Here is a 57,671-nt window from a genome sequence, read left to right as displayed (position 1 = left end):
GTTAAACTGAGAATATGCTGCACCAAAAGCAGCATTTTCTACACTATCATATCCTGCAAAAACACTTTGTGCGGCTCCGGTTCCAAAGGATTTAAAAAAATCTTCCCAATTATTAACATTTCCTTGTGCTGCATCAAATGCGGTATAAACAAATGCTCCAACAAGGGCTGCAAGAAAAGAGAACTCCCCATTTGGATCAACCATCATTATGGGGTTGTTTCCCATCGCTAAATATGGACTGCTAAATTGCCCTTGAGGATCTACGGCAAACCATCTACCTAATGAAGGATCATACATACGAGAACCAAAATCATAATGATCTAAGCCTCCTTCTTTTTGTAATTCTTTACCTTGGAATTTAAAATCATAATCACTCGCGATTGGTGTTTGTATCTCCCCAGGATGTATTAATCCGAAGGGATAATAATCTGTTTTAGATATAACTTCATTAGTGTCAATAACACTATTATTATTAAGGTCTGTATATGCTAGTCTATTATTTCCTAGATGATCGGTATAAATGTAGGCATATTTAAAGCTGTTACCTTCTTTAAAAACAAATCCTTCTCCCTGACCAAAAAACAGTAAGTTAGCATCTTGATATTGAAAGTCACCTAAATACTCTGTAGTTATTATCTGATTGTCAGAAATGAACCTTTTATATAATTTGGCTCCTGTAGAATTATATGCAATTTCTAATTTTTCACCACTATCAAAGGTTACCGTACTAGGTAAATTAAGATAATTGTAGTTAATGCTAATTCCTTTATGATTGTCTCTGATAAGATTTCCGTTATTGTCATACACATAATCATTAGTATTTGTAGCATTAGAATCTTTAAAACCATAATTTTTGTTTCCCGAATCTACTACTTTAATAAGTTGATTACCTTTATACTCGTAATTTAAAATATCCATATCGACATACGATGAATTTTTTTGCCAACCATTTCTTTTCAAAGATGTTATGTTTCCGTTGTGGTCATAATTTACTTCTGATAACGTATAACGATTAGTATCGTTTATTGCACTACTTGAAAAAGCAGCTTTAGATAATCGTCCTAAGTTATCATATTGATAATCATATGTTTTTTTGATATTACTAATGTTAGACCTCCAGTTTATTCCAGAAATCGTACCTGTATATAACTTGTCTACCGTAGGATTTGCATCGTTATAAAGAGTTTCGAACGCGAATAAATCAGTACTTAAATTTTGGTTGGGGTCATTAAGTTTTTTAAGCCAGCCTCTTATGTTTTTTGTATACTCGATTTTTTGTAATGATAAACCAATATTTGTTTTGCCACCAATTTCTTTACTTGTTAACTCCCCTAATTCATTATATATATACTTACTAATATGTTCTTCTGATTGAGAATTTACCTGATGATACTGATCTGTTAATCGACCGCTATTATCATATTCAAACCTATCAGTAATTTGTATATTAGTTGAATTAGATGTTCTCTTATGATTTGTTATCGTTTTTTTAATCAAGCCGGTAAAATCAATTTCCGTTTCTACAATAGTTGTACCTGTAAGATGATTCTTACCATAAACTTTTATCTCTTCTGCTTTATAATTATAAAAAGGATATGATTTAGTCCAAGTGTTTGATCTGATAGTTTTTGACCAACTGGCTGTAGGTAACCCTTTAGTTCTTAGAGAGACTTCTTGACCAAGAACAGTTGAGGGAATGGTTGGTTTATCTGGATCAGTAAAAGTGTAATCATCATAATAATTTACCGATGTGATTTCTACTATACCTGTTTTTGGAAAGGCATTATTTGTATAATTAATTAATGCTTCTCCAACATTAATAACTGAATTCGTCCTTTCTTCAATATTAGATTTATTTACAGAGCTAACTATCGCATTATCGACTTGAGATTGTAATTCTTTTTGAGATAAGGTGCTAGTGTATTTTCCACTATAAATATTTCTACCAATAGCATCATATTTATTGAACATCCATAGACTCTGACTTTTTAAATTATAATCTTGAGTAAAAATGGGCCTGTCTAATTGATCATATACTACATATTGCCAATCTTTCCCTGGCATTTTTTGAGCAATTTGCCTATTATAGTTGTCATATTTATATTGGTACGCTTGATTATCTAAAACCTCTTTATAGTTAGAAACGATTTCGCGTTCAAAAGGAATTTGAAAAGAGAAATCAATATTTTTAATGATAGGAGGTGGATTGGTATTTGATCTGATACAGAAATAGCCATTTTTTAGATATGCAATATAATCTGTATTGCCAATGTCTGTTGATATATTCCCTAAATCCATATCAGGTAAGTTACCTTGTATAAAAGCAATTCTACCAATTTTTATAGACATATTATAAAAATAAGCATGTGCATTTATAGTAAGAGTAGTATTGGTAATAGAGGCTTCTAAGGAACCTCCTGCTGGGCCTACTTTATTTGGATTTTCAAAAAAGCGTGTATAATGCCAATAAAATCCATTGTTTCCATTTAATGTTCCAAATTCTTTATCACTTATGCTAGGGGGAAATATATAGATTAAACGACCAAACTCATCATATATGTATCTGGTTACGAGTTTTTTGGTAGTATTTCCTTCTTTTATATAACTTACTTCCGAAATTTTTCTTCCATTTTTATCAGTAAACACTTCTTTGGTATTCAAATGACCATCAGTAGATTTCCAATTTTCATTTTTGATTATTCTTTTGAATAGCTCATTGGCTTTATATGTTTTATACCCAAATAGGGGATCGTTATTTGCTATTTTTAAATGAACTTTACCTGTTAGATGGGCTCCATTAGTAAGTGTTATAGATTGGGATACAGTATACGTTTCATTACTTACTGGGTGATTAAAAGTATAACTGGGAGGAATGTCTAAATCATCAGTACCATATTTTCTTATTTCGAGATCTGTATTAGTTCCATATTCAATTTTATTGGTATGTCCAGATGATATTTTCCAATCATTACCTGGTGCAGCAGATTCTAGTACTCTACTTAATGGAGAATTATCAAAGCGTTGTTGAGAATAAGGATTATCATCTCCGTACTTATTTTTGTAATACGTTTCAATTTGAGGTATCGGATTACTTATAAAATTACCGGTACTTTGATCAGAAGCTAATGGTAAATATGTTTTTTCTGTTCTCCCAAATTGATCATATATATAATGTTGCACAATATCTTTGCCATTAGGGTTTTGACCTAAAGCATTGGATTGTATGGGCCTCCCTAATCCATCGTAGTAGGTAATATTTTTAAGCACAGATGATACTGTGACAGTATCCAGTTGACTTACTTTCATTGCTTCTTTAGGAACAACAGACATGGTGAAATTCTTATCCAAAGATTGGGCAGTAGATAGTAAAGAAAACATACTTAGAGCTAGAGAAAAAAGCGATTTTTTCATAAAATATAGAGAAGATTATATAAATTAAAATTTGATACAATAAGGGTAGGATAGTGCTAAGATATAAAAGAAAAACTATAAAAATTTGATGAAATCATGTTTTTATAAAAATTTAATAATAAGAAATCATTGTTTGTTATATTATTGTTTGGTAATAGTTTGATAATTAGAATATAATGTATTATTTACTTAATTATAAAATCGAAAAAAGCAACCGAAGACACCTCTTTGATTGCTTTTAAAACAGAATCATTATTTAAAATTTATATAATCGTAGATTGTCCTACGTGTATATTCTCAAAATTGATATTAGAATCTTCAGGATTCAATATGTAATCTGAAATAAAATCTCCTACTTTTTCTGTGGTAAGCGGATTGTTAGGGTTTAAATCAGAAGTAGTAAGATTTAATTCTAATGCTTTTTCTACAGCATCTCTAATTGCATTGGCTTCTCCCAATAAATTAAAATGTTCTAATAACATAGCGGCAGATAGAATTGCAGCAATTGGGTTAGCTATTCCTTTTCCTGTAGCCTGTGGATAAGACCCATGAATAGGTTCAAACATGCAACAGGTATTCCCAATAGAAGCAGATGCTAAGAGCCCAATAGATCCACCAATAACACTAGCTTCATCAGAAATAATATCACCAAACATGTTTTCAGTAAGAATTACATCAAATTGACTAGGGTTTAGTATCATTTGCATTGCAGCATTGTCAACAAATAAAAAGTCCAAGACTACATCACTGTATTCTTCAGCGATTTCAGTAACTACTTTTCTCCATAGGCGAGATGATTCTAATACATTAGCTTTATCTACCAGAGTAAGTTTTTTTCTTCGCTTTTGAGCAGCTTTAAATGCCAAATGAGTAATACGTTCAATTTCTTCTCTAGAATATTCACAAAGATCAGAAGCAACGTTACCATCATCACTTAATTCTTTTTTACCAAAATAGATCCCACCAGTTAATTCACGATAGATAGAAATATCTGTTCCTTCAATGATCTCACGTTTAAGAGGAGATTTGTCGATTAAAGTAGAGTAGGCCCTTACAGGACGAATGTTAGCATAAAGCCCAAGTTCTTTTCGTAATTTTAATAGCCCTTGTTCTGGGCGAACTGGAGCACTAGGATCGTTATCATATTTTGGAGCACCAATAGCACCAAATAAAACAGCATCTGTTTGTACACAGAGTTCTAATGTCTCATCTGGTAATGGGTTTCCGGTTTTATCAATTGCAATAGCTCCTACTAATCCTTCTTTAAAAATAAAGGAATGATCAAAGTTATGTGCAATTGCTTCTAATGCTTTTATAGCCTGTGCGGTTACTTCTGGGCCAATACCGTCTCCTGATAATACTGCGATATCTAATTTCATAAGTTTTTTCTTTTTGTCACACTGAACACTTGTCGAAGTGTTTTTGTTCTTGATTGTAGTTTATAAGGCTTCGACCAGCTCTGCCTGACAACTTATATATGTTTATATTTTTTCGTTTTCAAATTCTTCTATTTCTGCCTTGTTACTGATTAAAAAATCAATATCATCATAACCATTAATAAGGCAGGTTTTTTTGTATGGGTTAATCTCAAAAGTTGAAGAAGAACCAGTAGCGAGAATAGTAATTTTCTGAGCCTCAAGATCTACTTCAATTTGTGTATTGGCATCTTTTTCGATTTCATTAAATAAGTCTTGTAAGTATTCGGGAGTTACTTGAACGGGTAATACCCCATTATTAAGAGCGTTTCCTTTAAAAATATCTGCAAAAAAACTAGATATAACTACTTTAAAACCAAAGTCGTTGATTGCCCATGCAGCATGTTCTCTACTAGAACCACACCCAAAGTTATCTCCTGCTACTAATATTTTACCTTTATAAGTAGCATCATTCAGTACAAAATCCTGATTTATCTTTCCATCTTTATGAAAGCGCCAATCTCTAAATAAATTTTCTCCAAATCCATCACGGCTAGTAGCTTTTAAAAACCGCGCTGGTATGATTTGATCTGTATCTACATTTTCTATAGATAATGGTATAGCAGAGGATGTTAGTTTGGTAAACTTATCCATAATCAATTTAATTGTTTAGTAATATCAATAATTCTTCCTTCTATAGCTGTAGCTGCAGCAACCAGAGGGCTTGCTAAAATTGTTCTTGCACCTTGTCCTTGTCGTCCTTCAAAATTTCTATTAGAAGTAGATACGCAATATTCTCCTTCCGGAATTTTATCGTCGTTCATTGCCAGACATGCAGAACACCCAGGTTGTCGTAATTGAAATCCAGCGTTTTCGAAAACATCTTTTAACCCTTCTTCAACGATTTGCTGTGCTACAAGTTGTGATCCGGGAACAAACCAGGCAGTTACATTGTTGGCCTTTTTCTTACCTTTAATATAGTTTGCTGCAATTCTAAAATCTTCGATTCTACTATTGGTACAGCTTCCTATAAAAACATAATTAACTTCTTGATCTACTAAAGATTGTCCTTTCTCAAAATTCATATACTCTAATGACTTTTCGAATGAAGCATTATCTTGTACAGGTATATTTTCTGAGATTTTGATTCCCATTCCGGGATTGGTACCATAAGTAATCATAGGTTCTATATCTGTTGCATCAAAATGATACTCTTTGTCAAATACAGCATCTTTATCTGTAGGTAATGTTTTCCAGTAGGCTACTTTTTTGTCAAATTCGACTCCTGCAGGAGCAAATTCTTTTCCTTTTATATATTCAAAAGTAGTTTCATCTGGAGCAATCATTCCTCCACGAGCACCCATTTCGATACTCATATTGCAGACGGTCATTCTGCCTTCCATTGACATATCTTCAAATACATTACCAGCATATTCACAAAAATATCCAGTACCGGCATTGGTACCAAGTTTTGCGATCACATATAAAATTACATCTTTAGGTAATACTCCTGGTTTTAACTGCCCATTTACATTTACTCTAAGGCTTTTAGGTTTTTGAAGCAGTAAACACTGACTAGCAAATACTTGCGCCACCTGACTGGTACCTATACCAAAAGCAATGGTTCCAAATGCACCGTGTGTAGAAGTATGGCTATCACCACAAACCATAGTCATACCTGGTTGTGTAATACCTAACTCTGGTGCCATTACATGAACAATACCATTGTACTTGTGACCAAGGCCATATAGTGTAATTTCATTTTTCTTACAGTTTTTGGTAAGCTGCTCGAGTTGATTTCTGGATAATTCATCTTTAACAGGAAGATGTTGATCTTCTGTAGGAGTGTTATGATCTGCAGTAGCTACAATCTGATCAGGTCTGAAAACAGGAATCCCACGTTGCTCTAATTCTCCAAATGCTTGTGGGCTAGTAACTTCATGGATTAGATGTTTATCAATATATAATATTTGTGGGCCGTCTTGTATCTCTTTGACTACATGTGCATCCCATACTTTGTCAAATAAAGTTTTCTTCATATGTATATAAAATACCTACAAAAACACTAAAGCTTTTGTAGGTTTTTAGTATTATTTTATGCTACTACAGTAGCTACATTAGTATTTTTCATAATTTGATGAATATCTTCATCGATAACTTCTTTCTTAAGATCTGCAAATTTCAAAAATTCTGAATAAACATCATCTAATTGAAGTTTTGATAATTCATAACCAACTTTTTTTGCTCTGTAAGCCAGTGCAGCTCTTCCACTTCTGGCAGTAAGTACAATCGCAGATTCTGTAACTCCAACTTCTTCGGGGTCAATAATTTCATAAGTTTCCCGGTTCTTAATTACTCCATCCTGGTGTATTCCCGAACTATGAGCAAAGGCATTGGCACCAACAATTGCTTTATTTGGTTGTACCATCATACCCATATGATCCGATACCATTTGGCTTGTTCCATACAATAATTTAGAATCAATATCCGTATTTAGATTTAAGTATGGATGTTGTTTCATAATCATAACTACTTCTTCTAGAGATGTATTACCTGCACGTTCACCAATACCATTAATAGTACATTCAATTTGTCGAGCACCATTGATTGCTCCTGAAATAGAATTTGCGGTAGCAAGGCCTAAATCGTTATGACAATGACAAGAAATAATAACATTATCTATGCCTTTTACATTCTCTTTAAGATATTTAATTTTAGCTCCATATTCTTCTGGTAAACAATACCCAGTAGTATCAGGAATGTTGAGTACAGTAGCTCCGGCTTTAATCATAGCTTCACATACACGAGCTAAAAATTCATTATCAGTTCTCCCAGCATCTTCTGCAAAAAACTCAACATCTTCTACAAAGGATTTTGCATATTTAACAGCAGCAACTCCTTTTTCTATTACCTTATCCTGAGTAGAATTAAATTTATATTTAATATGAGACTCAGAAGTACCTATGCCTGTATGAATTCTAGGTCTTTTAGCATAACTTAAAGCTTCAGCAGCAACTTTAATATCCTTTTCTACAGCTCTGGTTAATCCACATACAGTTGCGTTTTTAACGATTTTTGCTATTTCACTTACCGAAGTAAAATCTCCCGGACTTGAAACAGGGAATCCTGCTTCTATAATGTCTACACCTAAAAGGTCGAGTCGCTCTGCAATAACTAATTTCTGTTGTGTATTTAACTTACACCCAGGGACCTGTTCTCCGTCTCTTAATGTGGTATCGAATATTTGGACTTTATTATTACTCATAGAAATACAGTGAATTTAACTTTTAGTGTTATCTATAAAAACACTATTATTTTAAAATATTCTTAAAAGATGTTTCTTTAATCTCTTACGAATTTATATTTTGGGAATTCAAAAGAGAAGTATTTGATTACAGGTTTTACAATGCTAAAATCTTTTAATATGAACATAACTACTTTTAAATCAGTTAACTATATTATATTTTCATACAATGACTAATGACCAAAAAGATCCATTGTTTGTTTTAGTGAAATCACTTTCTAAATCAGAAAAGAGACAGTTTAAGGTATATGTAGGGCGTTTAGGAATAAATACTGATTCTAAATTCCTTGCTCTTTTTAATCATTTAGATAAACACGATACGCTGGATGAAGATCTTATTGTTTCTAGAGGTATTGTAACAAAACAACAATTTTCTAACCTTAAAGCTCATTTATATAAACAAATATTAATTAGCTTAAGACTAAGTCCATTACATCAAAATATACGATCACAAATACGGGAACAATTTGATTTTGCATCTATTTTATATCATAAAGGACTATACAAACAAAGCTTAAAAATATTAGAGAAGGCAAAGATACTGGCAAAAGAAAATGAGGAACACAATATTGCGTATGAGATAGTAGAATTTGAAAAAGTTATAGAAACACAATACATAACCAGAAGTATCAATAGTAGGGCAGATGAACTAACTGTGGAAGCCAAGATACTGAGTATGAAAAATGTATTAACCAGTAGACTATCTAATTTATCTCTTCAGTTATATGGCTTAATGCTCAAAAGTGGTTACGTAAGAAACGATAAAGAGCATCAGGAAATCACAAATTACTTTAACGGGAAACTGCCAAAGTATGAATGGAATATGTTGGGTTTTAGAGAAAAACTTTGGTTGTATAAAGCTCATCTGTGGTATAGTTTTATTGTTCAGGATTTTTTATCGTGTTATAAATATTCGAAGAAATGGCTGGATTTGTTTTATGAACATCCAAAGATGATTATTCAAAACCCTGTTTTTTTCCTTAGAGGAAATCATTATTTGTTGGAATCTTTGTATCTAATTAAAGATAAAACGCAATTAAAAACCACCTTGCAGCAATTTGAAAATAGCATTACTAATTCGACTTTTCCTAAAGATGATAATATAGAAGTTTTGTCTTTTCAGTTTATTTATAACAATAAATTGAATGTTCATTTTTTGGAGGGTAGTTTTGATGAAGGAGAATATTTGGTAGAAGAGATTCTTAGTGGAATTTCTGAGTTTAAAAACCGTTTAGATGACCATCATATAATGGTACTTTATTATAAGATTGGTTGTTTATATTTTGGAATGGCGAATCATCGAAAATGTATTGAATACCTAACCAAAATCATTAATAATAAATCTTTGAAGATGAGAGAAGATTTGATGTGCTTCTCCAGAGTACTAAGTTTGGTAGCTCATTATGAAGCAGGCATGGATTATCATTTAGAAAGCCAACTAAAAGAAACATATAGATTCTTAATTAAAATGGATGACCTGCATGAAGTACAAAAAGAAATGATCAAATTTCTTAAAAACCTTGGAGATATTTACCCTCACCAAATTAAAGATGAGTTTAGGAAACTTCATAAAAGGTTAAAACAGTATGAAGATCACCCCTATGAGAAAAGAGCTTTTTTGTATTTGGATATTCTTTCGTGGCTCGAAAGTAATATTGAAGGGAGGCCTGTGGCAGATATAATAAAGGAGAAAGCGAAAGGGCTAATAAGATAACTTAAATTTTATAAAGAGCTGAAAGTTAATTAGTATTTTATATCTTTCGTCCTTTGAAAAATAAATTTGGAATATTTTATTTGATTAAAATACGAGTATTTTAGTTTGTAGTATCCAATGCACAACTTTCTCTGTGATGGTAGGGAATATTGCATGTGGATTATATTCCATTTAATAGTAAGTCGTAATGAATTTATGGATACCGAAAAACTTAACTGCAAAAGGAGTTTTTTATATTTGTTTTTTTACCACATTATCTACTAATGCTCAGATAACAGTGGATGATAGCTCTTTTACTATAGAGCAGTTAGTAGAAGATGTTTTGATAGATAGCCCCTGCGCAACGGTAGAAAATATATCTTCTTTCACAGGAAACAATTTTGGATTTAATGGTATAGGCTATTTTGAATCCAATAATTCTGGTTTTGAGATTGATAGAGGAGTAATTTTAAGTACCGGAAATGCTAGGAGTGCAGTTGGCCCAAATGGCCCAATTGCATTGTCCGAAGGTGATGCTTCGGGGTGGGGTGGTGATAGTGACTTAGGATCAGTAACTAGTACAGTTAATTTACATAATGCTAGTTTTATTCAATTTGATTTTGTGCCAACTATAGATTTTATTAGCTTCGATTTCTTATTTGCTTCAGAAGAATATACCGAAGCCTTTCCTTGTACATTTTCTGATGTCTTTGCTTTTATCCTTACAGATTCATCTGGGAATTCGAGAAACTTAGCGGTGGTACCAGGAACAAATACTCCTATTAAAGTAACTACCGTTAATGAAGGAGTGGATTTAAATAATGATGGAGATTTTGCTGATGTGATTAATCAGGTTTCAGAATGCCCTCCAAGAAACCCGAATTTCTATAATAGAACAATTCGACCAGGAGCCGCTGCTCCTATAGATTTTAATGGATATACAAAAGTGTTAACAGCCGCCGGAAGTGTGGTTGTTGGAGAAAGATATACAATTAAACTTGTTATTGCAGAAAATCGAGATGGGCAGTTTGATTCTGCGGTGTTTCTAGCTGCAGGAAGTTTTAATATTGGTGGAGATCTTGGAGAAGACAGAACATTGGCATCTGGTAATCCAGGATGTCTTGGAGTACCAATTACCTTAAATGCTACAGTAGGAAATAACCCTACCTATGCCTGGAAGAAAAATGGAGCCCCTTTGGCAGCAGGGGACGGAACAACGCTTATAGCAGGAGGAGCTCAATTAGAAGTTACTCAAAATGGAGTGTATAGTGTAGAAGTAAATATCGCTAGCGGATGTTCATCGTCTGATTCTATTAATGTCGAATTTGTCCCTCCTCCAAATATTTTGAATTCGGTACGACTCCTGCAATGTGATGATGATATTGATGGTTTTTCATTATTTAATTTATCTGAAGCGAATTCTTTGATATCGACCAATGCCGCAAATGAGACTTTTTCATATTATTTAACAGAACAGCTCGCTATAGCAGGAAATCAAGCAGATCAAATCACAAATTTTACAGCATACCCTAATCCAACCATACAGACCAGTGTAGTGTATGCAAGAGTAGAATCTATAGCGGATTGTTTTAGAACATCACGAGTTGATCTCGAAGTTTCAACAACCCAGATTCCTGCTAGTTTTAATCTTACATATACTGCTTGTGAGGCAGATGATGTTGATCCTACAGACGGGATTGCAACATTTAATTTTAGTGACGCTACTCCTCAAATAACCCAGTTATACCCTGGTGGTCAAAATTTAACCATTAGCTATTATGAAAATCAAGCAGATGCATTATCCGAACAAAATGAGATAATCGATATCTCCAATTATAGAAATAATTCATCTCCTTTTAGGATTAATCTATATGTAAGAGTAGAAAACAAAGGAGCAAATTCTTGTCTGGGATTAGGAGAGCATATCACCTTGATCGTTAATCCCTTTGAGCCCATTACATTTGAAGATGAATATACATTATGTTTACAAAGTGATGGAGGAGTACTTAATCTAGTGCCCGAAGATCGTATTGAAACAGGATTAAATCCTTCAGATTATACGTTTCAATGGTATACAGGAACTGCACCAGTGGCAGGAAATGAAATACCAGGAGAAATAGATGCTTCTTTTTTACCAGACACTCCTGGGCAGTATAGCGTACTAGCTACAAGTATAGTTACAGGGTGCGAAATATTAAAAAGTACATCAGTAGTAACTTCTTACCCTCCAGAAAGTGTTACGGCAGAACTGTTATCAGGAGCATTTTCTGATAATGCTACTATCGAAGTTACAGTGGTCGGAAATGGAACATATGAATTTAGAATAGATAATAGAGATTGGCAAGCATCTAATATTTTTACAGGGGTTTCAAGAGGAGAACATAGCGTATTTGTTAGAGATTTACGTATGTGTGATGAACTAGAATCTAAAGTAGAAATTGTAGTAGACTATCCAAGATATTTTACACCTAATGGAGATGGATTTCATGACTCTTGGGGGATCACAGGAAGTACAAATGTGATAATATCTCAAGTTTTAATTTTTAATAGATTTGGTAAACTCTTAAAAGATCTTGGTGTAAATGGTAATTGGGATGGAACATACAGCGGAAAACAATTACCAGCAAGTGATTATTGGTTTAAAGTACGTTATGTTGAAAATGGTGTACCTAAAGTATTTAATTCTAATTTCTCATTAATTCGATAAATCTTGTCAAAAAGCAACCAACACTTAAAAAACATACTCGAGTTAAATTTTGCTATGTTGCTAATTAGCACCTCGGGAGCATTAGGAAGGTATATCGATATGCCCGTACCTGTGATTATTTGCTTTAGATCTATTCTAGCAGGGATATTGTTATTTATTTTTTGCAGGTGGAAAGGAATTTCTTTTAAAACAGGAAGTAAAGATCGACCGACAATTATTTTAAGCGGCATATTAATGGGACTACATTGGGTGACTTATTTCTATGCTTTAAAGTTATCTAATGTTGCTATAGGAATGCTCTCTATATTTACTTATCCAGTGATTACAGCTCTGTTAGAACCAATATTGTTAAAAACAAAATTTCAGAAAGGACATTTGCTTTTAGCATTGTTAGTATTACTAGGTATTTATTTCCTGGTTCCTGATCTAGATTTTAGTAATTCATATACAAAAGCAGTAATTTTAGGAATAATATCTGCTTTATGTTATTCACTGCGAAACCTTATTATGAAAACCAAAGTTGGTAACTATAACGGTTCGGTATTGATGTGGTATCAATTAGTCGTTATTAGTATTTTTCTTCTACCTTTCTTATTTATTATGGATAGTTCTGGTATAAAAGATCAATGGTTACCTACACTAACTCTGGCTTTATTAACTACTGCTATCGGGCATACATTATTCCTTGCAAGCTTTAAGCGATTTTCGATTACAACGGCTAGTATTATTAGTAGTGTGCAACCGGTATATGGGATAATTATAGGGATTATTTTTTTAGGAGAAATCCCTGTGTTTTCAACGATTATAGGAGGTGTCCTGATTTTAACATCAGTAGTGATTGAAAGTATACGAACTTACAAGTAGTCAAAAAGGTAATAATCGGAAGCTTAAATCAAGCAATCATTCCAAATAGGATCAGAAGGCGGGGGAGCAGTGACAGATATAGGTTCTTTTTTAACAGGGTGAACAAAGGTTAATTTCCGGGCATGTAAATGAATGCTTCCATCTTTATTACTACGATTTGCTCCATATTTTAAATCCCCTTTGATTATACAACCAATACTAGAGAGCTGAGATCGTATTTGATGATGGCGCCCCGTATGAAGGTCAATTTCTAATAAACAGTAATTATCTAGCTTTTTGATTAACTGGTATTCTAAAACTGCTTTTTTACTATCAGGTACTTCGTTTGTATATGCATAGGATTTATTCTGTTTTGGATTACGCTTTAGCCAATGTGTTAAGTTGTCATGTTTTTTAGGCGGACAACCCTTTACTACGGCCCAATATGTTTTTTGAGCTTCTTTGTTTGCAAATAATGCGTTAAGTCTAGGAAGAGCTTTACTTGTTCTTGCAAACACTACGATTCCACTAGTAGGCCTATCTAAACGGTGTACAACACCTAGGTATACTGCTCCTGGTTTATTATATTTTTCTGCAATATATTCTTTGACAACTTCGCTAAGAGGTTTATCGCCAGTCTTATCACCTTGTACAATATCCCCCGGACGCTTATTGATAACAATAATATGGTTATCTTCATGCAGTACCTGAAGGTTGTTTTTATTTGAAATGATTTTTTTGACCAACTTTTGTAAATAAGGTAATTGAGTATATTCGACTATTAACTAATTAATATTGCTCATCTTCATTAGGGAAATCAACAGCCTTCACATCAGTAACATATTGCTTAAAAGCATTAGTCATTTCTGTATATAAATCTAAATAACGTCTTAAAAACCGAGGGTTAAATTCATGTGTCATTCCTAACATATCGTGAGTCACCAACACTTGTCCATCTACACCATTTCCTGCTCCAATACCAATGATAGGAATAGTAAGGCTTTCGGCTACTTCTTTAGCCAATTTGGCAGGTACTTTTTCAAGAACGACGGCAAAACATCCTGCTTTCTCAAGCATAAGAGCATCTTGTTTTAATTTTTGTGCTTCTTCTTCTTCTTTTGCCCGTACAGTATAGGTTCCGAATTTATATATAGATTGCGGGGTAAGACCAAGGTGTCCCATAACCGGGATACCAGCATTAAGAATTCTTTTAATAGATTCCTTAACTTCTTTTCCTCCTTCAAGTTTTACGGCATGTCCTCCTGATTCTTTCATAATCCGTATTGCAGAACGTAAAGCTTCTTTAGGATCACTCTGGTAACTTCCAAAAGGTAAATCTACAACAATCAACGCGCGATCAATTGCTCGAATTACAGAAGACGCATGATAAATCATTTGATCTAATGTAATAGGTAGTGTAGTTTCATGGCCTGCCATTACATTAGAAGCAGAATCTCCTACAAGAATAACATCGACTCCGGCACCATCAACAATTTTGGCCATAGTATAATCATAAGCGGTTAGCATAGATATCTTTTCTTTGTTAGCCTTCATCTCAATAAGAGATTTAACTGTAACGCGCTTATAATCTTTTTTTGCTGTAGACATTTTGAATTGTTTTTTTTAGGATTGTAAAAGTAATCAATTACCTATATGGTAACAAGTGTAATCTGTTTTTGATTTTTCTTTAATATATTGAAGTGAAAATTATGTGGCACAGAAGTGATTAAAGCCTTATTTTTATACCTATCCAAAAATAATGAACATTATGTATAAAGTATCGATATGGGTTATTTTATTCTTCTCATGTAGTATTTTTTCTCAGAAAAATATATCTAAAGATGATCAAAACCGCTATAAAAAAGAAGTGAAACAAACTGTTTTGGACTTTTTTGAAGGGTTTCACGCTGGTGATACTGCTAAGATGAAAACTACTATAGATAAAAATATAGCAGTACAAACTATAGTGAGAACCAAAGAAGGGGAGATAAAAACAGTAAAAACTGATATAGAAAAAATTTTAACAGCTATACAAAATAGGCCAGCAGAACAAAAATGGGACGAACGTTTACTAGCATTTAAAATTGATGCAGATTCTGCAATTGCAAATGCCTGGACTCCTTATGAGTTTTATGTCAATGATAATTTTAGTCACTGTGGTGTAAATGTATTTCAACTATTTAATGACGGTAAAACCTGGAAAATTATTGCTATTGCAGATACCAGATTTAGAGAGGGGTGTAAGTAAAAATATATTAATTAAATACCAGTAACAATATAAGTTTTGACCTTTGTGTTTTATTACTGGTGATTTATAGATTAACAATCACTAAGATTTACTTTTACTGCCAAACCACCTTCACTGGTTTCTTTATATTTTGTATTCATATCCTGAGCGGTTTCCCACATGGTTTCAATTACTTTATCCAAAGGGACTTTAGCATTTGCGGCATCTGTATCCAAAGCCATTTCGCAAGCATTAATAGCTTTTATGGCTCCCATTGCATTTCGTTCAATACAAGGGATCTGCACCAATCCAGCGATAGGGTCACATGTTAATCCAAGATGATGCTCCATTGCAATTTCACTTGCCATTAATACTTGTTCTGGAGTACCTCCCATAAGCTCGGTTAAAGCGCCAGCCGCCATTGCGGACGAAACTCCAATTTCTGCCTGGCATCCTCCCATAGCTGCAGAAATAGTAGCTCCTTTTTTGAATAGACTGCCAATTTCTCCGGCAACCAGCATAAATTGTTTTACATCATCAAAATTTGCATCATGATTTTCGATAACCATATAATACATCATTACAGCGGGTATAACACCAGCACTACCATTAGTAGGAGCGGTGACAACACGACCAAGAGATGCATTTACTTCATTGACTGCCAAAGCAAAACAAGATACCCATTTTAATATTTGACGAAATTTTACTTCAGTATTTCGAATAGCTTCAATCCATTCTGTTGGAGTAGTATAAGCAGTAGTACCCATCAATTTTTTATGAGTATCATATGCTCTTCGTCTTACATTTAATCCTCCAGGTAATGTGCCTTCTGTATGACAACCAGTATACATAGATTCTAGCATTACCTTCCAGACTTGTGCAATCCTTTCATCGATTTCAGTATCGCTTTGTAATGAGCGCTCATTGTCGAGAACAATTTCGGATACTTTTTTGTTTTTTGATGTACAATACTCTAAGAGATCAGTTGCCTTATGAATAGGCATAGGGAATTGTTTGAAAGCAGTAAGCTTTTTTTCTTTTCTTTTTCGTTCTTCTTTTACTACAAAACCTCCACCAATAGAATAGAAAGAAGATGAAACTTTTTTTCCATCTTTCAGTTTGGCATGAAAAGTCATACCATTAGGATGAAACTCTTTGAACTCTCTATTAAAAATAATTTGTGTTTCCGGATCAAAAGATACTTGAAGCTCACTATTAAAAGGGAGTTGCTTAGAAGTGTTTATGTTTTCAATAATAGTAGCAATTGTAGAAACATCGATAGTTTGTGGATCATAACCACATAAACCAAGAATTACAGCAATATCTGTTGCATGACCTTTTCCTGTTAATGATAATGACCCAAAAAGATCAATTGTAATAGTTGAAACAGATTCAAAGAGTTCTTTTTCTTTTAGTTCTGCGATCCATCGTCTTCCAGCACGCCAGGGACCTAATGTATGTGAGCTTGAAGGACCTACGCCTATTTTCAGCATATCAAAAACACTGATGCATTCCATAATACAAAATTATTGATAAAATTTCGGGGGTAAATATAGTTTTTTGGCAACAAAGAAACTCATTTTTTAAAGAATAGTTAATATTGTTTTCTTTTGCCTTTGTGATCAATTCATTAAGAAGACTAAAACAATAATGACATCCTGTCAGATAGATCGTAATGGCATAATCATTGACCTAACAGCAATAAGTTATTAAGAATAATAGTATAACAATTTAAGATAAAAATGAGTAAAATAATAGGAATAGACTTAGGGACAACCAACTCTTGTGTTTCTGTAATGGAAGGTAATGAGCCTGTAGTAATCCCTAATGCCGAAGGTAAAAGAACTACCCCTTCTGTAATAGCTTTTGTAGAAGGAGGAGAAATTAAAGTAGGAGACCCTGCAAAACGTCAAGCGGTTACAAATCCAACTAAGACTATCTCTTCTATTAAGAGGTTTATGGGAAATAAATTCTCAGAATCTTCAAAAGAAGCTGAAAGAGCAGCTTATAAAGTTGTAAAAGGAGATAATGATACACCTCGAGTAGATATCGATGGTCGTTTATATACACCACAAGAATTATCTGCAATGACACTTCAGAAAATGAAGAAAACAGCAGAGGATTATCTTGGTCAGGATGTAACTAGTGCAGTAATTACTGTACCTGCCTACTTTAATGATGCACAACGTCAAGCTACTAAAGAAGCTGGTGAGATTGCAGGCCTTAAAGTAGAGCGAATTATTAATGAGCCTACAGCAGCAGCTCTGGCATATGGACTTGATAAAAAAGGTACAGATCAGAAAATCGTTGTATTTGATTTTGGTGGAGGTACACATGATGTATCTATCCTCGAATTGGGAGATGGTGTTTTTGAAGTGTTATCTACAGATGGAGATACACATTTAGGAGGAGATGATGTAGATCAAAAAATAATTGATTGGTTAGCAGAAGAGTTTAAGGCTGATGAAAATATGGACCTTAGACAAGATCCTATGGCATTGCAACGTCTTAAAGAAGCTGCAGAAAAGGCTAAAATTGAATTGTCATCTTCTTCGCAAACAGAAATTAATTTACCATATGTTACGGCTACAGCAAGTGGGCCTAAGCACTTGGTAAGATCATTAACTAAGTCTAAATTTGATCAATTGATCGATGACTTAGTAAAAAGAACTGTAGAGCCTTGTCGTACTGCACTTAAGGCAGCAGGATTATCTACAAGTGATATTGATGAGATTATATTAGTTGGTGGATCTACTCGTATCCCTGCAGTGCAGGAAGCAGTAGAAAAATTCTTTGGAAAAGCACCAAGTAAGGGTGTAAATCCAGATGAGGTTGTTGCCGTTGGAGCAGCAATTCAAGGAGGAGTATTGACTGGAGATGTTAAAGATGTACTTTTATTAGACGTAACTCCACTTTCTCTTGGTATCGAAACAATGGGTAATGTAATGACTAAGCTTATTGATGCTAACACTACGATCCCCACTAAGAAATCACAAGTGTTTTCTACAGCTGCAGATAATCAGCCATCGGTAGAGATCCATGTGTTACAAGGAGAGCGCCCAATGGCAGCAGATAATAAGACAATTGGTCGTTTTCACTTAGATGGAATTCCACCAGCACAAAGAGGAACACCTCAGATCGAAGTTACTTTTGATATCGATGCTAATGGTATTATCAAAGTTTCTGCTACAGATAAAGCTACAAACAAATCTCAGGATATTCGTATCGAAGCTTCTTCAGGATTAACAGATGAAGAAATTGAGAAAATGAAGCAAGAAGCAGAAGCAAATGCTGAAGCTGATAAAACAGCAAAAGAAACTGCAGACAAGCTTAATGAAGCAGATGGAATGATCTTCCAGACAGAAAAGCAACTTAAAGAATTTGGTGATAAATTATCTGATGATAAGAAAAAGCCAGTTGAAGAAGCTTTAGAAGAATTGAAGAAAGCGTATGAGTCTAAAGATTTAGCTTTAATCCAACCGGCTCTTGATAAAATCAATGAAGCATGGAAAGTAGCTAGTGAAGAAATGTACAAAGCTCAGGCAGATGGACAACCTGGCCCTGATGCAGGAGCAGACCAATCTTCTAATGACGATTCTGAAGGAAGTGATGTAGAGGATGTTGATTTTGAGGAAGTAAAATAAGTATATACGAGTTTATATATAAATTAAAATGCGCAGCCAAAAGCTGCGCATTTTTTGTTTTTCTATATATGAACAAGTACAACCATATATCTTTATCATTAAAATAATATTCTTAAGAATCATTAGTGATAGATAGTTTGTGATTAGTGCCATAATGTAGGTCATAAATGCCTAATAATTAGAGCTGATTTTTATAATCTTAATTATGTTCAATCATATAGTTATTTTTTGTTGCTTTTCGGTTTTTTGAATTTTGTACTCTGCTAACTGTAACATTATGAGAATAGTTTTGTCTTTTGATTATAAATAGAATCATCCAAAAACATTTAAAATAGATCTAAAATGAAAACACAAAACAATAATTTTGCAGTGTTAATCTGTATGATGGTATCCTTACTAACCATTAATCCGATGATGGCTCAAAATAAGTTAAGAGGTAATGGTAATGTTGTTACTCAAGAAAGAACAATATCGACTTTTAATGAAATCATCGTAAACGGAGTTTATAATGTATACCTCTCTCAAGGAGAAAATGAATCTGTAAAAGTAGAAACTGATGAGAACCTGCAAGAAGTTGTAGTTGTCAAGAACAAAGGAAATGCATTGGTTTTAAACTGGAAAAAAGGAGTAAACGTAAAGAAAAAAACCAAAATGAACGTTTATGTGACTCTAAAAGATATAACAAAGCTAGAGGTAAAAGGAGTAGGGAATGTCAAAACTTCTTCTAAACTATCCCTAAACGTACTTGATATTGAAGCATCTGGAGTAGGAAATACGTCTTTAGAATTAGATTGTAAAAAGTTAGATGGCGATGTTTCAATGGTAGGTAATTTTACTTTGAAAGGAAAGGTTGCAGAAGTAACCCTGGATAATAATGGTACAGGTGCTTTAAGAGCTTTTGATTTAGTTGCTCAGAAATTAGAGATAAATAACTCTGGTATCGGAAAAGTAGAAGTAAATGCACAGCAAGAAATCAGTATAACTTCTTCTGGTATTGGTAGCGTTTATTATAAAGGAAATGCCAAAACTACAAAATTGGATCACCGTGGGATGGGTAAAATTAAAAAGGTAGATTAAATATAAATAATTTAAGTGTTACTATTCTTTATCTGCCTTATAGAGCCCTGATACCGGGGCTCTGGGCAGATTAATTATGAACGGATTCTTTTTAATCCTTCTCTTTCAGATAAAGGCTTCAGTTTAGTGTTGGTTATAAAGGTAACTACAGCTTCAGGATTTACTTTTGAGTACTCTCGCAACGCCCACCCAATAGCTTTCTTTATAAAGAATTCATTAGAAGATTTATGTTGCTCACAAAGTTTACATAATAATTGATAGTCTGTTTTGTCTTTATATCCTAATTGAAATAAGATTGCACTTCGGTTAAGCCACATCTTATCAGAATTTGAAAATTTCTCAATTACAAGAGGTATTTGATCAGGAAATTGTAATAAATATTTCCCTAAAATATGTTTTGCAATAAAATCAACAGAGTCCCACCAGGAATTGGTGGTAATAAGTTGTTCTATAAAATCAATGTCTGCTATGTTGTATTTCTTTTTTAAGAACTGATCAACTAGCTCCATAGCACAATAATGAAGTTCTCGTTTCGGTTTTTTGTAAAGAGTATTTGCGATAGTAATCACATGATCATGAGACAGCCCAGGAATATATTCACGAACTACATCTTTAAAAAGCGTTTTTCGAATTGGGGCTTTTATACCGTAATAAGAAAAACGATTTTTCATATACGCTTCCATTCTTACCACTTCTTCTGCATTAGCATTGCTTTCTAGTATAGCCATTAGAGAAGTTGTGAAATCCATATTTCTGTATAGATTAAAACCCTATTGCTGTATCATCACCTCTTTTATCTGCACCACCTTCCAACCTTCCATCAGGAAGTGCAAGGATACCATCAACTTTGCCTATAATTTTAGAATCCTCTTCATTGATTTGATACCCTTTTTTCCGTAAGCTATCTAATAAATCATTATCAAATGATTCTGGTTCAAAGACTACTACATCTGGTAACCATTGATGATGAAAACGAGGGGCATTGACCGCATCTTGCATGGTCATTCCAAATTCTGATACATTCAAAATAGTTTGGAGCACAGAAGTAATAATTGTTGATCCACCAGGAGTACCAACAGACATCCAAAATTTTCCATCTTTCTCTACAATTGTGGGAGTCATAGAGCTTAACATTCTTTTTTCGGGAACTATAGCATTGGCCTCGGCACCTGTTAACCCAAACATATTAGGAACACCAGGTTTGGCACTAAAATCATCCATCTCATTATTTAGAAAGAAACCTAATTCTGGGACATACAATTTCGAGCCATAAGCTCCATTAAGTGTTGTTGTTACAGAAATTGCATTTCCGAACTGATCTACAATAGAGTAGTGGGTGGTTTCGTCACTTTCATATCCAGGAATAATTCCACAGTTTATATCTGATGACAATGTAGCTTTATCAAAACTAAAATCCAGCATACGATCAGAAAGATAAGATTCGCTAATTAGTGTATCGACCGGGATTTTTACAAAATCAGGATCACCCAAATAGAAACTGCGATCTGCATAAGCCCTTCGCTCTGCTTCTGTAATAACCTGAATAGTTTTGAGTGTATTATGCCCATAACTACTTAGATCATGAGGTTCGATCATTTTCATGATCTGAGCAAGACATACACCTCCACTTGAAGGAGGAGACATAGAAGTTATATTGAGGTTTTTATACCGAAACTGTACTGGTTTACGCCATTTTGCTTCGTATTTTGCTAAATCGGCCATAGTTATTATCCCGCCTTTTGATTGGATGAAATCAACTAATTTTTGACCAGATTCACCTTTGTATAACTCGGCAGCTCCATTTTTTATGATCCTTTCGAGCGTTTCAGCTAGTTTTATGTTTTTTAGAGTGTCATTGGCTTTATAGCCTCTAAGAATTGGGATTGTATCTTCATTTGCCTCGTAGAATAAATCATTATAATGTACAAAGCGTTTTTCTTGTTTTTTGGTAATCACAAAACCTCTTTTTGCCAATTGTACCACAGGAGTAAGTATATCTTCTATTGGTAGAGTTCCAAATTTTTTATGCACTTCAAAAATACCAGCAACAGTTCCGGGGACACCAACAGCCATAGCTCCCAGTTGGCTTTTTTTAGGAATAAAATCTCCATTGTCATCCAGATACATATCTTTGGTAGCAGCAAGAGGTCCTTTTTCTCTATAATCCAAAGCACCCGTTTCACCATTAGCTTTTCGATACACCATAAATCCACCACCTCCTAGATTTCCTGCTACAGGATATGTAACTGCCAGCGCCATCGCTGTACCAACCATAGCATCAAAAGCGTTTCCTCCTTTTTTCATGATGTCTGCTCCGATTTTTGAAGCCTCCTCCCGGGCAGAAACAACCATAGCTTTTTGGGTAACAAGACCTACAACCGGTTCAACCTCTTGTTTTATTTCTGTATTGGTTTTACATGAAAAACTTAGGATAAGCAGAGGGATATAAAATAAATGTCTGATGGATTTTATTTTCATAATGTTCTTATTTCATTTTTAGTATAAAGTTCTAATTCTTCAAAAAACGAACGAAATTCCTTGTCAAAATCAGAGTAATATTGTTCGAGTTCGATGACAGCAAAATTCATCTTAGATCTATTTTTTGTTCTCTGATTCATTTGATATAATATTGTACCAATTCCAGGAATAGTAGCATAGCTAAGAAGCCAGTTATCCTTAATCATATATGGCATGAAATTTTGAATCTGTTTTGGTAAGACTTCATGGTATTCATGCAGTAAATCATAAAATTCTGCGACATACGTTTCGAGAGGAATATCAGAGTATTCTTTCCAATTAGCTGCTAGAAAATGATCATAAAGAACATCTACAATTACAGTACTGTAATGCCTGTATTTTGGAAATAGCCTGGACACACTTTTTCTAACAATAGAATGAGTATCGGTGTATGAGTCAATTTTACGATGCAAGGTAATACCCTGCCGTATGCGTTCTGGGTATTGTAATAATTGCTTTTTTCCTTTGACAGAATCTGCAATAAAATTACCTATTTTAAGTTCTTGATCTTCACCAGAAAGGTATATGTGGGCTAGAAAATTCATTGGGTTAAAATACGATTTTTTAAATACTAATATCGATTAATTATAGTCGTTTGTATGATAAAAAGTATCACTTGTAAAAAAACCAAAGGTTAACCGGTTATAATAAATTATTTTTGATGATATACCTAAAAACTTAGATCATGAGATATACCGTGTTTTTCCTTTTTTTTGTAATTATTGTTTTACAATTATCGTGTAATAAAGAAATAACGAGTAAAGATTTTACAAATCCGAATACGTTTACTAGTGGTATTGAAGGCCCGGCAACAGATTTTGAAGGTAATATTTATGCTGTTAATTACCAAAAAGAAGGAACTATAGGAAAAATTACTCCAGAGGGAAAACTATCAATGTTTCTAGAACTTCCTGAAGGAAGTATAGGCAACGGAATTAGATTTGGGAAACCCGATAAAATGTATATCGCTGATTATACAAATCATAATATTTTGATGGTGGATATGAATACTAAAAAAATATCAGTTTTAGCTCATCACCCAGAAGCAAACCAGCCAAATGATCTTGCTATCTCACCATCTGGAATTATTTATGCCAGTGATCCAAATTGGAAAAAGGGTACGGGTAATATTTGGAAAATAACCAGTAGTAATGGGTTTGAAAAACTAGAAGGTAATATGGGAACTACTAATGGAATAGAAGTAAGTCCCGATGGAAGAAAATTGTATGTCAACGAATCGATACAACGAAAAATATGGGTATATGATATTCAGAATAATGGTGCTATTTTAAATAAAAAATTGTTGTATTCTTTTAAAGATTTTGGTCTCGATGGAATGCGATGTGATAGTGAAGGAAACCTGTATATATGCAGATATGATAAAGGTACAGTGGTAATATTATCTCCAAAAGGTAAATTCTTGAAAGAAATAAAACTTAACGGCAGTAAGCCTACCAATATTACATTTAGTAATGATTTTAGTGCTTTCTATGTAACTATGGCAGATAAAGGATGCATCGAAATTGTCGAAAATAAATTGTAATAGCCTAAATACACTATAGAAGATGCTCCATGCTTTTTTATGAGTCATTAATTTGGAAAAACATGTGCGTATTTATAAAATTCTAACCTATTAAATTGTTGCTGTTTGTCATATCTTGTACATTTGTTCGAAATAGAAAAATCAATCAAAATATATGACATTAATAAAATCAATTTCAGGGATTAGAGGAACAATTGGAGGAACAGTTGGTGATAATCTTACCCCGGTAGATGCGGTAAAATTTGCTTCGGCTTATGGAAGTTGGCTAAAAAATGAAACTAATATAGATCATCCAATTGTTGTAGTAGGTCGTGATGCCAGAATTTCTGGGTCTATGATTCAACAATTGGTAATGAATAGTTTGGTTGGATTAGGGATTCATGTTATTGATTTAGGACTTTCTACTACACCTACAGTAGAAATAGCTGTGCCTTTAGAAAAAGCAGATGGAGGAATAATTCTTACGGCTAGTCATAATCCAAAACAATGGAATGCATTAAAATTACTTAACAATAAAGGAGAATTTTTGAATGCAGAAAATGGCAAAAAGATTTTAGATATAGCAGAAAATGATAAATATGTTTTTGCAGATGTTGATGATTTGGGGAGTATTACTGTAAATGATACATATATCGATAAACATATTGAAGAAGTACTAAAACTATCTCTGGTAAATGCAGAATTGGTGAGTAAATCTGGCTTCAAAGCTGTTGTAGATGCTGTTAACTCTACAGGAGGTATTGCAATACCGAGATTGCTTAGGAAAATGGGAGTAGAAACTATTGAATTATACTGTGAGCCTAATGGACATTTTCCTCATAATCCAGAACCTTTAAAAGAACATTTGACAGATTTGTCCGAATTAGTAGTTAAGGAAAAGGCTGATATGGGAATTACTGTTGATCCAGATGTAGATCGTCTTGCTTTTATGAGTGAGAACGGAGAGATGTTTGGAGAAGAATATACATTGGTTGCTTGTGCAGATTTTGTATTAGGGAAAACTAATGGTAATACTGTTTCTAACTTGTCTTCAAGCAGAGCATTAAGAGATGTAACACAAAAACATAATGGCAATTATGAAGCAAGTGCTGTAGGTGAAGTAAATGTAGTAGAGTTGATGAAAGCAAATAATGCAGTTATCGGTGGTGAAGGTAATGGAGGAATTATATACCCAGAATCACATTATGGAAGAGATTCTTTGGTAGGAGTAGCCTTATTTCTTACACATCTGGCAGAAAAGAAATGCAGTGTAAGCGAGTTACGTGACAGCTACCCTTCTTATTTTATGAGTAAAAATAAAATTCAATTAACTCCAGATTTAGATGTTGATGGTATTTTAAAAGGATTCCATTCAAAATATATTTCAGAAGAGGTGTCTACTGTAGATGGTGTAAAAGTAGATTTTGAAGATTGTTGGGTTCATTTACGTAAAAGTAATACAGAACCTATTATTCGTATTTACACAGAAGCCTTAAGCCAGGAAAAAGCAGATTCGTTGGCAGAAGATACAATCATTACTTTAAAAGAAATAGCTGGAATCTAAATTTAGCTAAACATATTACTTCTGGGTTTTCTTTATAAAGATTATAACGTGGGATTCAATAATAATCTGTGTTAATTCAGAAAGAGCTTATTTCTAAATATAAGATATCTATTTCTACCTTGAGTTGGTGTAGATATCTTATATTTTGTATAAACTACTGTCAAATAAGATTCTTTATTTACTTTGGCATTTTTCGAGTTCATTAAATAAATTATCTTCTACAGTAGAGCAGTCAAGTTCATTTTTGAGAAGTATGAGCCCATTATCAGGTACATGTAAAATTCTTCTACTATTTTTTTCTACGCTTCTACACTACATTCAAAGTTATATACTACTCTGATACATCCTTGAAAATCTTGAGGAATAAGATATGTTTCTTTATGAAACAATAGTAACCGTTCGGCAAACCACATATTTGTAGATTTTAATTTTGTGTTATGCAAAAAGAAGGCACAAAGAGAAAACAAGAGATGTGATGTCTGATTACAAACAATATGTGGTTTGCCGAACGGTTTTTTATACGATACTCTTTTTCGTATTCCAGGATTCTAAGCTTTTCTTAATTAGAGTCATTTATTATTGTATTGATAATCAAAATGTTATTTAGTGTTTTAGAAAAAAGATAATATTCTTGGGTAACAGAATTATGCTTCTGGTAACAAGAGAGCATAAGTAAATTATTTGTCGAATAGTATAATGAGTTTATACCAAAAATTTAATCAGAACCATTAAATAACAAAATCATGAAAAAACTTGTAAAAATTGGCTTAGCCTTAGTAGTATCATTCTCATTATTTTCCTGTAGTATTGAAAATGACACACTAGTAGAGACCTCAAAATCAAATGACTTAGGATTAGAACGAATTAAAATTTTTGATGATTCTGAAGACTTCAAAAACACTCTTAGATTATTTAATACTTTTAATGAAGTTTCAGATTACGAAAAATGGAGTTACGGGCATAACTATGTTTCGGTGTATAATTCTGATAAAATTTCAATAGAAGATAAAAATAGTACTCCTTATGCATTTTTATTTATTTTAAATGAGAACAAAGAATTTATAATTGGGAATAAACTAATAAACTATTCAGATGGAATTTTTTATGAAAACACTATTGATGATTCTGGTAACTTAATTAAAGAGGATAAAGTTATTGGTACTTTTGAGCAAGAATTATCACCTTTAGAAGGAACTGAATTGGAAGGTACTGCTAATAAAGCAACATTGAGTGTACAAAACGGGACTCTTTACAAGCCAACTAATGGATGGAAAGAATTTGACAGAAATACATATCAAAGTTATTGTGGAACTCCAAAAAATAAAAGTTTAAAATACAGATTAGTGCATTATTTGGCTGTTGAAACACTAAATTTATATGGAGTTACGCAATCTGATGTTTATTTCAAATTAAGAATGAGCCATAAAGGTGGTTCTAATTGGGTATACAACAATACAACTACAGAAAGATTATATAATGTGAATATATCTGGGAATTGTAAAATGAAATTTCATACAGGTTCTCAATCTGGAAATACTCAATACTTCTCTCTTAATAGTTATAACAATTGTAGTAACCCACTTAAAGGAACAAAATACTTTCCTTTAGCTACTCATGTGTTTTTTAACTCTACAAATACCTCGCTTTATAAGTGGGAAGTAAACATAAGTGGAACAGTTTTTCATAAAGTAAATGGTGATAATCAACAATTTAATGCCAATGTTAATTGGTAATACAATTGCATTGCAAATAATAAAATGGGAATTTTTTTAAATTCCCATTTTTGTTTTATATGCGTAAAAGATAACAACAAATAAAAATAGTAACTTAGATTAAGTTTCTATTAATAAATCTTCTGTAGTGTAGTAAATATTGCTCTAATAGATATGATAAAATCTATTAGATCGAACTTTATAATATAACAAGTTTGATGTATTGGTTTAATCTACTATGGCTCCCTCTGGAATTTGTGAATTTCTATGTTTCCAACGTTTGTGAGTCCATAGGTAATATTGAGGTTTTTCACGAATTTGATTTTCAAGTAATTGAAGATATTTCTTTATGATAAAATAAGGTTCTTCTTCTTTACTGTTTTCAGAGATAGGAATGAACCTTACTTCATAATGCCCTCGTTTTACTTTTTCTACGTGAAGGTACAATACAATAACATCAAGTCGTTGTGCTAAGAATTCACCTCCTAAAAATATAGGAACTTTGACACCCATAAAATCTGTCCAATATTTTGCGTTGTATATTTTCGGAGATTGGTCAGAGATCATACCATATCCACATACAGTGCCTTCCTTTTTATCTTTTATAATTTGTCTAGCCACTTTATGACTAGGGATAAGTCTGGAGTCAAAACGACCACGTATGCGATGTGCAAGACGATCAAAATATTTGTTTTCTATTTGTTTATAGATTCCTACACATGGGTTTAAAGACACAAGATCGACTGCATTAGACCATTCGAAACTACCATAATGTCCCATTAATGTAATTATACTTTTATTCTTTTTTTCAAATTCATGAAACTCATCCAGATTTACAACCTTATAACGTTTTATTAATTCTTCTCTAGAAATCGAAAGTGATTTTGTCATTTCTAAAAACATATCACACATATGTTTATAAAATGATTTACCGATATCCTTAATTTCTTTTTTAGACTTTTCTGGGAAGACTAGCTGTAAGTTTTCGGTTACTGTTTTCCTTCTATACCTAATAATATAGTATACCAAAATATAAGTACAGGTAGAAAATGCATAAAATAATCGCCAAGGTAGTTTAGAGATGCCCAATATTATAGGATAAACTAAGTAATATATGATTAATTGCATAAATGTAGTGTAGTTAAAAACGTGTAAAGGTAAGCTTATTTGACAATCTGTAGGTGAATACAAGTTTTTAATCTACAGTGGCGCCTTCGGGTATAGAAGCGTTATGGTGTTTCCATCGTTTGTGAGACCATAAATAATACTGTGGTTTATTATAGATTTGGTTTTCTAGTAATCTAAGATAACTTTTTATAATTGAGTAGTCTTCACAGTTTTTTGAATCTTCAGTTAGAGTTACAAAAGTAGCCTCATAGTATCCTCTTTTTATTTTTTCAACTTGTAGATAATATGTATTTAGTCCCAATCGCTTTGATAATACTTCTGCGCCTAAAAAGACAGGAACCTTAATGTCCATAAAATTAGTCCAGAAGGTTGCTTTATAAAGCTTTGGGGATTGATCAGAAATTAATCCATACATGTACAACCCTTCTTTAGATTGATCTTCTGTAATTACTTTCATAGCTTCTTTAGTACCAATTACCCTTGAACCAAATCGTGCTCTGATTCGATGTACTAATCTATCAAAGTATTTATTTCCTATTTTCTTATAAACTCCAACTGCTTGAAAATTTGTTTGTATATCAATTACATTTGCCCATTCATAACTAGCATAGTGAGCCATAAGTATCATTATGTTTTCTCCTTTAGCCTCTAATTCGTGTAGTTTTTCAAGATTTGTAACCTTAAATCGTTCTTTCATCTCTTCATTTGAAATGGATATCGACTTGATCATTTCAAGAAACATATCGCACATATGCTGATAAAATTCTCTTCGTATTTTTTTTATTTCTTGAGAAGTTTTATTTGGAAAAACTAACTCTAAGTTATGAGTTACAGTTTTTCTTCTGTACCGAAAAACATAATATGTAAGCAAAAACACACCTGTAGAAAAAGCATAAAAAAGTCTCCATGGTAATTTTGAAATAAACCACAATATTGGATAAACTAAACGATATACAAATAATTGCATTGATGAAGTTAAATTAAGGATACAAATATAAAATTTTCCCATTTTTTTTATCATAAACTTTTGCTAATAAGAAAACGATAGTTTGGCTGGGTTTTTTGAGATAAATATATAGTATATTTGGATAAAATTACTGTTGTATGGGGACACTTGACATTGTTATAATTATAATTATTGGAGCCAATATATTGATGTCATTAAAAGGGTTTAATGATTTTTCTTTTTTTGAAAAATATAAGTTTAATATAGGAGGAATAAGAAGAGGAGAGCAAATTAGAATGTTAACTTCGGGGTTCTTGCATGTAGACATGATGCACTTGTTCTTTAATATGTTTACACTTTATTTTTTTGCACCTGTTGTTGTTAGCTTCTTTGGTAATGTTAAGTTTTTGATAGTATATTTTGGTAGTTTGTTAGTAGGGAATTTATTTTCCTTGTTTTTTCATAAGGATGAATATCATTATAGCGCGGTAGGAGCGAGTGGAGCTGTTTCTGGGGTTATATATGCTGGTATTCTATTTAGACCGGATATGAGCTTATATTTAATGTTTATTCCAATCCCTATCCCTGCATATATTTTTGGTATTGGGTATTTGTTATATTCTATTTTCGGGATGAAAAATAAAATAGGTAATATCGGTCATGATGCCCATTTTGGAGGGGCTGTTGGAGGGTATGTAATAACTCTAATTTTGGCTCCTTGGTTATTTCAGGAAAATTTATTCATGATTGGCCTATTGGCGGTTCCGATTATTATTCTTTTTATTTTACAAAGGCTAGGAAAACTATAACAAAAAAACGACCTAAAAAGGTCGTTTTTATTCATATTCTGTATTTTGAATTAAAGAGATTTTTGTTCTAATAATTCTGAGATTTTCTTTTCTAATGCAGGTCCTCTAAGGTTCTTGGCAATTACATTTCCTTTTTCGTCAATGATAAAAGTGGCAGGTATGGATCTTACACCATAGGCTCTGGCAATAGGTTCTTGCCAAAATTGTAAATTAGAAACATGGCTCCATTCCAGGTTATCATCTGCAATAGCTTTGGTCCAGGCTGCTTGTTTTTTATCTAAAGATACTCCAATAATATTGAGCCCTTTATCATGATATTTGTTATATACTTTTACAACATTTGGATTTTCCATTCTGCAAGGTTTACACCAGGAAGCCCAAAAATCAATAATGGTAATTTTACCCATAGATTCTTTAAGAGATAGCATTTTACCTTCTGGGGTGGGAGCAGAAAAATCCTCAGCAGTAACCCCTATATCTATTTTCTTTTGTTTAGAAGCAGAGACTACATTATTAATAAGCATATTCAGGTTTTTACCTAACCTTGTAGGTTTTAGCGTATCATCAATTTGATCAAATTTCAGTTTAGCTTCTTGCGCTGTTAATAACTTAAGATTTAAAAGTTCTGTAATGGCTATAATTGATACTAAAGAATTGGTGTTATCTGTAATACCTTTTCTAAACTGCTTTTCTTTTTCAATCAACTCTTGTCTTTCAAGAGATATTTTAACAACTTTATCTGTCTCCCCTAATTTTGAAGCAATCTGATATTGGTTGTTTAGGTTTAATTTCTCTTCACCATATCTTTTAACAGTATTAACATAGGAAAAGAATAATTCATTTTCAGAACCTCCTTTAATCACAGAAGAGCGCAAACTATCTTTGTAGATTGTCATTTCTATAGGATTGTTCTCTGCCATGAACAATACATTTCCTCTAATGTCTTTAAAAGTTAAATAATTAAAATCATTACTCTCTGGAGGAGGTAAAGTGATTTGAAACTGATCCTGTTGTATACTTACAGAGTCAATAATAATAGGTCTGTTGGATTGGCTAATTGCATTAACATAGACTACTGTTCCATCTTTAAAACCGGCAGTATCGGCAGTAATAGTATACCCTTTTTGATCTTTTTGACAAGCTACAAGCAGGAGAATCGTAACAAACAAAGCAATTCTTTTCATAGTAATTTGGATTAATTGATCGTAAAAATAAAGAATCCAAAGTATATACTCCAAAAATTAACGTTGTAGATAAAAAGAATTGTTAAGGGATATTTTGTTATAGATACAGAATTAGAAGAAAATTCGTATCTTTTATGTAACAAATCACCATGATTTTTAGTCTAACTTAAATAGTTAATACATACAAATTTATGATGAGGGATATAGTAGAAATAAGTTTATCTTAATTTGTTGTCCAATTTTTATAGCTGTATTCGTCAGATATAATAACCACATAGATTTACTAGATTAAAAATAATGGTTTAATTAATTGTTAATATCTAGTGATACAATTTGGTTTGTATTATTTTTGTAAACTACCAGAAAAGAGCAGACATGAGGGGTTTAGAGCAAGATTTTCCATTAGACATATCGATTAGTTTTTCAAAGTTTTTTGAACATTATAGAGAATTGTTCAAAAATGGTAATGAACTTGTAAAAGATAGAGCTTCACGAGTTTTAAAAATTGCAAAAGAATATCCCGAATTAGAAGAAGGGATAAAGGAAGAAACGAGAGTAAAAGAATTGTTACCTCAGATTGATTTGATATTAGAAGATTCTTTTGCACAAATTCTACAGCAAAATGAAATAAAGATTGCTACAATACCTTTTCATAATACGGTCTTAAAATCATCCGATCGTTATCAAAATATAATAGCCACTGCAGGTAAAGATTTTGAACCTCAGATTAAAAACTTTGATGAGAAGCATTATTATATCATGGGATGTAGTATGATTTTGAATAGTTATTATGGTTATAATATCGATTTTAGAAGACCTTTCTTTTATGATATTCCTGATGCTATGGGAATAATGAGGCATTACAGAATCATGTATAATGGTGATTTTATTGATGTTATTAAAACAGATAAGGCCAAAGATATTACAGATGAAGATGTAGCAGAATTATTAGATAATTTTGATAATGTAGATATCTGGAAAGAAAAATTCCCACCACATAGTTGGATTTTTAAAGGTGTTGTTATTGCTAATATGTTTGATGTTACAACAGATGTTTCATTATCTGACTTTAAAACCAGCCTTATTAAATATGATAAAACACATGGCGATTTTGTAGGCAGTTTTCAACAAATTTTTAGAGCGATATTCAATTTATATGAAATTAAAGTCGGTTTTTCTAGTTATAATCCAGAAGAAGAAATATTAGAAAGAGTGCCTTTTAAGGATATAGATAGTTATATCTTATCCGATAAGTATTCTGATTGTTGTGAGTCGGCTCTATGCGATGGAACATATCATTATCTTTTTGAAGAGTCTACATATTTTGCTATTTCTGATGTAAAAAAATATCAAAAGTTAGCTAAGGATCAGATCATGTATAAAAATCTGGTAGCTCAAGGTATTAATAGTGCAATACTTGCTCCTATAAAAAGCGGTAATAAATTATTAGGTATTTTAGAAATAGTATCGCCTAATGTTCATGAATTGAATAGTATTAATGCTAATAAATTACAGGATGTTATGCCATATTTGGTAGATTCTGTTCTACGTTCTAAATCCAAAACAGAGAATGAGTTAGAGTTGATTATTCAGCAAGAATGTACCTCGATTCATCCTAGTGTACATTGGAAATTTAAACAAGAAGCGAAACGATTTATGCGTGCCATGGTGGATGAAAATCCTGTGTCATTTAGAGAAGTCGTTTTTGAAAATGTATATCCATTATATGGACAAATTGATATAAAAGGTTCTTCCGATGCTCGTAACGAAGCTATACAAAAAGATCTGGTGTTGCAGCTTAAAGGAATTTCTAAAATAATTAATAAAGTCATAGAATCAGACCCTATACCTATTTATGAGCAATTAAAATATAGAACAAATCGATATATTAATTCTATAACAGAGCAATTGCAAGTAGATAGTGAACAGAAAATTTTAAACTTTATTAAAAAAGAAATTACACCATTGTTTAAGCATCTTAAACAAAAAAGTATCGAACTCGATACGCTTATCGATCAATATGATGATATGCTGGATGAGGTTATAAAAACAGTTTATAAACATCGTAAAGCGTACGATGAATCTGTTATGCTTATCAATAAAAAGATGGCATCTTTATTAGACCAAAAACAAGATGAAGCACAAGGAATGTATCCACATTATTTTGAACGGTTTAAATCTGATGGGGTAGAGCATAATATGTATATCGGAGAATCGATAACAAAACAAGACAGCTTCAATAAAGTGTATTTGTATAACCTAAGATTATGGCAGTTACAGATAATGTGTGAAATGGAAAATGCATATTATCAAATGAAAAAAGAGCTACCTATCGCATTGGATGTCGCTTCTATGGTTTTAGTATTTAATTCTTCTTTATCGGTTAGATTTAGAATGGATGAAAAAAGATTTGATGTTGATGGAACCTATAATGCAAGATATGAAGTTGTAAAAAAACGTGTAGATAAATCAAAAATCAAAGGTACTGATCAACGAGTTACAGAAAAGGGTAAATTGGTGATTATATATTCTCAACGCTCTGATGAAAGAGAGTATATCAAGTATCTTAATTTCTTGCAATCTAAGAATTATCTCGAAGAAGAAATTGAGATTGTAGAATTAGATAATCTTCAGGGGGTTACTGGTTTAAAAGCATTGCGGGTAAATATTCTTTATCACAAGAGTGAACAAGATAAAGAATACTATACGTATGAAGACTTGATGAAAGAAATAAATTAAGCAAAACACTAATTCGAAACCACTTAGAGAATTGTATAAAAGAGTAAGTAAAAATTAAAACTTGTTCCAGTATTAGATATGCTTAATCCTGATATCTGCTTATAAATTAGCGGATACTCTGATAGTTATACTAAAATTAGTAATTATTGTAATGAGTTAAATGCAAAAATAAATGAAATTACAGAGGTTATAATCCCTATCATAAAAACGGTATATGTAACCCTTAAGATTTTATATTTTTTATGTAAAACTTTACCTAAAAAGTAAAGATCTTTTATCATCGTATCGTAAATGTATTCTTTATCATCCATAAGATCCTTCATTGCTGATTTGTATTCTTCTAAAGGCATTTTATGAAAATTCCCAAAAAATAATAAGTTTACTTTCTTTTCTTCTATTTCTTTACGAGTAAACTCTCCACTTGTTACATTAGGACGTGTTGCCAATACAGATAATATAATGGAAGCAATACAAAATATGATAAATATCAAAGTTGGATATATCAAGTATTGATTAGAAGGATTATCTAACTTAGGGATAAGATTTGATAGTGCCAGAGATATGATAATAGCATTTACAGAAAGTAAAATATTCGCTTTTGTATCAGCAATATCACTTAGTTTCATATGATTTCTTAAGGTAACTCTAAATAAAGTTTGTATTCCTTTTTCTGGGTTTTCTTCTCTCAATATTTTTTTTAATTTTTCTTTTTCCTTCTTCTTTTCCTTCTTTAATTTCCCCTGTTCTTCTAACATTTTGGTAAGATTTTCCTCTTTTTTTGGTTTCCAATGAGAGATAGCATATTCGGTATAGTATTTATGCTTGTTTTGAAATAGATCAATATTGGCTTTTAGCCAATCAGAGGGAGTCAAATCTTTAATTGCATTAAGTTTAAACTCACATCTTAATAGTTCACTTGTTTCCCCATAATAGTCCTTTGCAAAGTGAGAAGCATCTGCATCTCTTATAATTTCTTCCATAATATTAATGGGTACATGCTCCATTTTGGTTGCCATAATCTGTTCCGAAACTTTATTTATAATCTCTTGGGAAACATTTTGTTGACCTAAAAAATCTTTGGCTATCTCTACACTATGTTCTTCATGATCTTTAGAGCTTTTAGAGTACCCGGTATCATGTAACAATGCGGTAAGCAATAAAACTTCTTTATCTTCATCGGATAAATTAGTGTTATCAATAATTTCTTTTGTACTTTTAAATACTCTTTTTGTGTGATCGTAATTATGGTAGATACATGAGTTAGGGAGCTCTTTTTCAAAAAGTTCCGAAACGAAATGATCTGTTTTTTCTAGTAGAGAAGACATACTTTTAATTTTTCGATAACCAAAATAATTAAAAAAAAGAGATTGTACTTAAAACAATGAATAAATATAATAAGATTCTAATTATTTGTGTTGCTTTATTACTTAGTTCATGCGCAACATACACTCCTCAATATAAAGTCGAAAATTTTGTTCAAACATTACCCGATACTACTATAGAAAAGACATTTTATCTGGTAGGAGATGCTGGGAATGCCAAAATGAAAGAAAGTACAGAAGGGCTTTCGATCCTTAAAAAAGTACTGGATACCGCAAAAACAAAAGATGATTATCTTATTTTTTTAGGAGATAATATTTACCAAAAAGGAATGCCCAAAAAGGGATCTCCAGAAAGAGCTCTGGGAGAACATAGAATAGATGCTCAAATTGAAGTAACTAAGGGTTTTGATGGAGATGTTGTTTTTATCCCGGGAAACCATGATTGGTATACTGATGGGGTAGAGGGGTTACATCGGCAAGAACGGTATGTGGCAAAAAAAATGAAAAGTAAAAAAGCGTTTTTACCTTCAAAAGGATGTCCTATCGAAAGTGTAGAAATTAGTGATAAGGTACATCTGTTGATCTTAGATACACAATGGTATTTGGCGAATTGGGATAAGAACCCCACTATCAATGACAATTGTGAAATTAAAACTCGTGAAAAATTCTTTCTTGAAGTAGAGGGTGAATTAAAAAAACATAGTAAGAAAACTATTCTTATTGCAATGCATCACCCCATGTTTACTAATGGTATACATGGAGGGAAGTATAGTTTTGACAAACATATTTTTCCTTCAAAAATGAAAATACCTCTCCCAATCTTGGGCTCATTGGCTGTTCAGATACGATCCCAGGGAGGAATTTCTACGCAAGATTTATCCAATGTTCATTATAATATGTTAATGCGAAGACTATCTACAATGACAAGGGATTTGGATAGGATAGTTTTTGTTTCGGGTCATGAACACTCCTTGCAGTATATTAATAGTGATGGGTTAAAACAAATTGTATCAGGTTCTGGATCCAAAGTTTCATCAGTTTCTTTAGGAAAAGATGGATTGTTTGCATATCCGGGGCAGGGATTTGCAGTATTAGATGTATATAAAGATGGTTCTTCTAATGTTCGCTTTTTCGGAAATGAGAATGGTCATCCAAAATTGGTGTACCAGACAAAAGTTCATGAAAAGGAAAAAGAATTTGATTTTAGTGCAATTAAGAACTCTTTTGAACCAGAAGTTTTAGCTTCAATTTATACTCAGGATGAAGTAAAAAAATCAAAACTGTATCAATCGATGTGGGGTGACCATTATCGATATGTGTACGGAACTGATATAAAGGTTCCTGTAGCTACTTTAGATACCTTAATGGGAGGTTTTACTATTGATAGACAAGGAGGAGGGCAAGTAACAAGATCGCTACGCCTTATCGATAAAGATGGAAAGCGCTATAGCCTTAGAGCAATGCGTAAAAGTGTTACACAGTTTTTACAGAAAGGAGTATTTAAATATACGTATCTCGAAGGCGGATTTGATGATACGTTTACAGAAGACCTCCTTTCGGATTTTTATACATCTAGCTATCCTTATGCGTTTTTGACTGTTGGTACATTGGCTGATGCGATAGGAGTATATCATGCTAATCCTAAGTTATATTATATTCCTAAACACCCTGCATTAGGTAAATACAATGAAAGTTTTGGTGATGAAATATATTTTTTAGAAGAACGCCCGGGAAAAGAATATAAAGACGAAGTTACTTTTGGAAATCCTGATGATATCGAAAGCACAGATGATCTGCTAAGTAGACTAAGGAAAGATGAAAAATATCAAATGGATGAAGCGCATTATATAAGAACCAGGCTTTTTGATATGATCTTAGGAGATTGGGATCGCCATTCTGATCAATGGAGATGGGCTCGTTTTGATACTAAAAATGGTAAAGAGTACAGACCTATCCCTAGAGATAGAGATCAGGTTTTTTCTAATTATGATGGAATACTTATGGACGTTGTAAAATTCGTGGTGCCATTGGTGCGTAAGTTTCAGGTGTATGATGGAAAGCTTAAAAAAGTGAGGTGGATTAATCAATCTGGACTACCATTAGATAGAACATTAACACAGAACTCGGGAAAAAAAATATGGATAGAGCAAGCAAAATATATTAAAGAAAACCTTTCTGATACCGATATTGTAAAAGCATTTGCTAATCTTCCGGGCAACCTTCAGGATGAGACAATAGAAAAAATAAAAAGAAACCTTAAACTCAGAAGAGATAATATTGAAGATATCGCTAATCGTTACTATAAATATCTTTCAAAACATGTCATTATTAAAGGAACAGATAAAGATGATCTTTTTGAAATACTTAGAGAAGAAGGTAAAACAACGATAAATATTTCGAGAATAAAAGGAGATGAAAAACAAAAACCATATAGTAGTAGAAGTTTTACTGCTAAAGAAACTAAAGAAATTTGGATTTATGGGTTGGATGATGACGATCGATTTGTTGTAAAAGGAAAAGGAAAAAACTTGATAAAAATTCGAATTGTAGGTGGTCAGAATAATGATACATATGTAATAGAGAATGGAAGAAAAGTAAAAATCTATGATCATAAATCAAAACCTAATACTATAGAGAAAAAAGGTGGCGCAAAATTTATATTAAGTAACATTTATGACTATAATCTTTATGATTATAATAAATATGTGGGTAAAACCAATACTGTAACTCCTTTTATTGGTTTTAATCCGGATGATGGACTCAACATTAATGTAACAGATGTATATACGGTAAATGGGTTTAAAAATAACCCATACCATAGTAAACATAGATTAAGAGCTGCATATTATTTTCAGACAGAAGGTTATGATTTATCATACTCAGGAGAATTTGTAAAAGCATTAGGTAACTGGAATTTTCTTATTGATGCAGTATATACAAGTGAGAATTTTGCACAAAACTTTTTTGGATTTGGAAACAATACCATTAATCCAGATGAAGAACTAGATTTGGATTATAATAGAGTTAAGATGGGAATTTGGTCATTTGGGTTAGGAGTTTCTAAAAGAGATAATTATGGAAGTGAGTTTTCGATTAAAGCAGCATTTGAAGGGATAGAGGTTCAAGATACACAAGATAGGTTTGTTACTTCTGGCTTGGATTTTGTAACTGCAGATCCCGTTTTCTTCGAAAGAAAGTATTTTACGAACCTGGATGTAATGTATAAGTTCGAAAGCTATGATAATGATATTAATCCTACCAGAGGAATGTTGTTTAAACTGCAAACAGGTGTTAGAACAAATGTTGAAGATTCGAATAGAACATATGGATATATTTATCCAAGATTAGGTTTTTATAATTCGATTACTCGAGATCGAAGATTAGTACTTAAGACAGATGTGATTGCAGAAATCAATATTGGAGATAGTTTTGAATTTTACCAGGGAACTAATTTAGGAGGAACTAAAGGATTGAGAGGATATAGAGAAGAACGTTTTACAGGTGAAAGTGCATTAGTATTTACTGGAGATTTAAGATATAGTTTTAATAAATTTAAAACAGGTTTATTACCGCTACAATTAGGAGTCTTTGGAGGCTATGATATTGGGAGAGTATGGTTAGATGGTGAAGATTCTGATCAGTGGCATGATTCTGTAGGTGGAGGTATTTGGCTTAATGCTATGGATGCTATCGGGGGACAGTTAGGAATATTCTCTAGTGATGATGGACTACGATTTACATTTGGTTTTGGGATGAGTTTATAAGGTTCTACAGTATTTAAAAAACTTCTTATACTTGAAATTACCCTTCTATAAAACAGTTTATATACTCATCCTAATGAATATTAGTACAGGAAGGGACGCACTAATTAAAATACGTTTTTATTTATAAAATGCCAATGTAGACACAGAAACACAAACTCAAGATTCTAAACTTATGTTAAAAGGTAAAAATCATTCTCGTGAAGTAAAAGTTACTGTAAATACTATTGCTTATTTCTATTTGTAAATGACTCCGATTACCTTCTCTATATGGAGGTGAAAGTTCTCGTGAAGACAAATGAGGATCTACTACAAATAGCATTAGCATAAAAAGTGTTGAAAAATGGTTTTTTTGTTTCAATGTATAAATAAATGATTATAAACTTGAATATAATATCGATTTGTGAATTAGAATATCGTAAAAATAGTACTGATTTATTGCGAATAAGATTTGTTGATTTGTTAATTAAAAGTTAATTTAGTGTTAAGTGGGGTTGAATTTGATTAAATCAGTACTGGTTTTTTCTTCTGAAATTTTCTCCAATTTCGACATTCTTCTTTTTAGTTTAACCCTTTGATTCCTAATAACGCAACAGTGTTGCGTTATTAGAAGTCAAAGGTGATTTACCTGATTCAATAATGATAATAGAGTTATAACTATCTGTTTATTACGTGTTTGCCGTATTTGTTTATTTGAATTAATCTCTACTTTTGAATAACAAATTTTAATAAGAGCTCAACATTTTAATTTAAACAAATAAGTTTAACACAAAAAATCAAACAATAATGAAAACTCAACTGAAAATTTTAAGCACACTAACAGTCTTTTCTCTCTTCTTTTATAGTTGTGAATAAGAAATGGATAAACACGATATCCATTTGGCTGAATAGAGTATAAAACTACTTTTGAAAATAGTGGAATTAACTTTATAGATAATTTAGATAAGCGTATCATTACGTTTAATTCTCGTCTTACCAAAAAAATAAAACATATTTATTTAAAAATAGGCATCTATTTTTGAATGAAGTGATTTGACTTTTTTTAATTCGCTGTAAAAAATATCTTTTTTTACTTAACTCCTTTCTTTTTCTCACTTTATAGCAGTGTTATGAAGTGTCAAAAACACTGTTTTTTTGTATAGAATTAAAAAAGTTTAAACTACTTCAATAATAATTTAACAAACAAACATCATGCAAAACATAATATATAAAATAGCACCATTGATGTTACTGTTTTTTACAGTAAGTGTCTTTGGACAAAAACAATCAGATAATTTCTATTACTACAAAGGAGAAAAATTCTTTTTAAATATAAATACTAGAACTATTTCTATTTCATTTGAGGGAGAAAATTCTATTAACTCTTTCAAATCTTTACGTAGTAATTCAATAAAAATAAAAGAAATAGTTGAAGATAATTCGAGAGCTACTGTAGTTTCATTAGATGCTAAAGCAATTTCTAAGAAAGCTGTAAAAAGCTATTATATGGAAGTGTCTACAAGCAAAAATATGACTATAGAAGATTATTATAAAGAGATCGAATCTTATAAGAAATTACCTAATACTTTAATGGCTTCTCCAACATATATAACAAAGAGTGGAGGAGAATTAGGGTTGTCAAATAATTTCTATGTAAAACTTAAAGATAAAAATGACATTGATATTCTCTATAAAAAAGCAAAAGAGATGAATCTAGAAGTATTAGGTCATGATAAGTACATGCCACTTTGGTTTACACTTTCTGTAACATCCAAAAATAAATTAAATTCAATACAGCTTGCTAATATTTTTTATGAAACAGGTTGGTTTGAGAGTACAGAACCAGCTTTCATGTATCACAATATAGAAACTTCGAATGATACTTACTTCAATAACCAGTGGTCTTTAAATAATACAGGGCAGAATGGAGGAACGGTAGGAATTGATATCAATATGGAGCAAGCTTGGGCAATAACCACAGGAGATCCAAGTATCAAAACAGCTGTGTATGATCATGGGTTAGAAATGAATCATCCAGATTTACAAGCTAATGTTCACGGAACAGGGTTTGATGCTAATAATGGAACATCCCCAGCTACAGTAAGAGGAAGTCATGGAACTGCTTGCGCAGGTATTATAGGAGCAGTTAAAGATAATAATTTAGGAATTTCGGGTGTTGCACCTACTTCAAAATTAATATCGATCAGTATCAATCTTAGATCTTCAGATACCCCGTCTCAATTAGCAAGTGGTTTTAATTGGGCATGGCAAAATGGAGCAGATGTGATTAGTAATTCTTGGGGAGGATATGCGCCATCGAGCATTATAGATAATGCTATAACAAATACATTTACTAATGGTAGAGGAGGAAAAGGTTGTGTCATTGTTTTTGCTGCGGGTAATGAGAATAATACAAATATTCGATACCCAGGAAATAGTAATCCAGATTTATTAATAGTAGGAGCAATGAGTCCTTGCGCAGAGCGTAAAAACCCAAACTCCTGTGATGGAGAGAGTCAGTGGGGGAGTTGTTATGGTAGCCAATTAGATATTGTAGCTCCTGGAGTAAAAATGCCAACTACAGATAGACAGGGGGCAAATGGATATTCTACATCTGATTATACGCAAACTTTTAACGGAACTTCATCAGCATGTCCAGTAGTAGCAGGAGTAGCAGCACTAATATTAAGCGTTAATCCAAACTTAACATATAGTGAGGTAAATAATATTATCGAGCAATCCGCTCAGAAAGTAGGAACATATACATATGCTAATGCAGGAGGGCGTCCAAATGGAACTTGGAATAATCAGATGGGGTATGGTTTGGTTGATGCGCATCAAGCAGTCTTATTGGCTCAGAATGGTTCTGGTTCTGATTCTGAAGCTCCAACAGCACCATCCAATCTGGTCTCTACTGGAAAAACTAAAACTAGTGTAAGTTTAAGTTGGACAGCCTCAACAGATAATGTAGGTGTAACAGCGTATGATGTATACAATGGGAGTAACCTTTCTACTACGGTAAATGGTACCACAGCAACAATATCAGGATTAACGCCAAATACAAGTTATGATTTTACCATCAAAGCTAAAGATGCAGCAGGTAATGTATCAGGAGCAAGTAATGTATTAACAGTTACAACAGATCCTAATAATGGTGGAGGAACACCACCGACTTATTGTGCGGCAGAAGCTACAAATGGGCCTGAACATATTGCAAGGGTTAAATTTGGGACAATAGATAATAGTTCAGCCAGAGATTCTTATCATGATTATACAAATATATCTACAGATGTTGCTAAGAATAATAGTTATGCATTATCGGTAGTTATTGGTCAACCATATGGTAATGATAATGAAGTAACGGCATGGATTGATTGGAATATTGATGGTGATTTTGAAGATGCAGGTGAACAATATTTATTGTCAAAAAGTAGCACCTCAGAAGCTTCGATTTCAATTCCAGGACCATCAGGTGCATCTATAGGAACTACAGGTATGCGTATTAGAGTTTCTTATAATAGTAGTAGTAGAACTCCTTGTGGGACAAGAAATTATGGAGAGGTTGAGGATTATGCTGTTAATATCAAAGGATCAAAATCCGGATTAATCACTGAATCCATTGACGATATGCTTATTTATCCAAATCCAACTCCAGAACAATTTGTTATTTCATCTAAACTAATAGGGGCTCAAATAACTCTTATTAACTCCAATGGTGTAATAGTAAAAAAAGAAAAAATGACTTCAAGTAAAACAAAAGTTGATTTATCAGGGCTTCCTTCAGGGTTTTATCAAGTGCAGTTAATTTTGGGGGCAAAAAAATTATCAAAAACTGTTGTAATAGAATAAGTTTTGATTGTAAGATCCTGATTATTTAAAGGACTCTTATTTTAACTTCTGAAATACCAGAACATAATAAATTTAATAGAGGTCAGTATTTAAATACTGACCTCTATACGTTTTTCTTCCTCTGTAATATGTGAAGTTTAATTTTTTTTTAATTCGCTATAAAAATGTCTTTTTTACTTAATTTTCATATCCTTCGCCAGAATCAAAAAGGGGTAAGCCCATCAATATGATGTATTAGGAATCTCAATCAATATTGAGGTAACCTAAAGTAATTGAAGGAGAATCTATAGAAGGATTAACCGAGATTTTGAAGTTCGGTTTTGACGAACTTGATTTACGTAGAATAGAAGCAAGGTGTGCCACCGTGAATATTGGATTCTAGGATTCTCGAAAAAGTAGGAATGCGTAAAGAAGGGTATAAACGAAAAGTTGTATCGCTTAAATCCCCTTTATCTACTCGACGCCAAAATGTTACCTTCATTTAAGTATATACTTAAATAAAGTAGCTTTTTTATGCCCTTGTTTTTCATCAGTAATAAAGAGGGTAGAATCGTTTTTAAAGCAAATACCTTCTTTTTGAGAATTATGCTTTAATGCTATTTTTTGAATAACCCCATCAAATAGGTTGTCATCTTTAAAATTACTGAGTAAAAACACCTTGTTATGTGTGAGAAGAGCAATTTTATCTTCGGATTTATTGATTGTGGCCCCAGTGACAAGGCAATTAGAATAATTTTTGCAAGTTTCGTATTTTCCAATTAGTTTGGCCGTATATTTTCCTGGTGTAGCAGAAACTCGATATAGTTTAGTTACTCCTTTTGATTTTTTTCCTCTGTTTTTAGTGAATAAGTATAGATTACCATGTAAGTGTATGAAAGCTTCAACATCAAAATTTAATCTTTTTTTCTTAGGTGGAAATTTCTTTTGATCTTCATAAATAAATTCGATTTTTGAAGTAATAATAGTATTTGATAGAATTCCTGAAACTTTATAGATGACTAAATCTTTTCGATCATTACCATTATTCCCAAAATCACCAATATAAATATTGTCTTCTTGATCATGTGCAAGATCTTCCCAATCTATGTTTTTGGCCCCGGGAATTTTGATTTGACGTACTATTTTGCCTTTTTGATTTAAGCAAAACAATACATTACTATTGCCAGAATCATTTATAGCATACACGTTATGATCCGATAACATAGTAATACCCGATATTTCGTGAAGAAGGTTAGGTAAGGTATTAATCTTTATTAAATCTACGTTCTTATCCTTTTGACAACTAGCGGTTACCGTCATCAAAAGGATAAGATAAGAGAGTTTTAATATTTTAACTTCTATGATTCCAAGCATTAAGCATCCAACTTGTCTTTTCTATCTCTCCAATATAAGTACCTGTAATATCTAGTGTTCCATCATCTTTGATATCTTCAGCAGCAGTAGTTACTATTTTTAATTGATTCAAAAGTGCTTTATGATCCTCAAGAATAGCAGCTACCATTTCATGATCTGCAAGTGTTGTGTCTGCCTCTTTAATACTAGAGAGATCCAGGTAAGAACTAAAATTGCTAACAGGTTTTCCTCTAAGTGTTAGAATTCTTTCAGCGATTTCATCGATTTTCAATTTTGCATCTTCATAAAATTCTTCAAATTTTACATGAAGTTCAAAAAAATGAGGCCCGGTAATATTCCAATGGAAATTTCTAAGCTTTTGATAGTGTATATGGTAATCTGCTAATAATATATTTAAAGCCTCTATTGTTTTCGTAGTTGAATTATTCATAGTTTTTATCTATTATTTTTGTATTTTCAATACAAAATTACTATAATTGAATAGTAAAGTATGAAGTTACAATAGTTAGTTGTAATAGGTGTATTACTATAATTGATTTGTGATTTCCTTAAGAATAAAAGTATAATACGCTTTATCATGAGGGACGTAATTTTTTCTTTTAATAGGATCTTGAAGAATGTCTTTAAACTCATCAACTTGTATGAGGATAAGATCAGCAACTTCTTCCTTTTGAAGCGTTAGTGTTTTAATAGAGACATCAAGGCGTGAAAGATAAATATGATGAAATTCGTTGTCATAAAGATCAGGTCTGGGTATTTTTTCTGCTAAATATGTTCCAACAAATCTTAGATCATTCTTAGACACAGATAAACCAATTTCTTCTTTAACTTCCCGAATAGCTGAATCCTCTGGTGTTTCTCCAGTACCGATATGGCCAGCTACAGAAATATCCCACAAACCAGGATACGTATCTTTATCATCCGCTCGTTTTTGTAATACTATTTCTCCTAGATCTGTAAAGAACCAAATATGAACACTAGCATGATATAATCCTAATTGATGTGCTTCAGATTTTAGTTTTACTTCTCCGGTAAACTCTCCTGTTTCATCAAGTATATCTATAAGCTCGTCGATCATGGCAGTTTTTAATTATGCATTGTTAATGGAAAAATAAAGGTATATTTTTAATAAATACCTTGTAAAAGTTAATTTTATCTATAATTAATATTAAATACTTGTTATATTTTTATTGCTAAAATGATATATTTATGCAAAAATAATATATATGATGGTTAAAGCTTGTCCAAATTGTGGTTCATCTGAGTATATAAAAAGTGGAATAATAAATCAAAGACAGCGATATCGTTGTAAGAATTGTAATTATTATTTCACAGTTAGTAAACTGGGCAAGAAAATAGATGATTATTATGTTAACAAAGCACTACAGCTTTATCTCGAAGGATTAACATATCGTGAAATCGAACGTATTTTAGGGATATCTCATGTTAGTGTTATCAACTGGGTAAAAAAATATAATATCAAGCGACCATATAATTCTCAATATCATCCCACATATAAGATTTTAAACTCCTTAGAATTAGCTAATTATTTTCAATCTCCAGAAAATATTCAAGGAGCAGGGGTTGTTGTGACAGAGCTGGGAGATAAATTTATGCTTATAAAATGGGAACGCTTTAAAGAATAACTATATCAATTAGCAAATAACTATACTAATTTTTATTGCCTGACATAATTTTTAGAATTTTAGCAAGTGCACAACACTACGCAAGTAGTATTAATCATTTTCTACAAATCAAATTCTTAAATTATGAAAAAACTCATATTACTACTTTTCTTAAGTAGCTTTTTGATTTCGCACTCCATCTTTTCTCAGGGATCTCCAGATTATACAGGAGGACTTAAAGTAAAGCTTAATGAATCTGGTTCAAAATACTTTAGGATTATTTCCTGGGCACAGTTTTGGGCAAGATATACAGATGACGTTCCTGATGATGATAGTAATACAGATTTTAGTATTCGTAGAGCACGTATTTTAATGTACTCTCAAATCAATAAGGATTTTTTAATTCTTACTCATTTTGGATTAAATAGTTTAAATGCTGATAATTTAAACCCGGTGGGTAAAGGAGATAGTTCACAACTTTTCTTTCATGGGGTGTGGGGGCAATATAGCCTTGGGGCAAATCATGCAATCGGCGGTGGACTACATTATTGGAATGGGATTTCTCGTCTTAATAATCAAAGCACACTTAATATTATGACTCTGGATAATAATCGGCAATCCTGGGCACATATAGGATTATCAGATCAGTTTGCTCGTCACATTGGGATTTATGCCAAAGGAAAATTTGGCAAATTACAATATCGTGTGTCTGTTAATGAATCGATAACTAACAACCTTCAGGAAGGCACTGATCCTGTTATTAATGGTCCAGCCGTATATGCTGGCAGACGATTGTTAGGGTCTAAAGATGCAGGAAAGAATTTTGCTGGATATTTCGATTATAATTTTTTAGATCAGGAATCCAATTTCTTGCCTTATAAAGTCGGGTCATATCTGGGAGGTAAAAAAGTATTTAATGTTGGAGCAGGATTCTTTTATCACCCCGATGGAAGCGTCACAAATACAAATGGAATTCTCGAAGGAGAAGATGTTGCAATATTTGCTGTAGATGCATTTTACGATGCTCCTTTAGGAAGTAATGGTTCAGCGATTACTGCCTATACAACATATCAAAATAATAACTATGGACAGAACTATACCTTAGGACAAACCTATGAAACAGGGTCTATGATATATGGACATGTAGGATATGTGATTCCTAATGCTAACAAAAAAATTAAATTTCAACCCTATACCTCTTTTAATTTAAGATCTATAGATGCTATTGATGATAATGCAACAACATTTGGTGTTGGAGCTAATGCGTATTTTAGTGGTCATAACTCTAAGTTGACCTTAGAATATCTAAACACAAAATATGGTGATAATGATGCGCAAAGTTTTGTTACCTTACAAGCAATGATCTATCTCTAAAACTTAATAATTATGTCAGAAAAACAACAAAAAGCCAGCGCCTACTGGAAAGAAAATGTAAAATATTTGTTCATTTTACTTGCAATATGGTTTGTCGTGTCATACGGCGCAGGGATACTTTTTAAAGATGCGTTAAATCAATTTCATATGGGCGGTTTTCCTTTGGGGTTCTGGTTTGCACAGCAAGGTTCTATCTATGTATTTGTGATTTTAATTTTTGTCTATGTTCGATTAATGAACAAATTAGATAAGAAATATGGTTATGATGAAAAATAAGAAGATAGAAAATTATATGAATTTGGTTAAGACATTGTCCTAATTTCAATTCACACAATCTCTAAGATTATAAACAACTAAAAAAATATATTATGAGTGTTCAAATGTGGACTTATATTTTGGTAGGGCTAACCTTCACTTTATATATAGGAATTGCGATTTGGTCAAGAGCAAGTTCTACAAAAGAGTTTTATGTAGCGGGGGGTGGAGTATCTCCTTTAGCCAACGGGATGGCTACTGCTGCCGACTGGATGAGTGCTGCTTCATTTATTTCTATGGCTGGTATTATAGCCTTTTCAGGCTATGATGGTGCTGTATATCTAATGGGGTGGACAGGAGGATATGTGCTGTTAGCATTATTGTTAGCTCCTTATCTAAGAAAATTCGGAAAATTTACAGTTCCTGATTTTATCGGGGATCGATATTATTCAAAAACAGCAAGATCGGTAGCAGTATTCTGTGCACTTCTCGTATCCTTTACATATGTAGCGGGTCAAATGAGAGGAGTCGGAATTGTATTTTCCCGATTTTTAGAAGTAGATATCAATACAGGAGTGATCATTGGGATGATTATCGTGCTTTTTTATGCCGTATTAGGTGGTATGAAAGGTATAACATACACCCAGGTAGCACAATATTGTGTGCTCATCTTTGCATTTATGGTACCAGCTATATTTATTTCAATTCAGATGACAGGAAACCCAGTACCTCAGTTAGGGTTTGGGGATACCATTGCAGATGGTTCGGGAACTTATCTTCTTGATAAACTGGATGGTTTGAGTACAGAATTAGGGTTTTCAGAATATACAAATGGTTCTAAATCAATATTAGATGTATTCGCTATTACCTTGGCATTAATGGTAGGTACAGCAGGATTACCACATGTAATTGTTCGTTTCTTTACCGTTAAGCGAGTTAAAGATGCTCGTAAATCGGCAGGGTATGCTTTGTTGTTGATTGCTATATTGTATACAACTGCCCCAGCAGTAGCAGTTTTTGCTAAAACAAATCTTATTGAATCGGTACAAAATAAACAATACGAAGAACTTCCTTTATGGTTTAAAAATTGGGAAGATACAGGTTTGTTAGGTTGGACAGATAAAAATGGAGATGGACAAGTACAGTATGCCAATGGTCATGCAGTTGAAGGGAATAAAAATAAACCGGTTTTTGATGGAAAAAATCGTGGAGAGCATGGAGAGCGTAAGATTACAAATGTAAATGCAGCAACGAAGAACGAACTTTTTGTGGATCGTGATATTATGGTATTAGCAAATCCCGAAATAGCAAATCTCCCTAATTGGGTAATTGCTTTGGTAGCTGCAGGAGGATTGGCGGCAGCATTGTCTACCGCAGCAGGATTGTTATTGGTGATTTCATCTTCTGTATCTCATGATCTCATCAAAAAAATGATTAAGCCAGATATCTCAGAAAAAGGAGAATTAATCGCAGCGCGTCTTTCTGCTGTAGCAGCCGTATGTGTCGCAGGATATTTTGGAATCAATCCACCTGGTTTTGTTGCAGCTGTTGTAGCGCTGGCCTTTGGCTTAGCAGCAGCTTCTTTCTTTCCAGCCATTGTGTTAGGAATATTCTATAAAAGAATGAATAAAGAAGGAGCTATTGCAGGGATGGTAGTAGGTATTTTGTGTATGTTATTATATATGATAAAATACAAATTGGGATGGTTTGACGAAACCCTTCCTCCATCAAGTGAATGGTGGTTTGGGATATCTCCAGAAGGATTTGGAGCTGTAGCCATGGTAATCAATTTTGTGATATCATTAGTAATTTCCAAATTTACCTCGGCACCGCCAAAAGAAGTGCAAGAAATTGTAGAAAATATAAGAATCCCAAGTGGAGCTGGAGAAGCAACACATTAGATGTAGGTAAATTAAACCTCACAGGTTTTAATCAACCTGTGAGGTTTAAAAGAAACAGAATCTGCTGTAAAAATGATTGAAACTAAAGTATATAGACTTAGGAATTATAAGTAACCAATAATAAAGCTCTTATGAAAAAACGTCATCAACAAAAACTGGTAGTGCTTTCTATTGTGTTGCTTTTTCTGTTTAATGTTCCGTTGATATTTATGTTTAATCATTCCGGAAGTATTTTTGGGTTTCCTGTACTGTATTTTTTTGTGTTTCTGATTTGGGCGATTTCAATTTTGATCTCTTTTATAATTTTGAAAAAGTTTTATGAATAGTTATATATTAATATTCATAATTATAGGATACCTGCTGCTTTTGTTTGGGATTGCTTTCAGGGCCGAAAAAAAAGCAAAAAGATCCTGGGTTAATAATCCTTATGTCTACACATTATCCCTCGCAGTATATTGTTCTGCATGGACATATTATGGTAGTGTAGGGATTGCAGCAACCTCTGGGGTTAGTTTTCTTACCACCTATTTGGGACCTGTGATTGCTTTCCCTGTTTGGGTTGTGGTATTGAAAAAAATAATCAAAATTTCAAAACAACATAAGGTATCAAGTATTGCAGATTTTATATCACTTAGGTATGGTAATGACCGATTCTTAGGAGCGTTAGTAACTATAATATGTGTCTTGGGGGTATTGCCTTATATTTCATTACAACTTAAAGCCGTTTCAGAAACTTTTGAGATAATTTCTAACAATCCTATTAATTCTTCAGGAACAATTTTTAAAGATTCTACATTTTATATTGCAGTTTTGTTAGCAGTGTTTGCTGCATTTTTTGGAACAAGAACTACTGATGCTACCAGACGTAGGCAAGGAATAGTTTTTTCGGTAGCAGTAGAATCAGTAATCAAACTTATTTTCTTTTTAGGAGTAGGAGGATATGTCACCTATTTTCTTTTTGATGGCACCACAGATATTTACAATCAAATATCTGTTACAGAAGACTTCGAGTCGTTAACTACGTTTGATAGCCTGGAGTCTGGTATTAATTGGTATTTTATGATTGTCTTGTCCTTTTTAGCAATTTTTCTTTTACCAAGACAATTTCACGTTTCTGTGATAGAGAATACAACCAAAAAAGATCTTAAGACTGCAATTTGGATGTTTCCACTTTATCTGCTACTGTTTAATGTATTTGTTGTTTTTATCGCCTGGGGCGGAAAATTACGATTAGGAGATTTGGCAAATCCAGATTACTATTCGTTACTACTTCCTTTACAAAATGGAGATGTGTTTTTAGCAACTCTGGTATTTTTAGGTGGTTTTTCGGCAGTGATTTCTATGGTAGTTGTTTCAACATTGGCATTGTCAACTATGCTTAGTAATAACTTGATTATTCCATATGGATTTTTGGATAAATTTAGTAAAAGTCGACCTGAGCGTAATGCCAATTATATTAAGAATATTAGAAGGATAGCTATTTTATGTTTAATATTAGGGGCTTATTTTTTCTATATCAATTTTAATATTGAATTATCATTATTCTCGATTGGACAATTATCTTTTGTTGTTATTGCGCAACTTGGTCCTTCATTTTTTATAGGGCTATTTTGGAATAGAGGATCTTCTATAGCGGCAAAAATGGGAATCATTACAGGAGCATTGGTTACAGGTTATACCCTTGTTTTGCCTTTTGTTCTGGATACAATATTCGGTAACATGAATTTTATTGTATATGGGCCCTTTGAAATTGAACTCTTAAAACCCTATGCATTATTTGGTATAAACATTCTCAATCCGGTAACACACGCATTTTTTTGGAGTATGTTTTTTAATGTTATTGTATATCTCTCGGTTTCCCTTTCTTTTAAGGGGAATTATAGAGAACGTAACTATGGAGAAATGTTTGTGGATAGCAACTATAATTCTTTACAGGAAAATGCATTTGTGTGGAAAGGAGAAGCTTATGTTTCAGATATTAGAAAAGTATTAAACCGATTTCTGGGAGAAGAACGTACAGAGCGCGCTTTGGATTTGTTCTATCTTAAATACGATCTTCCAAAAAATGCTGAAGCTGCAGATGCCAGATTAATTAATTTTTCAGAAAAGCTATTGACAGGAAGCATAGGTAGTGCCTCTTCCCGAATTTTAATATCCAGTGTAGTTGAAGAACAACCTGTTACCCTGGTAGAAGTATTAGAGATTTTAGAAGAAAATAAAAAAACAATTTCTACAAATAAGTTTTTAAAACAGAAATCGGATGAATTAACGCTGCTTACAGATGAATTAAAAGAAGTTAATGAAGAGTTGACACTTCATGATAAATTAAAAGATGAGTTTCTGGATACCGTAGCACATGAGTTAAAAACACCAATTACATCAATTAGAGCAGCATCAGAAGTGTTGTTGGACAGCCAGGATATGCCCAATGAGCTAAAAATGCAGTTTTTAGATAATATTGTTTGCGATTCAGAACGCCTTACCAAATTAATTCATGACATACTGGATTTAGAAAAACTGGGATCTGGGAGAGAGATTCTGGATAAAAAAGAGAATGATCTAAATCTAACCATAGAAAAAGCAATATTAGGAATACATGCAATTGCAGAAAAAAAGAATATAAAAATCCTGAATTCAAAATCTTTTGAAACTTTAGTTGCGAAATATGATGAAGACAGAATACTTCAGGTACTTACTAATGTGCTTTCCAATGCAATTAAATTTGTTGACGAAAAAAATGGAATTATTAAAATAGAATCGAAAAAAAGGAAAGATTATATTCGTATTAGTATTGAAGATAACGGAAAAGGCATTCTTATCGAGGATATGAAACATATTTTTGATAAATTTTACCAGTCCAAAAATCAAAACGTAAAAAAGCCAGCAGGTAGTGGTTTTGGTTTAGCTATAAGTAAACAGATTATAGAAGGGCATAAAGGAAAAATATGGGCCGATAAAAATTGCAAAACAGGAGCTAGATTTATTATTGAGATTCCTGATTAGCATATGTAAATAATAAAAAAGATTAAATTTTGAATAAGAAGAAGATATTAATTGTTGATGACGAACCTAATATTGTAATGTCTTTAGAATATACATTTAAGAAGAATGATTTTGAAGTTTTTATTGCCAGGGATGGAGGCGAAGCTATCGAAATATTAAAATCACAGATTCCCGATGTAGTTCTATTGGATATTATGATGCCAAATGTAGATGGGTATCAAACCTTAAAATATATAAGATCAAATGCTGATACAAAAGATATTAAGGTGGTGTTTTTAACTGCAAAAAATAAAGCTTCGGATATTCAAAAAGGAGTATCAATGGGTGTAGATAAGTATTTGACAAAACCATTTTCAATAAAAAAAATTATGGCAGAGATCAATGAGCTTATTGCTCAAAAATAACTGAATCAATCTTGGTGTTTAGAATAAGATACAGCTATTTTTAAGTTGTTTACGCCCTAATAATAGTTACTTGTCGATAATTTTTTGACGATGACATGTTTTAAAAGAATTTAATAGACCAAAATTAGAAAATCACAGATCATGGAAATAAAAGACACACTTCAGCTTAGTTCTTTTGCTGAGTATAAAGAAGCATATCAGGAAAGTATTAATAATCCTGAAAAATTTTGGGATGCTATAGCCGAAAAATTTTATTGGCATAAACGATGGGATAAAACATTAGAGTGGGATTTTACAAAACCTGAAGTAAAGTGGTTTGAAGGTGGTAAATTAAATATTACAGAAAACTGCCTGGATAGACATTTAGAGAAATTTGGTAATAAAACGGCTATTATTTGGGAGCCTAATGACCCAACCGAAGAATCACGTCATATTACCTATAAACAACTTCATGTAAAAGTTTGCCATTTTGCTAATGTTTTAAAAAATAATGGTATTAAAAAAGGAGATCGGGTTTGTTTGTATATGCCAATGATCCCCGAATTAGCAATAGCAATGCTGGCTTGTGCACGAATTGGAGCAATACATTCTATTGTTTTTGCAGGATTTTCAAGCACAGCTATAGCTAGCCGTATTAATGATTCAGAATGTAAAATGTTGATCACGGCAAACGAGGTGTATAGAGGCGCAAAACCTGTAAAATTAAAAGAGATGTGTGATGAAGCCTTAAAAACTACACCATCTATAGAAACGGTTATTGTGTATAGAAGAACGGTTGAGTCAACACCAATGAAAGACGGTAGAGATAAATTTTGGTTTGATGAATTGCAGAAAGTAGAAAAAGAATGCCCGGCAGAAGTGATGGATGCAGAAGACATGCTGTTTATATTATATACATCTGGCTCTACTGGTAAGCCAAAGGGAATGGTGCATACCATTGGAGGATATATGGTATATACTACCTATACCTTTGCAAATGTGTTTCAATGCGATCATTTTGCTCCTACAGGACAAGATATACATGCCAAAAAGCAAGATGATGTTTATTGGTGTACTGCTGATATTGGTTGGATTACTGGGCATTCGTATATAATTTATGGTCCATTGGCTGCAGGAGCAACAACCGTAATGTTTGAGGGAGTACCTAGTTATCCTGATTATGGTCGTTTCTGGGAGATTTGCGATAAACTTAATGTAACCCATTTTTATACAGCACCAACAGCAATTAGAGCACTGGCGAAACAACCATTAGAATTGGTAAATAAGCATAACCTTTCTTCTATTAAAGTCCTTGGGTCTGTAGGAGAACCAATAAATGAAGAAGCATGGCATTGGTACAATGATAATATCGGAAAAGGAAACTCACCTTTAGTTGATACGTGGTGGCAAACAGAAACAGGAGGAGTGATGATTTCTCCATTAGCTGGGATTACACCAACACGACCTACTTTTGCTACATTACCTTTACCAGGTATTCAACCCGTTTTGATGGATGCAGAAGGAAAAGAAATAGAATTTAGATCTAAAAGCTCAGAAGGAAGATTGGCTATAAAATTTCCTTGGCCATCTATAGCAAGAACAATTTACGGAGACCACCAACGGTATAAGGATGTATATTTTTCTACATATGAGAATATGTATTTCACTGGTGATGGAGCATATAGAGATGCAACAGGGAACTATAGAATTACAGGTAGAGTAGATGATGTGGTTATTGTTTCTGGTCATAATTTGGGAACCGCACCTATAGAGAATGCGATCAATGAACATTTGGCCGTTGCAGAATCTGCAATTGTTGGTTTTCCCCATGATGTAAAAGGAACAGCGTTATATGCATATGTTACGCTATATAATGATCAAATCGCTGATGAGGCATTGATAAATGAAATAAGAGAACAAGTGTCTAATACTATTGGGCCAATAGCAAAACCAGATAAAGTTCAGTTTGTAAGTGGGTTACCAAAAACGAGAAGCGGTAAGATTATGAGAAGAATTTTACGCAAAATAGCATCAAAGGATACTTCTAATCTGGGAGATACATCTACGCTGTTAAATCCAGATGTAGTCCAGGAAATAATGGATAATGTGGTGTAAAGCATAAATTAAAAGCCCTCGTTAATACGAGGGCTTTTAATTTATATGTAGTATTATCAATTACTTTTCAAAATAACTAAAAGACTCTCCTGCTTTTATAGAAAGTAAACTTTCGTAAATCAATTCTATAACATTTTCTACATCACTTCTGTGTACCATTTCTACAGTAGTGTGCATATAACGCAACGGTAAAGAAATTAAGGCAGAAGCAACACCACCATTACTATAAGCAAATGCATCAGTATCTGTTCCTGTCGCTCTGCTAGAAGCCATACGCTGAAAAGGAATCTTTTTCTTTTCTGCTGTATCTATCAAAAGCTCTCTAAATCTATTTTGTACTGCGGGAGCATAAGAAATCACGGGCCCATCACCAATTTTGGTTTCTCCCTGCGTTTTCTTTTCGATCATTGGGGTAGTGGTATCGTGGCAAACATCAGTCACGATAGCTACATTGGGTTTAATGGTGTGTGTGATCATCTCGGCACCTCTAAGACCAATTTCCTCCTGTACAGAATTAGTGATATATAAACCAAAAGGTAATTCCTTTTTGTTTTCTTTCAGTAAACGAGCTACTTCAGCAATCATAAAGCCTCCCATTCGGTTGTCAAGAGCACGACAAACAAACTTATTTTTATTCAGAATAAAAAATTCATCAGGATAGGTAATCACACAACCCACATGTACTCCAAGTTTTAATACTTCTTCTTTGGTGTTACACCCTACATCAATACATATGTTTTCTAGAGTAGGAGCTTGCTCTTTTGCACCTTTTCTAGTGTGAATAGCTGGCCATCCAAAAACACCTTTTACAATACCTTTTTTAGTGTGGATATTAACCCGTTTCGAAGTTGCAATCTGGTGATCACTCCCTCCATTTCTAATCACATAAATTAGCCCATTATCCGTAATATAATTTACATACCAGGAAATCTCATCAGCATGTCCTTCGATGACAACCTTATATTTTGCTTTTGGATTAATTACACCAACTGCAGTACCATACGTATCCGTTATAAATTCATCTACATAAGGTTTTAAGTAGTTCATCCAGATTTTTTGTCCTTCCCATTCATATCCTGTAGGAGCTGGATTGTTTAGATATTTTTCAAGAAAAGTCAGAGACTTTTTATTTAGAATGCTCTTTTTTGCCATGGTATTATTTCATTTTATTGCGAAAATAACAATATTCACATTCATTTTACAGTTTACAATTGGTTAATTGTTAATTTTGGAACAATTTTAGAAAGTCTCATAATCTATTATGATAAAACATTCGGCATATATTCTTTTGGTAATGCTAACCTCTTTTGTTAATGCCCAAAAAAGAGATCAAAAACCTGTGGATACCTCTAAGGTAGATACCACTGGTTATGTGCAGTACTATATTATTGAAGGAGATACAATTCTTCATGAAGCTATTGATCTCGATGAAGTGATTATTTTAGGAAGATTAAACTTTAAAAACAAGCTAGCAAGAAGAAGATATCTTATCCTGAGACGTAAGACAAGAAAAGTGTATCCCTATGCGAAGTTAGCTGCAGATAGGTTAATAGCACTTAATGAACGGTTAGAAAATATTGATTCTAAGAGAAAAAAGAAGCGATATATAAAAATGTTGCAAAAGTACATGGAAGAGGAGTTTACTAAAGAATTAAAAAAGCTTACCCGTACAGAAGGTCAAATACTAGTCAAATTGATCTATCGGCAAACAGGTAAAACAATGTTCGAATTGGTAAAAGAATATAGAAGTGGGTGGAGAGCCTTTTGGTATAACAATACAGCTAAACTTTTTAGTATTTCTTTAAAAGAGATATACGACCCAATAAATGTAGAAGAAGATTATTGGATAGAGGATATATTACAGCGAAGTTTTCAGTCAAATATCTTAAAAGAACAGAAAACAGCCTTAGATTTTAGTTTTTATGACCTAAGAAACAAATGGTCTGATGCGGCTAAAACTACTACGTCTAAAAATTAATTCTTGGGTATTCCCCATAAAAAAATGGGACCGGGCTGTACGTTATATCTTTTGTTCTGTAAGGAAATGAAGTTTTCTTGGAGATGTAGATTATAATTGTAATTTTTTTAAACCACTTAGAATAAACAAAAGGATGCCACTTCCATCCCTAATACAAAACAATACATTCTATTCGTATTGAGGTATTGAAACATAGAAAAAGTATGAAAAATCCATCTCTATTCTGATTAAATTTCTTATCTTCGTTTTCTATCTTTTTTAAAATCAGCACGTTTCTTATTTTCTGCAAAAAATTATACCAAAAGTTGTTGTTAGGAATAAAAAGGTTTTT

The 57,671-nt window shown here is 32.7% G+C and carries 40 protein-coding genes (1 of these 40 running past the window's edge); 21 read left to right on the top strand and 19 right to left on the bottom strand.

The genetic code is table 11. The annotated features are described in order from the left end of the window. From Z054_RS30575 to Z054_RS0124635, 5 genes are all read right to left on the bottom strand, one after another. On the bottom strand, positions 1-3,411 hold the 5' portion of the coding sequence (locus Z054_RS30575) for a DUF6443 domain-containing protein (RefSeq protein WP_084050580.1). It extends 843 nt beyond the left edge of the window; the window shows 3,411 of its 4,254 coding nt (coding positions 1-3,411); the start codon lies at positions 3,409-3,411; its stop codon lies beyond the left edge, outside the window. Positions 3,412-3,674: 263 nt separating this feature from the next. Further along, entirely contained in the window at positions 3,675-4,790 is a 1,116-nt protein-coding gene (gene leuB / locus Z054_RS0124650) for a 3-isopropylmalate dehydrogenase (RefSeq protein ID WP_024772686.1), read from the bottom strand. A gap of 102 nt (positions 4,791-4,892) precedes the next feature. Continuing rightward, positions 4,893-5,480, bottom strand: a complete 588-nt coding sequence (leuD, locus tag Z054_RS0124645) for a 3-isopropylmalate dehydratase small subunit (RefSeq protein ID WP_024772685.1) — start codon at positions 5,478-5,480, stop codon at positions 4,893-4,895. 2 nt (positions 5,481-5,482) lie between these two features. Continuing rightward, on the bottom strand, positions 5,483-6,865 hold the full coding sequence (gene leuC / locus Z054_RS0124640) for a 3-isopropylmalate dehydratase large subunit (RefSeq protein ID WP_024772684.1): 1,383 nt from the start codon (positions 6,863-6,865) through the stop codon (positions 5,483-5,485). Between the two features lie 56 nt (positions 6,866-6,921). Then, positions 6,922-8,091 (bottom strand): 2-isopropylmalate synthase, encoded by a 1,170-nt coding sequence (locus Z054_RS0124635; protein ID WP_024772683.1) that lies wholly within the window; start codon positions 8,089-8,091, stop codon positions 6,922-6,924. A 208-nt stretch (positions 8,092-8,299) separates the two neighbouring features. On the opposite strand from Z054_RS0124635, the gene Z054_RS0124630 reads away from it, so the two are divergent. The 3 genes from Z054_RS0124630 (at position 8,300) to Z054_RS0124620 (ending at position 13,394) form a co-directional block, all read left to right on the top strand. Beyond that, complete coding sequence (locus Z054_RS0124630) at positions 8,300-9,844, top strand: hypothetical protein (protein ID WP_024772682.1); 1,545 nt, start codon at positions 8,300-8,302, stop codon at positions 9,842-9,844. A gap of 187 nt (positions 9,845-10,031) precedes the next feature. Continuing rightward, the gene (locus Z054_RS0124625; protein WP_024772681.1) at positions 10,032-12,530 is read left to right on the top strand and encodes a T9SS type B sorting domain-containing protein; all 2,499 of its coding nucleotides are present in this window, start codon (positions 10,032-10,034) and stop codon (positions 12,528-12,530) included. A 54-nt stretch (positions 12,531-12,584) separates the two neighbouring features. Further along, entirely contained in the window at positions 12,585-13,394 is an 810-nt protein-coding gene (locus Z054_RS0124620) for a DMT family transporter (RefSeq protein WP_051473906.1), read from the top strand. 23 nt (positions 13,395-13,417) lie between these two features. Here the strand turns inward: Z054_RS0124620 and Z054_RS0124615 are convergent, their stop codons facing one another. Both Z054_RS0124615 and panB read right to left on the bottom strand, forming a co-directional pair. Beyond that, the gene (locus Z054_RS0124615) at positions 13,418-14,119 is read right to left on the bottom strand and encodes an RluA family pseudouridine synthase (RefSeq protein ID WP_024772679.1); all 702 of its coding nucleotides are present in this window, start codon (positions 14,117-14,119) and stop codon (positions 13,418-13,420) included. 43 nt (positions 14,120-14,162) lie between these two features. Next, positions 14,163-14,981: a 3-methyl-2-oxobutanoate hydroxymethyltransferase gene (gene panB / locus Z054_RS0124610; protein ID WP_024772678.1), complete on the bottom strand. Its 819-nt coding sequence runs from the start codon at positions 14,979-14,981 to the stop codon at positions 14,163-14,165. Between the two features lie 151 nt (positions 14,982-15,132). Here panB and Z054_RS0124605 point away from each other — a divergent pair, with 151 nt between their 5' ends. Continuing rightward, positions 15,133-15,621 carry a nuclear transport factor 2 family protein gene (locus Z054_RS0124605; protein WP_241461450.1) on the top strand — a complete coding sequence of 163 codons (489 nt, stop codon included), beginning with the start codon at positions 15,133-15,135 and terminating at the stop codon, positions 15,619-15,621. 71 nt (positions 15,622-15,692) lie between these two features. Here Z054_RS0124605 and Z054_RS0124600 read toward each other — a convergent pair whose 3' ends face one another. After that, complete coding sequence (locus Z054_RS0124600) at positions 15,693-17,117, bottom strand: L-serine ammonia-lyase (RefSeq protein ID WP_024772676.1); 1,425 nt, start codon at positions 17,115-17,117, stop codon at positions 15,693-15,695. 225 nt (positions 17,118-17,342) lie between these two features. Here Z054_RS0124600 and dnaK point away from each other — a divergent pair, with 225 nt between their 5' ends. Then, on the top strand, positions 17,343-19,244 hold the full coding sequence (gene dnaK, locus Z054_RS0124595) for a molecular chaperone DnaK (protein WP_024772675.1): 1,902 nt from the start codon (positions 17,343-17,345) through the stop codon (positions 19,242-19,244). Between the two features lie 342 nt (positions 19,245-19,586). After that, the gene (locus Z054_RS0124590; RefSeq protein ID WP_024772674.1) at positions 19,587-20,321 is read left to right on the top strand and encodes a head GIN domain-containing protein; all 735 of its coding nucleotides are present in this window, start codon (positions 19,587-19,589) and stop codon (positions 20,319-20,321) included. A gap of 74 nt (positions 20,322-20,395) precedes the next feature. On the opposite strand, the gene Z054_RS0124585 is transcribed toward Z054_RS0124590, so the two are convergent. The 3 genes from Z054_RS0124585 to Z054_RS0124575 are packed head-to-tail and all read right to left on the bottom strand — an operon-like array spanning position 20,396 to position 23,383. Beyond that, positions 20,396-21,049 carry a DNA alkylation repair protein gene (locus Z054_RS0124585; RefSeq protein WP_161635335.1) on the bottom strand — a complete coding sequence of 218 codons (654 nt, stop codon included), beginning with the start codon at positions 21,047-21,049 and terminating at the stop codon, positions 20,396-20,398. Between the two features lie 34 nt (positions 21,050-21,083). Further along, the gene (gene ggt / locus Z054_RS0124580; protein WP_035093455.1) at positions 21,084-22,799 is read right to left on the bottom strand and encodes a gamma-glutamyltransferase; all 1,716 of its coding nucleotides are present in this window, start codon (positions 22,797-22,799) and stop codon (positions 21,084-21,086) included. After that, a complete protein-coding gene (locus tag Z054_RS0124575) occupies positions 22,796-23,383 on the bottom strand; it encodes an acyl carrier protein phosphodiesterase (protein WP_024772671.1) in 588 nt (195 codons plus the stop codon). Before Z054_RS0124575 ends, ggt begins: the two co-directional genes overlap by 4 nt. Positions 23,384-23,523: 140 nt before the next feature. On the opposite strand from Z054_RS0124575, the gene Z054_RS0124570 reads away from it, so the two are divergent. The 3 genes from Z054_RS0124570 to Z054_RS0124555 all read left to right on the top strand — a co-directional run bounded on the left by Z054_RS0124570 (position 23,524) and on the right by Z054_RS0124555 (position 27,657). After that, positions 23,524-24,381, top strand: coding sequence for an SMP-30/gluconolactonase/LRE family protein (locus tag Z054_RS0124570; RefSeq protein WP_024772670.1), 858 nt, complete (start codon positions 23,524-23,526; stop codon positions 24,379-24,381). Between the two features lie 154 nt (positions 24,382-24,535). Then, on the top strand, positions 24,536-25,924 hold the full coding sequence (gene glmM / locus Z054_RS0124565) for a phosphoglucosamine mutase (protein WP_024772669.1): 1,389 nt from the start codon (positions 24,536-24,538) through the stop codon (positions 25,922-25,924). A gap of 743 nt (positions 25,925-26,667) precedes the next feature. Next, entirely contained in the window at positions 26,668-27,657 is a 990-nt protein-coding gene (locus Z054_RS0124555; RefSeq protein WP_024772668.1) for a hypothetical protein, read from the top strand. 207 nt (positions 27,658-27,864) lie between these two features. Here Z054_RS0124555 and Z054_RS0124550 read toward each other — a convergent pair whose 3' ends face one another. Both Z054_RS0124550 and Z054_RS0124545 read right to left on the bottom strand, forming a co-directional pair. After that, complete coding sequence (locus Z054_RS0124550; protein ID WP_024772667.1) at positions 27,865-28,764, bottom strand: lysophospholipid acyltransferase family protein; 900 nt, start codon at positions 28,762-28,764, stop codon at positions 27,865-27,867. 67 nt (positions 28,765-28,831) lie between these two features. Beyond that, positions 28,832-29,773, bottom strand: coding sequence for a lysophospholipid acyltransferase family protein (locus Z054_RS0124545; RefSeq protein ID WP_241461449.1), 942 nt, complete (start codon positions 29,771-29,773; stop codon positions 28,832-28,834). 95 nt (positions 29,774-29,868) lie between these two features. On the opposite strand from Z054_RS0124545, the gene Z054_RS0124540 reads away from it, so the two are divergent. After that, positions 29,869-30,519, top strand: coding sequence for a rhomboid family intramembrane serine protease (locus Z054_RS0124540; RefSeq protein ID WP_024772665.1), 651 nt, complete (start codon positions 29,869-29,871; stop codon positions 30,517-30,519). Between the two features lie 50 nt (positions 30,520-30,569). Here the strand turns inward: Z054_RS0124540 and Z054_RS0124535 are convergent, their stop codons facing one another. After that, on the bottom strand, positions 30,570-31,703 hold the full coding sequence (locus Z054_RS0124535; protein WP_024772664.1) for a TlpA disulfide reductase family protein: 1,134 nt from the start codon (positions 31,701-31,703) through the stop codon (positions 30,570-30,572). 375 nt (positions 31,704-32,078) lie between these two features. Here Z054_RS0124535 and Z054_RS0124530 point away from each other — a divergent pair, with 375 nt between their 5' ends. Beyond that, on the top strand, positions 32,079-34,442 hold the full coding sequence (locus tag Z054_RS0124530; RefSeq protein ID WP_024772663.1) for a hypothetical protein: 2,364 nt from the start codon (positions 32,079-32,081) through the stop codon (positions 34,440-34,442). Positions 34,443-34,585: 143 nt separating this feature from the next. Here Z054_RS0124530 and Z054_RS0124525 read toward each other — a convergent pair whose 3' ends face one another. After that, positions 34,586-35,767, bottom strand: coding sequence for a Pycsar system effector family protein (locus Z054_RS0124525; RefSeq protein ID WP_024772662.1), 1,182 nt, complete (start codon positions 35,765-35,767; stop codon positions 34,586-34,588). A 56-nt stretch (positions 35,768-35,823) separates the two neighbouring features. Here Z054_RS0124525 and Z054_RS0124520 point away from each other — a divergent pair, with 56 nt between their 5' ends. Then, positions 35,824-39,528, top strand: a complete 3,705-nt coding sequence (locus Z054_RS0124520) for a metallophosphoesterase (RefSeq protein ID WP_024772661.1) — start codon at positions 35,824-35,826, stop codon at positions 39,526-39,528. 1,188 nt (positions 39,529-40,716) lie between these two features. Further along, on the top strand, positions 40,717-43,353 hold the full coding sequence (locus Z054_RS30570) for a S8 family serine peptidase (RefSeq protein ID WP_024772660.1): 2,637 nt from the start codon (positions 40,717-40,719) through the stop codon (positions 43,351-43,353). A 477-nt stretch (positions 43,354-43,830) separates the two neighbouring features. Here the strand turns inward: Z054_RS30570 and Z054_RS0124510 are convergent, their stop codons facing one another. From Z054_RS0124510 to Z054_RS0124500, 3 genes are all read right to left on the bottom strand, one after another. After that, positions 43,831-44,706: an NHL repeat-containing protein gene (locus Z054_RS0124510; RefSeq protein ID WP_035093440.1), complete on the bottom strand. Its 876-nt coding sequence runs from the start codon at positions 44,704-44,706 to the stop codon at positions 43,831-43,833. Beyond that, positions 44,684-45,136: a Dps family protein gene (locus Z054_RS29185; RefSeq protein WP_035093437.1), complete on the bottom strand. Its 453-nt coding sequence runs from the start codon at positions 45,134-45,136 to the stop codon at positions 44,684-44,686. Before Z054_RS29185 ends, Z054_RS0124510 begins: the two co-directional genes overlap by 23 nt. A 96-nt stretch (positions 45,137-45,232) precedes the next feature. Then, positions 45,233-45,784 carry an NUDIX hydrolase gene (locus tag Z054_RS0124500; protein ID WP_051473902.1) on the bottom strand — a complete coding sequence of 184 codons (552 nt, stop codon included), beginning with the start codon at positions 45,782-45,784 and terminating at the stop codon, positions 45,233-45,235. 148 nt (positions 45,785-45,932) lie between these two features. Here Z054_RS0124500 and Z054_RS0124495 point away from each other — a divergent pair, with 148 nt between their 5' ends. The 7 genes from Z054_RS0124495 to acs all read left to right on the top strand — a co-directional run bounded on the left by Z054_RS0124495 (position 45,933) and on the right by acs (position 55,362). Next, entirely contained in the window at positions 45,933-46,352 is a 420-nt protein-coding gene (locus tag Z054_RS0124495; RefSeq protein ID WP_024772657.1) for an IS1/IS1595 family N-terminal zinc-binding domain-containing protein, read from the top strand. 123 nt (positions 46,353-46,475) lie between these two features. After that, positions 46,476-47,705 carry a hypothetical protein gene (locus tag Z054_RS0124490; protein ID WP_024772656.1) on the top strand — a complete coding sequence of 410 codons (1,230 nt, stop codon included), beginning with the start codon at positions 46,476-46,478 and terminating at the stop codon, positions 47,703-47,705. Positions 47,706-47,717: 12 nt separating this feature from the next. Next, positions 47,718-47,981: a DUF4212 domain-containing protein gene (locus Z054_RS0124485; protein ID WP_024772655.1), complete on the top strand. Its 264-nt coding sequence runs from the start codon at positions 47,718-47,720 to the stop codon at positions 47,979-47,981. 92 nt (positions 47,982-48,073) lie between these two features. Then, positions 48,074-49,861: a sodium:solute symporter family protein gene (locus tag Z054_RS0124480; protein ID WP_024772654.1), complete on the top strand. Its 1,788-nt coding sequence runs from the start codon at positions 48,074-48,076 to the stop codon at positions 49,859-49,861. A gap of 318 nt (positions 49,862-50,179) precedes the next feature. Next, positions 50,180-52,864 carry an ATP-binding protein gene (locus Z054_RS0124470; protein ID WP_024772652.1) on the top strand — a complete coding sequence of 895 codons (2,685 nt, stop codon included), beginning with the start codon at positions 50,180-50,182 and terminating at the stop codon, positions 52,862-52,864. Between the two features lie 29 nt (positions 52,865-52,893). After that, positions 52,894-53,268, top strand: coding sequence for a response regulator transcription factor (locus tag Z054_RS0124465; protein WP_024772651.1), 375 nt, complete (start codon positions 52,894-52,896; stop codon positions 53,266-53,268). A 141-nt stretch (positions 53,269-53,409) separates the two neighbouring features. Further along, complete coding sequence (gene acs, locus Z054_RS0124460) at positions 53,410-55,362, top strand: acetate--CoA ligase (RefSeq protein WP_035093434.1); 1,953 nt, start codon at positions 53,410-53,412, stop codon at positions 55,360-55,362. A gap of 60 nt (positions 55,363-55,422) precedes the next feature. Here the strand turns inward: acs and Z054_RS0124455 are convergent, their stop codons facing one another. Beyond that, entirely contained in the window at positions 55,423-56,514 is a 1,092-nt protein-coding gene (locus Z054_RS0124455; protein ID WP_024772649.1) for a M42 family metallopeptidase, read from the bottom strand. 109 nt (positions 56,515-56,623) lie between these two features. Between Z054_RS0124455 and Z054_RS0124450 the strand changes: the two genes are divergently transcribed. Next, positions 56,624-57,340: a DUF4294 domain-containing protein gene (locus tag Z054_RS0124450; RefSeq protein WP_024772648.1), complete on the top strand. Its 717-nt coding sequence runs from the start codon at positions 56,624-56,626 to the stop codon at positions 57,338-57,340. Positions 57,341-57,671 lie beyond the last annotated feature (331 nt).

It is taken from the genome of Aquimarina macrocephali JAMB N27 (assembly GCF_000520995.1).
Classification (GTDB): Bacteria; Bacteroidota; Bacteroidia; order Flavobacteriales; family Flavobacteriaceae; genus Aquimarina; species Aquimarina macrocephali.
Note: the sequence above shows the minus strand (reverse complement) of the source record. Positions and strands in the feature narration are given on the sequence as shown.

Bases quoted from the DNA above. Each gene is read 5' to 3' on its own strand.
- Z054_RS0124630 (WP_024772682.1), top strand. From the start codon at position 8,300: ATGACTAATGACCAAAAAGATCCATTGTTTGTTTTAGTGAAATCACTT.
- Z054_RS0124525 (WP_024772662.1), bottom strand. From the start codon at position 35,767: ATGTCTTCTCTACTAGAAAAAACAGATCATTTCGTTTCGGAACTTTTT.
- Z054_RS0124490 (WP_024772656.1), top strand. From the start codon at position 46,476: ATGAAAAAACTCATATTACTACTTTTCTTAAGTAGCTTTTTGATTTCG.
- Z054_RS0124555 (WP_024772668.1), top strand. From the start codon at position 26,668: ATGAAAAAACTTGTAAAAATTGGCTTAGCCTTAGTAGTATCATTCTCA.
- acs (WP_035093434.1), top strand. From the start codon at position 53,410: ATGGAAATAAAAGACACACTTCAGCTTAGTTCTTTTGCTGAGTATAAA.
- Z054_RS0124550 (WP_024772667.1), bottom strand. From the start codon at position 28,764: ATGCAATTAATCATATATTACTTAGTTTATCCTATAATATTGGGCATC.
- Z054_RS0124450 (WP_024772648.1), top strand. From the start codon at position 56,624: ATGATAAAACATTCGGCATATATTCTTTTGGTAATGCTAACCTCTTTT.
- Z054_RS0124585 (WP_161635335.1), bottom strand. From the start codon at position 21,049: ATGGCTATACTAGAAAGCAATGCTAATGCAGAAGAAGTGGTAAGAATG.
- Z054_RS0124485 (WP_024772655.1), top strand. From the start codon at position 47,718: ATGTCAGAAAAACAACAAAAAGCCAGCGCCTACTGGAAAGAAAATGTA.
- Z054_RS30570 (WP_024772660.1), top strand. From the start codon at position 40,717: ATGCAAAACATAATATATAAAATAGCACCATTGATGTTACTGTTTTTT.
- dnaK (WP_024772675.1), top strand. From the start codon at position 17,343: ATGAGTAAAATAATAGGAATAGACTTAGGGACAACCAACTCTTGTGTT.
- panB (WP_024772678.1), bottom strand. From the start codon at position 14,981: ATGTCTACAGCAAAAAAAGATTATAAGCGCGTTACAGTTAAATCTCTT.
- Z054_RS0124590 (WP_024772674.1), top strand. From the start codon at position 19,587: ATGAAAACACAAAACAATAATTTTGCAGTGTTAATCTGTATGATGGTA.
- ggt (WP_035093455.1), bottom strand. From the start codon at position 22,799: ATGAAAATAAAATCCATCAGACATTTATTTTATATCCCTCTGCTTATC.
- Z054_RS0124510 (WP_035093440.1), bottom strand. From the start codon at position 44,706: ATGCTTGGAATCATAGAAGTTAAAATATTAAAACTCTCTTATCTTATC.
- Z054_RS0124495 (WP_024772657.1), top strand. From the start codon at position 45,933: ATGATGGTTAAAGCTTGTCCAAATTGTGGTTCATCTGAGTATATAAAA.
- glmM (WP_024772669.1), top strand. From the start codon at position 24,536: ATGACATTAATAAAATCAATTTCAGGGATTAGAGGAACAATTGGAGGA.
- Z054_RS0124480 (WP_024772654.1), top strand. From the start codon at position 48,074: ATGAGTGTTCAAATGTGGACTTATATTTTGGTAGGGCTAACCTTCACT.
- leuD (WP_024772685.1), bottom strand. From the start codon at position 5,480: ATGGATAAGTTTACCAAACTAACATCCTCTGCTATACCATTATCTATA.
- Z054_RS0124545 (WP_241461449.1), bottom strand. From the start codon at position 29,773: ATGGGAAAATTTTATATTTGTATCCTTAATTTAACTTCATCAATGCAA.
- Z054_RS0124530 (WP_024772663.1), top strand. From the start codon at position 32,079: ATGAGGGGTTTAGAGCAAGATTTTCCATTAGACATATCGATTAGTTTT.
- Z054_RS0124500 (WP_051473902.1), bottom strand. From the start codon at position 45,784: ATGATCGACGAGCTTATAGATATACTTGATGAAACAGGAGAGTTTACC.
- Z054_RS29185 (WP_035093437.1), bottom strand. From the start codon at position 45,136: ATGAATAATTCAACTACGAAAACAATAGAGGCTTTAAATATATTATTA.
- Z054_RS0124455 (WP_024772649.1), bottom strand. From the start codon at position 56,514: ATGGCAAAAAAGAGCATTCTAAATAAAAAGTCTCTGACTTTTCTTGAA.
- Z054_RS0124600 (WP_024772676.1), bottom strand. From the start codon at position 17,117: ATGGAATGCATCAGTGTTTTTGATATGCTGAAAATAGGCGTAGGTCCT.
- Z054_RS0124635 (WP_024772683.1), bottom strand. From the start codon at position 8,091: ATGAGTAATAATAAAGTCCAAATATTCGATACCACATTAAGAGACGGA.
- Z054_RS0124620 (WP_051473906.1), top strand. From the start codon at position 12,585: ATGTTGCTAATTAGCACCTCGGGAGCATTAGGAAGGTATATCGATATG.
- Z054_RS0124605 (WP_241461450.1), top strand. From the start codon at position 15,133: ATGAACATTATGTATAAAGTATCGATATGGGTTATTTTATTCTTCTCA.
- Z054_RS0124535 (WP_024772664.1), bottom strand. From the start codon at position 31,703: ATGAAAAGAATTGCTTTGTTTGTTACGATTCTCCTGCTTGTAGCTTGT.
- leuC (WP_024772684.1), bottom strand. From the start codon at position 6,865: ATGAAGAAAACTTTATTTGACAAAGTATGGGATGCACATGTAGTCAAA.
- Z054_RS0124575 (WP_024772671.1), bottom strand. From the start codon at position 23,383: ATGAATTTTCTAGCCCACATATACCTTTCTGGTGAAGATCAAGAACTT.
- leuB (WP_024772686.1), bottom strand. From the start codon at position 4,790: ATGAAATTAGATATCGCAGTATTATCAGGAGACGGTATTGGCCCAGAA.
- Z054_RS0124570 (WP_024772670.1), top strand. From the start codon at position 23,524: ATGAGATATACCGTGTTTTTCCTTTTTTTTGTAATTATTGTTTTACAA.
- Z054_RS0124520 (WP_024772661.1), top strand. From the start codon at position 35,824: ATGAATAAATATAATAAGATTCTAATTATTTGTGTTGCTTTATTACTT.
- Z054_RS0124470 (WP_024772652.1), top strand. From the start codon at position 50,180: ATGAATAGTTATATATTAATATTCATAATTATAGGATACCTGCTGCTT.
- Z054_RS0124625 (WP_024772681.1), top strand. From the start codon at position 10,032: ATGAATTTATGGATACCGAAAAACTTAACTGCAAAAGGAGTTTTTTAT.
- Z054_RS0124540 (WP_024772665.1), top strand. From the start codon at position 29,869: ATGGGGACACTTGACATTGTTATAATTATAATTATTGGAGCCAATATA.